This window comes from Staphylococcus ureilyticus (assembly GCF_002902235.1).
Taxonomy (GTDB): domain Bacteria; phylum Bacillota; class Bacilli; order Staphylococcales; family Staphylococcaceae; genus Staphylococcus; species Staphylococcus ureilyticus.
In genome coordinates this window covers 1-41851 of record NZ_PPRL01000120.1, presented here as the reverse complement: position 1 = coordinate 41851, position 41851 = coordinate 1, and the positions used below count along the sequence as shown (strand labels likewise).

Annotated in this window: 34 protein-coding genes; 23 read left to right on the top strand and 11 right to left on the bottom strand. The window is 32.8% G+C overall.

Annotated features, from left to right (window positions below):
* Window positions 1-109 precede the first annotated feature (109 nt).
* From pepV to CD150_RS11115, 5 genes are all read left to right on the top strand, one after another.
* A complete protein-coding gene (pepV, locus tag CD150_RS11135; RefSeq protein WP_073341659.1) occupies window positions 110-1519 on the top strand; it encodes a dipeptidase PepV in 1410 nt (469 codons plus the stop codon).
* A 2-nt stretch (window positions 1520-1521) separates the two neighbouring features.
* Window positions 1522-2367 (top strand): D-amino-acid transaminase, encoded by an 846-nt coding sequence (gene dat, locus CD150_RS11130; protein WP_103161594.1) that lies wholly within the window; start codon window positions 1522-1524, stop codon window positions 2365-2367.
* 459 nt (window positions 2368-2826) lie between these two features.
* Window positions 2827-3618, top strand: coding sequence for a phosphotransferase family protein (locus CD150_RS11125; RefSeq protein WP_064208823.1), 792 nt, complete (start codon window positions 2827-2829; stop codon window positions 3616-3618).
* A gap of 15 nt (window positions 3619-3633) precedes the next feature.
* Window positions 3634-4275, top strand: coding sequence for a tRNA (guanosine(46)-N7)-methyltransferase TrmB (gene trmB, locus CD150_RS11120; RefSeq protein ID WP_064208824.1), 642 nt, complete (start codon window positions 3634-3636; stop codon window positions 4273-4275).
* A gap of 302 nt (window positions 4276-4577) precedes the next feature.
* Window positions 4578-5405, top strand: coding sequence for a YtnP family quorum-quenching lactonase (locus CD150_RS11115; protein WP_073341662.1), 828 nt, complete (start codon window positions 4578-4580; stop codon window positions 5403-5405).
* 176 nt (window positions 5406-5581) lie between these two features.
* Here the strand turns inward: CD150_RS11115 and CD150_RS11110 are convergent, their stop codons facing one another.
* Window positions 5582-5899, bottom strand: coding sequence for a hypothetical protein (locus CD150_RS11110; protein WP_046206822.1), 318 nt, complete (start codon window positions 5897-5899; stop codon window positions 5582-5584).
* Between the two features lie 82 nt (window positions 5900-5981).
* Between CD150_RS11110 and CD150_RS11105 the strand changes: the two genes are divergently transcribed.
* From CD150_RS11105 to ccpA, 10 genes are all read left to right on the top strand, one after another.
* Window positions 5982-7058 (top strand): M42 family metallopeptidase, encoded by a 1077-nt coding sequence (locus tag CD150_RS11105; protein ID WP_073341664.1) that lies wholly within the window; start codon window positions 5982-5984, stop codon window positions 7056-7058.
* A gap of 17 nt (window positions 7059-7075) precedes the next feature.
* Window positions 7076-7384, top strand: a complete 309-nt coding sequence (locus CD150_RS11100) for a thioredoxin family protein (protein WP_073341667.1) — start codon at window positions 7076-7078, stop codon at window positions 7382-7384.
* Window positions 7385-7509: 125 nt separating this feature from the next.
* The gene (locus CD150_RS11095) at window positions 7510-8373 is read left to right on the top strand and encodes a DUF1444 domain-containing protein (protein WP_073341669.1); all 864 of its coding nucleotides are present in this window, start codon (window positions 7510-7512) and stop codon (window positions 8371-8373) included.
* Window positions 8374-8385: 12 nt separating this feature from the next.
* Window positions 8386-8985 (top strand): YtpR family tRNA-binding protein, encoded by a 600-nt coding sequence (gene ytpR / locus CD150_RS11090; RefSeq protein ID WP_046206826.1) that lies wholly within the window; start codon window positions 8386-8388, stop codon window positions 8983-8985.
* Window positions 8986-9002: 17 nt separating this feature from the next.
* The gene (locus CD150_RS11085; RefSeq protein WP_073341672.1) at window positions 9003-12671 is read left to right on the top strand and encodes a DNA translocase FtsK; all 3669 of its coding nucleotides are present in this window, start codon (window positions 9003-9005) and stop codon (window positions 12669-12671) included.
* A 23-nt stretch (window positions 12672-12694) separates the two neighbouring features.
* Window positions 12695-14008, top strand: coding sequence for a UDP-N-acetylmuramate--L-alanine ligase (murC, locus tag CD150_RS11080; protein ID WP_046206828.1), 1314 nt, complete (start codon window positions 12695-12697; stop codon window positions 14006-14008).
* A gap of 71 nt (window positions 14009-14079) precedes the next feature.
* A complete protein-coding gene (locus CD150_RS11075) occupies window positions 14080-14571 on the top strand; it encodes a DUF948 domain-containing protein (RefSeq protein WP_046206829.1) in 492 nt (163 codons plus the stop codon).
* An 82-nt stretch (window positions 14572-14653) separates the two neighbouring features.
* Entirely contained in the window at window positions 14654-15871 is a 1218-nt protein-coding gene (locus CD150_RS11070; RefSeq protein WP_073341675.1) for a hypothetical protein, read from the top strand.
* Between the two features lie 693 nt (window positions 15872-16564).
* Entirely contained in the window at window positions 16565-17656 is a 1092-nt protein-coding gene (locus CD150_RS11065; protein ID WP_103161592.1) for a bifunctional 3-deoxy-7-phosphoheptulonate synthase/chorismate mutase, read from the top strand.
* Between the two features lie 311 nt (window positions 17657-17967).
* The gene (gene ccpA, locus CD150_RS11060; RefSeq protein ID WP_073341680.1) at window positions 17968-18957 is read left to right on the top strand and encodes a catabolite control protein A; all 990 of its coding nucleotides are present in this window, start codon (window positions 17968-17970) and stop codon (window positions 18955-18957) included.
* 194 nt (window positions 18958-19151) lie between these two features.
* On the opposite strand, the gene CD150_RS11055 is transcribed toward ccpA, so the two are convergent.
* Together CD150_RS11055 and CD150_RS11050 are read right to left on the bottom strand one after the other, a co-directional pair.
* Window positions 19152-20306 (bottom strand): acetoin utilization protein AcuC, encoded by a 1155-nt coding sequence (locus CD150_RS11055; RefSeq protein ID WP_103161591.1) that lies wholly within the window; start codon window positions 20304-20306, stop codon window positions 19152-19154.
* 17 nt (window positions 20307-20323) lie between these two features.
* The gene (locus CD150_RS11050) at window positions 20324-20956 is read right to left on the bottom strand and encodes a hypothetical protein (protein ID WP_046206833.1); all 633 of its coding nucleotides are present in this window, start codon (window positions 20954-20956) and stop codon (window positions 20324-20326) included.
* Window positions 20957-21137: 181 nt separating this feature from the next.
* On the opposite strand from CD150_RS11050, the gene acsA reads away from it, so the two are divergent.
* Complete coding sequence (gene acsA / locus CD150_RS11045; protein ID WP_103161590.1) at window positions 21138-22847, top strand: acetate--CoA ligase; 1710 nt, start codon at window positions 21138-21140, stop codon at window positions 22845-22847.
* A gap of 303 nt (window positions 22848-23150) precedes the next feature.
* Window positions 23151-24818: a formate--tetrahydrofolate ligase gene (locus CD150_RS11040; protein ID WP_073341688.1), complete on the top strand. Its 1668-nt coding sequence runs from the start codon at window positions 23151-23153 to the stop codon at window positions 24816-24818.
* A 244-nt stretch (window positions 24819-25062) separates the two neighbouring features.
* Here the strand turns inward: CD150_RS11040 and CD150_RS11035 are convergent, their stop codons facing one another.
* A complete protein-coding gene (locus CD150_RS11035; RefSeq protein WP_064208831.1) occupies window positions 25063-25974 on the bottom strand; it encodes a biosynthetic peptidoglycan transglycosylase in 912 nt (303 codons plus the stop codon).
* A gap of 397 nt (window positions 25975-26371) precedes the next feature.
* Between CD150_RS11035 and tyrS the strand changes: the two genes are divergently transcribed.
* Window positions 26372-27634 (top strand): tyrosine--tRNA ligase, encoded by a 1263-nt coding sequence (tyrS, locus tag CD150_RS11030; protein ID WP_073341690.1) that lies wholly within the window; start codon window positions 26372-26374, stop codon window positions 27632-27634.
* Between the two features lie 120 nt (window positions 27635-27754).
* Here the strand turns inward: tyrS and CD150_RS11025 are convergent, their stop codons facing one another.
* Entirely contained in the window at window positions 27755-29041 is a 1287-nt protein-coding gene (locus tag CD150_RS11025) for a S1C family serine protease (protein WP_046206838.1), read from the bottom strand.
* Between the two features lie 166 nt (window positions 29042-29207).
* Here CD150_RS11025 and CD150_RS11020 point away from each other — a divergent pair, with 166 nt between their 5' ends.
* From CD150_RS11020 to CD150_RS11010, 3 genes are all read left to right on the top strand, one after another.
* A complete protein-coding gene (locus CD150_RS11020) occupies window positions 29208-29828 on the top strand; it encodes a lysophospholipid acyltransferase family protein (RefSeq protein ID WP_073341693.1) in 621 nt (206 codons plus the stop codon).
* Window positions 29829-29992: 164 nt separating this feature from the next.
* A complete protein-coding gene (gene nagE / locus CD150_RS11015) occupies window positions 29993-31489 on the top strand; it encodes an N-acetylglucosamine-specific PTS transporter subunit IIBC (protein WP_103161589.1) in 1497 nt (498 codons plus the stop codon).
* A gap of 239 nt (window positions 31490-31728) precedes the next feature.
* Window positions 31729-32850, top strand: a complete 1122-nt coding sequence (locus tag CD150_RS11010) for an HAD family hydrolase (protein WP_073341698.1) — start codon at window positions 31729-31731, stop codon at window positions 32848-32850.
* Window positions 32851-33259: 409 nt separating this feature from the next.
* Here CD150_RS11010 and serA read toward each other — a convergent pair whose 3' ends face one another.
* From serA to CD150_RS10995, 3 genes are all read right to left on the bottom strand, one after another.
* On the bottom strand, window positions 33260-34876 hold the full coding sequence (gene serA / locus CD150_RS11005; RefSeq protein WP_073341701.1) for a phosphoglycerate dehydrogenase: 1617 nt from the start codon (window positions 34874-34876) through the stop codon (window positions 33260-33262).
* A complete protein-coding gene (locus CD150_RS11000) occupies window positions 34869-36029 on the bottom strand; it encodes a pyridoxal-phosphate-dependent aminotransferase family protein (RefSeq protein ID WP_073341704.1) in 1161 nt (386 codons plus the stop codon). The genes serA and CD150_RS11000 overlap by 8 nt, the downstream gene beginning before the upstream one ends.
* 164 nt (window positions 36030-36193) lie before the next feature.
* Window positions 36194-36634, bottom strand: a complete 441-nt coding sequence (locus CD150_RS10995; protein ID WP_046206844.1) for an SACOL1771 family peroxiredoxin — start codon at window positions 36632-36634, stop codon at window positions 36194-36196.
* 78 nt (window positions 36635-36712) lie between these two features.
* On the opposite strand from CD150_RS10995, the gene CD150_RS10990 reads away from it, so the two are divergent.
* Entirely contained in the window at window positions 36713-37456 is a 744-nt protein-coding gene (locus CD150_RS10990) for a glycerophosphodiester phosphodiesterase (RefSeq protein WP_103161588.1), read from the top strand.
* A 269-nt stretch (window positions 37457-37725) separates the two neighbouring features.
* Here CD150_RS10990 and CD150_RS10985 read toward each other — a convergent pair whose 3' ends face one another.
* The 3 genes from CD150_RS10985 to CD150_RS10970 form a co-directional block, all read right to left on the bottom strand.
* On the bottom strand, window positions 37726-38232 hold the full coding sequence (locus tag CD150_RS10985) for a GNAT family N-acetyltransferase (protein ID WP_046206846.1): 507 nt from the start codon (window positions 38230-38232) through the stop codon (window positions 37726-37728).
* 248 nt (window positions 38233-38480) lie between these two features.
* A complete protein-coding gene (gene rpsD / locus CD150_RS10980) occupies window positions 38481-39083 on the bottom strand; it encodes a 30S ribosomal protein S4 (RefSeq protein WP_019468598.1) in 603 nt (200 codons plus the stop codon).
* Window positions 39084-39337: 254 nt separating this feature from the next.
* Window positions 39338-39802, bottom strand: coding sequence for a free L-methionine (R)-S-oxide reductase MsrC (locus tag CD150_RS10970; RefSeq protein ID WP_046206847.1), 465 nt, complete (start codon window positions 39800-39802; stop codon window positions 39338-39340).
* Between the two features lie 224 nt (window positions 39803-40026).
* Between CD150_RS10970 and ezrA the strand changes: the two genes are divergently transcribed.
* Window positions 40027-41718 carry a septation ring formation regulator EzrA gene (ezrA, locus tag CD150_RS10965; RefSeq protein WP_046206848.1) on the top strand — a complete coding sequence of 564 codons (1692 nt, stop codon included), beginning with the start codon at window positions 40027-40029 and terminating at the stop codon, window positions 41716-41718.
* The last annotated feature ends 133 nt before the right edge of the window (window positions 41719-41851 follow it).

The following is a 41851-nucleotide window of genomic DNA, read 5'->3' as shown; positions in this document are numbered from 1 at the left end:
TAATTATACAGTGAATTTTTTAAAATAATAATCACATCTCGCTGTAGTTTCTGTACTACTTCATGTAAAATATTAAATATATAAGTATTAAAAAGGAAGTTGATGCTAAATGTGGAAAGAAAAAGTGAAAGAATACGAAACAGATATTATAAATGATTTAAAAGGCTTATTATCTATTGAAAGTGTGAGAGATGATAATGAAATTTCTTCAGATAATCCAGTCGGACCTGGACCACGTAAAGCATTAGATTATATGTACGAAATTGCTGAACGTGATGGATTTGATACTCACGATGTTGAACATATTGCAGGGCGTATTGAAGCTGGTGAAGGCGAAGATGTTATGGGGATTTTATGTCATGTTGATGTAGTGCCAGCTGGTGATGGTTGGGATACTAATCCTTTTGATCCGGTTGTAACTGAAGATAAGATTATTGCAAGGGGCACACTAGATGACAAAGGGCCAACAATTGCCGCATATTATGCCGTGAAAATATTGAACGATATGAAAGTTAATTGGAAAAAGCGTATACATATCATTATAGGTACTGATGAAGAGTCAGATTGGAAATGTACAGAGCGTTATTTTAAAACTGAAGAAATGCCAACTTTAGGGTTTGCACCTGATGCTGAATTCCCAGCAATACACGGTGAAAAGGGTATTAGTACTTTTGATGTGGTTCAAAATGAAAAAGCTGAAGATAAAGATGAACCAGAATACGAACTTATTTCTTTTACATCAGGTCAACGTTATAACATGGTACCTGACGAAGCAATTGGTAAACTTGCGGTTAAAGAAAATATGACTGACGTCATTCAAAAATTCGAACAATTTTTATCTGAGCATAATTTAAATGGTGAAAGTATCGTTGATAGTGGCGTATTAGTACTTAAAGCATACGGTAAAGCTGTACATGGTATGGATCCATCTATTGGTGTGAATGCTGGATTGTACTTATTACATTTCTTAGCCCAATTAGGTTTAGACAAAACTGCTGAAAATTTCACTCAATTTAGTGAACAGTATTTATTCAATTCTCATTTCGGTGAAAAAATGGGAATGAAATTCCACACAGATGTTATGGGAGATGTAACTACAAATATAGGTATCATTTCATATGATAATCAAAATGGTGGTCAATTCGGTATTAATTTAAGATATCCGCAAGGTTTTGAATTTGAAGAAGCTATGACTCGTTTTAAAGGTGAGATTCAGGAACTTGGTTTTTCTATAGCATTAGGTAAAAATCAAACACCTCACTATGTGGATAAAAATGATCCTTTCGTACAAACTTTAGTGAAAACATATCGTAACCAAACAGGTGACCAAACTGAACCATACACAATTGGTGGTGGAACTTATGCTCGAAATTTAGATAAAGGTGTCGCATTTGGTGCTATGTTTAATGATTCAGAAGATTTAATGCATCAAAAAAATGAGTATATTACGAAAAAACAATTATTCAATGCAACTAGTATTTATTTAGAAGCTTTATATGCTCTATGTGTGGAGGAATGATGATGACAAAAGTACTTATTAATGAACATTTAGTAGACGAACAAGACGCAAGCGTACCATACAATGATCGTGGTTATGTATTTGGTGACGGTATATATGAATATATTAGAACATACAACAATAATATTTTTACTGCCAAACCACATTTTGAAAGACTTTTGAGAAGTGCTAAAGAAATAGGTTTAGAATTGAAATATAATGTAGAAGAGCTTACAGAATTAATCCAAGAATTATTAGCAGCGAATGGTGTCGTTAATGGTGGCGTATATATACAAGTTACACGTGGAGCAGCCCCTCGTGACCATGCATTTCCTACGCCATCAGTAGAAGCGAATGTGATGGCAATTACTAAAACTTACGATCGTCCTTATAAGTTATTAGAAGAAGGTATTAATGCGATTACAACTGAAGATATTCGTTGGTTAAGATGTGATATTAAAAGTTTGAATTTACTTGGCAATGTGTTGGCTAAAGAGCGTGCAGTTAAATATAACGCTCAAGAGGCTATTCAACATAGAGGTGATATTGTTACTGAAGGATCATCAAGCAATGTTTATGCTATTAAAGCTGGAGAAATCTATACACATCCAGTAAATAATTATATATTGAATGGTATTACACGTATGGTCATAAAAGATATTGCTCAAGAAAAAGGTATACCGTTTAATGAAGGTACATTTACTGTAGATTTTTTAAGAAATGCAGATGAAATTATTGTGTCTAGTACATCTATTGAAGTAATGCCAGTCGTAAAATTAGATGGTGAACAAGTAGGAGACGGAGAAGTTGGACCAATAACGAAATCGTTACAAGAAGGATTTAATAGATACATTGACACAGATAGTTAATATTTTCCATAAAAGGAAATAAAATGTAACTTTTACCAAAGCTAAATTATGTTATAATGCTAACTGAGCCGATTTAAAAATTATAGAAAAATACTGTAGTAAAATGTGACTTTTTGTTTCTCATTATTGGTTGAAATAAATCCTTAAACATTATAAAATCTTCTATGAGACTTGAAATTGAGACATGAAATTTCATTTAAAAAAACTAAAGGAATTTTTCGAAAAAAATACTGTTACGAGATGATATATGATATGATGTTAAAGTTATTATCAATCTCGATACAGTATTTCATATTTAAATATAAAAACTTGATTCTATGGGACAAAATGGTCGTTATCATATAATGACAGTAATATAGAGTTTTAAGTTTAAAAGTGTGTGTATTAGAAAATGATTATATTTGGCTCTCGAAATCTGTTTTCTGGAGCCATTTTCTAATTGAAAGTGAGGTGAACGTGTTGGAGCAGTTTTATCAATTAGGGTGGACACTTGATTCAGCAGGTGGTGCATCTGGAGAAGCATATATGGCTGAACAAGATGGGCAGAAATTGTTTTTAAAACGAAATTCAAACCCATTTATTGCAGCCTTGTCTGCTGAAGGTATTGTACCTAAGCTCGTATGGACGAAACGAATAGAGACTGGGGAAGTCGTGACGGCGCAACATTGGAAAAATGGCAGAGAGTTAACTTTTGATGAGATGTATGAACAACGAGTAGCTAATTTATTGAAAAAAATACATAGTTCAAAAACACTTTTGAATATGTTGAAGCGTATGGAAATGTATCCTATTACGCCTGATATTTTGTTAAATAAAATAAACGCCTCATTATCTAGAGAAGTGTTAACACACCATGTGGTGCGAAAGGCATTAACTTATTTAGAAGATCATATGCCAAGTCTTGACCCTAGATTTTTTACAGTTGTCCATGGAGATGTCAATCATAATAATTGGTTGTTGTCTGACCACGATGAACTATTTTTAGTGGATTGGGAAGGTGCAATGATTGCAGATCCAGCAATTGATTTAGGCATGCTGCTATACAATTACGTTCCTGAAAATAAATGGCCTCAGTGGTTAAATGATTACGGTACGAAAGATTCTATAGACTTGCAAAAAAGAATGAAATGGTATACTGCTGTACAATCTATTGGTATGGTTCAGTGGTATGAAGAACAAAAACGCTATAAAGATATGAATATGTGGCTGAAGTTCTTAAACGAAGTAATGAATAACAATGCATTTATATAAGGAGTTATCAAGAAAATGAGAATGCGTTACAAGCCATGGGCAGAAGATTATTTAAAATCGCATCCTGATATTGTAGACACAGATGGCAGCCATGCAGGACATATAAGTGAGTGGTTTGACAAAGAACAACCAATTTATATTGAAATTGGTTCCGGCATGGGACAATTTATAACAACACTTGCTGCACAAAGACCTGAAATTAATTTTATATCTATGGAACGTGAAAAAAATGTAATGGTCAAAGTGTTAGATAAAGTGAGAGAGCAAAATCTAACGAATATTAAATTGATATGTAACGATGCGATAGAATTAAATGAATACTTTAAAGATGGTGAAATTTCACGTATTTATTTAAATTTTTCTGATCCTTGGCCGAAAAGAAGACATACTAAGCGTAGATTGACGTATCACACGTTTTTATCTTTGTATAAACAAGTTTTAAAAACAGATGGTGAGATTCATTTTAAAACAGATAATAGAGGATTATTTGCCTATAGCTTAGAAAGTATGTCCCAATTTGGTATGTATTTTACAAAAATAAATTTGAACTTGCACCAAGAAGAAAAAGAAAATAATATTGAAACAGAATATGAGCGCAAGTTTTCAGACAGAGGTTCAAGAATTTATAGAATGGAAGCAAAATTCCATAGTAATTAAATATTTGTAATGACGCAGCCCAAAATCTCACGTTCAAAACAAAGGACTAATCCGCAACAATGACGGATTAGTCCTTTTTATTATAACTGTGCTACGATTTTGCTCGTACATGCTTGCCTGGGGATATGACTCGAGCCTGTAGTCTCTCGTTCATATCATTTCCCTAGGCGTCAGTACATGACAAAATCACCATGAAATTTTGTTGTAGCAGAAGACTAACAAATTTCGTTATTTTACGTGTACTGAGTATTATATTACTATATTAATTAATGAGTAATTAAATCAAGAAATGGGGACTGATTATGAAATTAGGAAATTTCAAGATACATTACCTGAACGGTGGCGTTACAAATATTGATGGTGGAGCGATGTTTGGTGTGGTTCCGAAAGTTTTATGGGCTAAAAAATATGAGCAAAGTGAGGAAAATCGGATTCCATTACCTACACATCCAATTTTAATACAAACGGAAGAATTTAACTTTATTATTGATACTGGTATTGGTAATCATAAGCTTACCGAAAAAGAGCGTAAAATATTTGGTGTGCATTATGAAAGTAATATAGAAGAAGATTTAAAATTATTTAATTTGACAACGAATGATATTGATTATGTTTTAATGTCACATTTACACTTTGACCATGCGTCAGGATTAACTGATAGTGAAGGGCATGCAGTTTTTAAAAATGCGATTCATGTTATTCAACAAGATGAATGGCATGAGTTTGTTAGCCCAAATATACGAAGTAAATCAACTTATTGGCAGAAAAATAATGGTGATTTCACCGATAAATTATTGTTGTTTGAAAAAGAAATTGAAATCGTCAAAGGGATTAATATGTATCATACTGGTGGCCATAGTTACGGTCACTCTATTATTACAGTAGAAAATGCAGGAGAAAAAGCAGTACATATGGGGGATATTTTTCCTACAGTCGCACATAAAAATCCACTGTGGGTAACTGCTTACGATGATTATCCAATGCAGTCTATAAGAGAAAAAGAACGCATGATACCTAGATTCATTTTAGAAAATTACTGGTTTTTATATTATCATGATGTAAATTACTTTGCTGTAAAATTTAATCAAAAGGAACCATCTGAAATCGAGCATTACATTACAAGAGAATAAAATAAAAGGTTAAAGTTTTGAACATTTGAAATAGCACTATATCTTAACTAAAAATACAATCAATGTCTTCATAGTTTGAGCAGTAATATAGTTTATTTCTTTCATTGTAATCATCTCAGTGTAGTCAATAAATATTTTCTACATGATACAAGTATGTTCATAACTTTAACCGTTTATCATTTACATTCAATGATGTTTATCACTTCACCAGTTTTAGCGTCGGCATAAAAATCATAATAAGTGCGTTTGCCATTATGAAGGGTAGTGATACCACCTTGAAAGACTTCTAATTGATCGCCAGCATTTTGATACATTATCGTTTCATTTAGTATGTAAGAACCTACAACATTCATAAAATAAGTTTTTACATCTGTAATAATAGCTTCTGGATTACGATTTTGTAGTTGCTTTTGACGCGTATAAAAATAAATTGATCCAACAATAGTTGTTATTGAAATTAAGCCGATGAAGAACCAACTTTTTTTATTCAACATATTACAATCTACCCCCAATAAATTCATATTTATAGTTTACCATAATGAAGATGATATAATAAATATTAAGGAGTGAATGACATTGAGTATAGACAAAAGTAAAACATTATCAAGAATGAAAATATTAACAGAATTACATGGAGCGCCAGGATTTGAAGATGACGTTAAATCATATTTGAAATCTGAAATGTCACCGTATGTAGATGACTTTGTATACAATCGAATGGGCGGCTTTTATGGAGTTAAGAGAGCTAAATCTAAAAATTCAAAGAAAATAATGGTTGCTGCTCATATGGACGAAGTAGGCTTTTTAATAACGCACATCACAGATAATGGGCTCTTACAATTCACGAATTTAGGTGGAGTAGCGACTGATATATGGCAAGGTCAAAGACTAAAAGTTAAAACAAGAAACAATGAAGAAATCATAGGAGTTGTAGCGAATATACCGAAACATTTTAGGACAGGTAACGAAGGTGCACCAAAAATTGAGGACCTATTATTAGATATTGGTTGTGAAAGTGAACAAGATGTTATCAATCGAGGCATTCAAATTGGTGATACTATTGTTCCAGACACACCGTTCACACAGTTATCAGAGCATAGGTTTGCTAGTAAAGCGTGGGACAATCGTTATGGTTGTTTATTAGGTATAGAATTATTAGAATTATTAAAAGACGTAGAGCTAGATTTTGATTTATATGTTGGCGCAAATGTTCAAGAAGAGGTTGGGTTAAGAGGTGCAAAAGCCTCTGCTGAATTAATCGATCCGGATGTAGCTTTTGTAGTAGATTGTTCGCCAGCAAATGATATGAAAGGAAAGCAAAATCTTTCCGGTGAATTGGGTCAAGGGACATTGATTCGTATAAAAGATGGTACGATGATACTAAAACCAAAGTTTAGAGATTTTCTATTAGATTTAGCAAACAAATTTCAAATTCCATATCAATATTATATGTCTCCAGGCGGTACAGATGGAGGAGAAATTCACAAAGCAAACATTGGTATTCCAACTGCAGTTATTGGTGTTTGTGCACGCTATATTCACAGTACAAATGCAGTATTTGATTTTCGTGATTATGATGCTGCAAGAAACTTAATATTACAATCAGTTAAAAATTTGGATGACGAAATAATAAATACTTTACAGTATAAATAATGTTTTGGAGTGATTAGATGGAACAATTAGAAAATGAACAACAATTTTTAGAATTTAAAAGAGGGCACACTGTATTTTTATTTACTGCTGATTGGTGTCCAGATTGTAAAGTGATTGAACCAGACTTACCACAACTTGAAGCGAAGTATACAAATTATAAATTTGTATCAGTGGATAGAGATAAATTTATAGATATTTGCATTGAACATGGTATTATGGGCATTCCTAGTTTTTTAGTATTTAGTAATGGACAACAAATTGGAAGTTATATTGGAAAAGAGCGTAAATCCATTGAACAGATAGATAATTTTTTAGCTTCTTTATAAACATAAAGTGAATGAATCTTATTAAGTGCACGATAAAAATATACCCTTAGAACTTACTTTTTTTCTGTTCCTAAGGGTATATTTATTGTAAACTGTATAAAGACACGTAAATAGGAGTGTTAACGATGAATGTCTTTCAAATGAGAGATAAATTAAAAGATAGATTAAAACATTTAGATGTCAAATTTAGTTTTAATCGTGATGAAGAAACGCTACACGTATCTAGAAATGATAATGGCAAAGGTGTCACTGTCAAACTTTCAACAATTGTAGCGAAATATAAAGAACAAAAAGAAAATATTGTAGATGAAATTGTATATTATGTCGAAGAAGCGATTGAACAAATGAAAGGGGAGGCGTTATCTGAAACAGAGAATATTGAGATAATGCCTGTATTAAGGTCGCCTAGTTTTGATAAAAAAGACAAAGAAGGTAATTCATTTGTTATAGATAAACATACTGCAGAAACTAATATTTATTATGCAGTAGATTTAGGAAAATCTTATCGATTGATAGATGAGCAAATGTTAGAAAAATTAAATCTTACTAAACAACAAGTGAAAGAAATGGCTTTATTTAATGTTCGAAAACTTGAAAACAAATATAAAACCGATGAAGTTAAGGGTAATATCTTCTATTTTGTAAATTCAAATGATGGTTACGATGCCAGTAGAATTTTAAATTCTACCTTTTTAAATGACATACAAGCGCAATGTGAAGGTGAGATGTTGGTGGCAGTACCGCATCAAGACGTGTTGATTATTGCTGATATTCGAAATAAAACAGGTTACGATGTTATGGCACACTTAACGATGGAATTCTTCACGAAAGGATTAGTTCCAATTACGTCACTTTCATTAGCTTATGATAATGGACATTTTGAGCCAATATTTATTTTGGGTAAAAATAATAAACAAAAAAGAAACCCAAATGTCATCCAAAGATTAGAAGCAACTCGAAAACAATATGAAAATAAAGATAAGGAATAAGGAGTTAAAAAAATGAATTTATTTTACAATAAAGAAGCTGTAGGAGATGTAGCTTTTTTACAAATTGAGCCCGCAACAGGCGAATTTACGTATGAGACGAAGAATGATGTAGTAGCAATTCGTCAAGATAACAAGATTGTAGGTTTTAATATATTCAATGCATCAAAAGTGTCAGATATTGATGGAAATGGACATATAAAGTTGGATGAGAAGTTAATTCAGGACTTACAACAAGCAATTAAAAATGCTGGTTTCACGTTTGAACTAAATGCAGATTTATCACCAAAATTTGTTGTTGGTTATGTTGAAACTAAAGAAAAACACCCTGATGCTGATAAATTAAGCGTATTGAATGTAGATGTAGCAACAGAAAAGCTACAAATTGTTTGTGGTGCGCCGAATGTTGAAGCAGGCCAAAAGGTCGTTGTTGCAAAAGTAGGTGCAGTAATGCCAAGTGGAATGGTTATTAAAGATGCAGCCTTACGCGGTGTAGATTCAAGTGGAATGATTTGTTCTATGAAAGAATTAAATTTACCAAATGCACCACAAGAAAAAGGTATTATGGTATTGTCTGATGAATACAAAGTTGGACAGGCATTTTTTGAAGAATAGAAGGAGGTAATGTCCGAATGAGCTGGTTCGACAAATTATTTGGAGAAGAAAATGATCCTAATAAAGACTATCTAAATAAAAGAAACCAACGACGTCAAAAGAGTCAAGAACATCAAGACACATTACTTCCTCAAAATAACGATGTTTATGAGAGACCTAAAGGGAAATTTAGATTTCCAATGCGTGTTTTAGAAGAAAATAGTGAAACTGAGGACGCTATTAATGGAAAATCAGAAAATGAATTTAAAAATTCTGACCATAAATCAACTAGTCACCAAACTGAGAATCACAGCCACAGAAGAAGGAGACAAATGGCTAATGAAAATGCTACAGATAAATTTACTCAATCATCTAAAGAATCATATGCAACATCTCGTAGTAAAACAAATGCGTCATTAGATAATGAAGTTCAAAAAGAAAAGAGACAACACAAAGGCAAAAGAACAAGAATTCAAACAGACGTTTTAGGTGGTACTGGACGTGAAAATGGTCATAGTACAAAAAGACATGAGCCTACTACCCCTCAATATCATAAAAGTGAATTTAAAGCTAGCGAGGTTCCGTCAGCTATTTTTGGCACTAAAAAACCACACCCTTTAGAAAATGGTGTGATAAAACCTAATCATCGTTTTAAAGATGATAATGAAAATAAAGTGCAAGAAGAACGCAAATCAAATTCTAATAATGACCATAATGACAATGCTGAAACAACGTTTGATCAACCTTCTCAAGTTGATAGCGAACAACCATCAGCTAAAAAGAGCAATGAACAACTACTAGATAAGTCGATACAACAAGAAAATGTATCACAAGCTACTACTACTCCAAAAAAGAATAATACCATCAATATAGAAAATATCTATGCTTCTCAAATTGTTGAAGAAATTCGTCGCGAACGTGAACGTAAAGTGCTTCAAAAACGTCAATTTAAAAAAGCATTGCAACAGAAGCGTCAAGAAAATCAACAAAATGATGAAGATACAATTCAAAAAGCAATTGATGAAATGTATGCACAGCAAGCAAAACAATATATTGGAGAAAGTTCATTAGATGGTGCACAAAATAAAATTAGTGATACAGACTATTCAACAAAATCGTCTGGTGAAGATGCAACGGATGAACATGATACAACTGACCAAATTGATACGTCACAATACAATTATCAAGAAATTAATTTAGACAATATAAGTAATGTACATAACATTAACGACTCTGACGATGTTTCAAATACAAATGAAAATCAAACAGAAAATGTAGAAACAGCATCAAATCTTACAGAATCATCAACGAATCATGCTAACGATGAAACAAATCTTTCTCAAGATATTGATCATGCAGATATAGACAATCATTTGCACCATCATGACGAAAATTCAAATGGAACTATTGATAATACTGGTATTTCGGAAGCTACCTATAGAGAAATTTCAGATAATCAAAAAGATACGACACAAAATACAGTTGATTTGACTCAACAAACTAATAACAATGAACGAAAAACGTCACAAAGTGAAAATGATGATGTATTAGATCATACATCATTGCATACTAAACATCATTTTGAAAAAGAAGATGAGCAATATGTAGATGAGTCTAATGATATTAATCAGAATGAATCACGGAATGAAGAAGATTTATCAACTTCAACTGAAGCGGATGAAAATGGTGAAAAAACAGTTGTTAATGACGTGCAAATGTCAGAGAATAACGAAAATGAAGCACAACAAGATCATGTTAAAACAAACGCTAAAGCGAATAGCGATGAACAAAACAATCAACAACATAAAAATACAATCAACTCGAAAGGAAGCAAACCAAAACCTTTCAATGTAGTAATGACACCATCTGACAAAAAAAGAATGCTTGATGCCAAGAAAAATCTTAACGACACACATGCTTTTGTGAACTCAAATGATACTGAATTACAACAATCAGATGAAAAAATAGATAAAACGGCACAAAGTGAAAAAGATGAATCAACTGCTGCATTTAATCAACAAATGCAAACTGAAACTAACCTGGAAGAACATAATTCTAATGCTAATGAGTCAAAAGATATGTTTATAAATACGGAATCTGAAACGTTGACTGAGGATGAAGAAGTAGCATCCAGCATAGATGACAAAAATGAAGTTATAAGTCACAGGTATAATGGACAACCACAAAATGCAGAAACCAATCATGTGGATAAACATTCTGTAGATGCTACCGTTTCTCATAAATCAAATTCTGTGAATCAGCAGAACCAAAGCATGCAAGCATCCCAAGAAAGCAAAACAACTATACGAAAAGGTCCAAATATTAAACTTCCGAGTATTGATTTACTGGATGAACCTAAGGTCCATGAAGTAGATAATCAGTGGATTGAAGAAAAGAAACAAGAATTAAATGAAGCATTTTACTATTTCAATGTACCTGCGGAAGTTCAAACTGTTACAGAAGGGCCAAGCGTGACTCGTTTTGAATTATCTGTAGAAAAAGGTGTAAAAGTATCAAGAATCACTAACTTACAAGATGATATTAAAATGGCGTTAGCAGCAAAAGACATACGTATTGAAGCGCCTATTCCAGGTACAAGTTTAGTAGGTATTGAGGTGCCAAATCAGTCTTCAACACCTGTTAATTTACGTTCTATCATAGAAGATAATACTTTTAAAAATGCTGAATCTAAATTAACAGTTGCTATGGGACTTAGAATTAATAATGAGCCGTTAGTTATGGATATAGCAAAAACGCCTCATGCATTAATTGCTGGTGCTACAGGTTCAGGTAAATCAGTATCTATTAACAGCATTTTAATGTCATTATTGTATAAAAATCATCCTGAGGAGCTAAGATTATTACTGATCGATCCTAAGATGGTTGAGTTGGCACCATATAACGGTTTGCCACATTTGGTATCTCCTGTTATTACAGATGTTAAAGCTGCTACACAAAGTTTAAAATGGGCAGTGGAAGAAATGGAACGTCGTTATAAAGTATTTGCTAAATATCATGTTAGAAATATTACTGCATTTAATAAAAAGGCAAATTATGATGATAGAATGCCAAAAATTGTTATAGTAATAGATGAATTAGCTGATTTAATGATGATGGCGCCACAAGAGGTTGAACAATCAATTGCACGAATTGCACAAAAAGCACGCGCATGTGGAATTCATATGTTAGTTGCAACACAAAGACCATCTGTAAATGTAATTACAGGGCTAATCAAAGCGAACATACCGACACGTATTGCTTTTATGGTATCTTCAAGCGTAGATTCACGTACAATTTTAGATAGTGGTGGAGCAGAACGCTTATTAGGTTATGGAGATATGCTCTACCTAGGAAGTGGAATGAACAAACCAATACGTGTACAAGGAACTTTCGTTTCTGATGAAGAAATTGATGATGTCGTTGATTTTATAAAACAGCAACGTGAACCTGATTATCTTTTTGAAGAAAAAGAATTGTTGAAAAAAGTAGAAAGTCATCCGCAAGATGATTTATTCGACGATGTATGTCGATTTATGGTACAAGAAGGACATATTTCTACTTCACTGATACAAAGACATTTCCAAATCGGTTATAATCGAGCTGCTAGAATTGTAGACCAATTAGAACAGTTAGGTTATATTTCGGAAGCAAATGGTTCTAAACCCAGAGATGTGTATATCACTGAGTCTGATTTAAATGATAATTAATATAGAGATAAAGGAGTGTTACAATGACACATTACCATTTTGTCGGCATTAAAGGTGCCGGAATGAGTTCATTAGCACAAATCATGCATGATCTTGGAAATGAAGTACAAGGGTCAGATATTAAGAATTATGTTTTTACAGAAGTCGCATTAAAAAATAAAGGTATAAAAATTCTCCCTTTTGATGCAGATAATATTAAGGAAGATATGGTCATTGTTCAAGGTAATGCATTTCCTGATACGCATGAAGAAGTTGTACGCGCGCATGATTTAAATTTAGAAGTGATTCGTTATCACGATTTCTTAGGTCATGTTATTAACCAATATACTTCAGTTGCTGTAACAGGTGCGCATGGTAAAACATCAACAACTGGTTTACTATCACATGTTATGAATGGAGATAAAAAAACATCCTTTTTAATTGGTGACGGTACTGGATTAGGTATTCCAGCTAGTGATTACTTTGCTTTTGAAGCATGCGAATACCGTAGACATTTTTTAAGTTATCATCCGGATTATACAATTATGACAAATATTGATTTTGATCATCCAGATTATTTTAAAGATGTGCATGATGTATTTAATGCCTTTCAAGAAATGGCGCAAAATGTAAAAAAAGCAATTATCGCATGGGGAGATGATCCATATCTTCGTGATTTAAAAGCAGATGTACCTATTTATTATTATGGATTTTCTGAAAATGACGATATTTATGCGGATAATATTCAAATTAGTGAGAAAGGTACACAATTTGATGTTTATATTAATAATAATTTTTATGATACCTTCTTATCTCCACAATTTGGAGACCATAATATCTTAAATGGACTTGCTGTAATAGCAATCAGTTATTTAGAAGGATTGAACGTTGATAATATTAAAGAAGCGTTAGAAACATTTGGTGGTGTAAAACGTAGATTTAATGAAACTAAGGCAGGTAAACAAGTATTAGTAGATGATTATGCTCACCATCCAAGAGAAATTAGTGCTACAATTGAGACAGCACGAAAAAAATATCCTAATAAAGAAGTTATAGCTGTTTTCCAACCACATACTTTCAGTAGAACACAAGCTTTTTTAGAAGAATTTGCTGAATGTTTAAGTCTTGCGGATAAAACATTTTTATGCGAAATTTTCGGCTCAATAAGAGAAAACAATGGCGAACTAACTATTCAAGACTTGGTTGAAAGGGTAGATGGTTCTACACTTATTGATGAGCAAAGTGTAAATACTTTAGAACAATATGAAGATGCGGTTATCTTATTTATGGGTGCAGGCGATATACAAAAAATCCAGCGCGCATATATGGAAAATATCGGTGTAACTACCTCATTTTAATATGTTTATGTTAAAATGATGTGGGTATTTATATTAAATAACAACATATGTTTTTTTAGGAGGCGTTTTTAATGGAATGGATTTTACCTATAGCTGGAATAATTGCAGCGATTGCTTTTTTAGTGTTATGTATAGGAATCGTTGTTGTATTACTTTCAGTTAAGAAAAATTTAGATCACGTTGCTAAAACTCTTGATGGAGTTGAAGGACAAATTCAAGGGATTACACGTGAGTCTACTGATTTACTTCATAAAGCGAATCGCTTAACTGAAGATATTCAAGATAAATCAGAACGTTTAAACTCTGTCGTTGATGCTGTTAAAGGTATCGGTGATTCAGTTCAAACATTAAATGGTTCTGTTGATCGAGTAACAAACTCAATCACGCACAATATTTCTCAAAATGAAGATAAAATTTCTCAAGTTGTACAATGGTCAAATGTTGCAATGGAAGTTGCTGACAAATGGCAAAACAGAAGAAATCGTAGAGAAAGTGCAAATTATAAAACAAGTAGCGTAGCAAATGATGCAAATCACAGCTATACTACACGAGTTGACCATTAATCATTTATATACTTAAAAAACAAATGCACTTAAATGAGGTATAAACTTATTTAAGTGCATTTGTTATAGGAGGCATTCAAATATGAAGTACTATAATCGAGATGATTACGAAAGAAATTTAGAAAGTTATGAAGTACCAGAATATTTTACATCCGGTGCTAGAAATGTGTTTGTTTATGGATTTATAGTAGGTGCTGTGATAGGTTCGGCTGTAGGATTAGTGTCTATTAGTAAATCACGTCAAAGTGAGAAATCCGTTCCTAAAAGTAATAAAACATTCAAATCAAATGTAGTTAAAGAAGCTGAAAATGACAAACTAGAAGCAGAACGTCAAGTTGCGCATATTAAAGAAAAAGCAATTACAAACAATGAATTAGGTGCGCAAAAAGTTGCAATTCAACAAGAGACGGCTACTCACAACTTATCTGATACGTCACCACAAGCACAAGATACATTAACTGAACAACAATCGGATGAAACATCAGAAGGCTTGAATAATATTGATGAACAAGCACAACCAACTGATAGTGAAAAGAATGCTCAAAAAAATGCAATCAAGAAAGAGTCAGAAACACATCATTTAGCTGATTCTACAGTTGCTTCAACGTCTAACGAATCACAAAAAAATGATACAGTATCGGCTACGAAATTAGCCAATGCTGCTGAAGAAAAAAATAAAGCTTTAACAAATGACCCGACAATTAAGAAAAATACAACTGAACTTGTAACAGAAGAAAGTGTAAAATCTAATTCTAAAAAAGAAGTACCTAATTTAGTTACAAAAAATGACAAGACTGAAGCTAAAGATAGCTTAAATTCAGCAACAATTGCAGGTGGTATTACTGCTTCGGGATTAGCATTAGCAGCGAGTCAAAAACGTGATGCAATGTCTAAAGACCCAAAAGTAGCTGAAAAAACCGTTAATTTATTAAAACCTGAATCTTTAACAGTCAAAGGTAATCAAGAAGTGCCTAATTTAGTTACAAAGAAATTAGATAATGCAGTTGAAAATAATAATAAAGTAGAAAATTCTGCTGATAAACATGATCAATCTTCAACTAAAAATACACCTCAGGCTGCAGAGCAACGTGTTAAACAAACACATAAAAGTGTGTCGTTTAAAGACGGTATAATTGTACATGATAATGCTGAACAAGGTATTAGTAAGCAATCTTCTAATAATAGTACTGATAGCTCTAATTCTGACAATGAGGTTCCAACATATTCAAAAAATAGATTGCAAAGCAAAAAGACTGAAAAAGCAAAAAGTAAAATAGATAAAAGAACATTTAATGATTAAAACTGTTATGTGATTTTGGAATAAATTCTATAATCAAAAGCAGTCTCGGACATAAATTCTATACTCAAAATAAGAGGGCCAATGCATAATATGGATTGGTCCTCTTTATAGTTAAAATCTTACGTTTTTGACTGTCCATGCTTGGCTAGGATATGGTTCGAGCCTGTAGTCTCTCACTCATACGATTCCTCTGGGTGTCAGCACATTACAAAATCGGTATAATTGATATTTTGTTACTCAAAAAATAAGGCACTTACGTATAATTAAATAAACATTACTCAACTAAATTAACGAAATGCCTTATATGTGAAATGTATATCTTTACTCAACATACACTGTCAATGGACACTTCAATACTTATTCCTACAATTATCAGTAAACTAAAAATTAACGAATCAACTACCCGCATTAGATAACATAAGTATAGTCACTTATGTTAAGTGGGGTATAATATCCTTGCATACGTTGTGATGAGCGTTGGTATAAATTGATTATTTATGGAATAGTGTAAAAATACGGCTAGAAAATAACAGAAAATTCAGTTATCATTAAACGTATTCACTTTAAAAGTGATTTTTTACGTTTGAGACTTGAACTTATATGCAGTTATTGTTAGAATTACGTTTAACAAATATTTTATCGCTTTAAAGCAGAATAAAATATCGCTGTAAAATTTTCATAGAGGTGACTAAAATGACAGACAAATTACAAGAATACAGAGATGAAATTGTTGGAATTAATGAACAAATACTAGACCTTTTATCTAAAAGAGGGAAGATTGCACAAACAATAGGTGAAGAAAAGCGCAAGCAGGGTACAATGGTTTATGACCCTCAACGTGAAAAAGAAATGATTAACCAACTATTAGATAAAAACGAAGGTCCGTTTAATGATAATGTGATTAAACAACTATTTAAAGAAATATTTAAAGCCTCTACTGACTTGCAAAAATCAGAGAATGAAAAACATTTATATGTATCTAGAAAATTGAAACCAGAAGATACAATTGTTCAGTTTGATAATAAAGGTATTATCGGTGACGGTAATAAATCTTTTGTTTTTGGTCCATGCTCAGTTGAATCACAAGAACAAGTAGATACAGTTGCAGCAGATTTACAAGCCAAAGGTGAAAAGTTCATTAGAGGTGGAGCGTTTAAACCTCGTACATCACCTTATGATTTCCAAGGTTTAGGTGAAGAAGGACTAAAAATACTTAAAAATACAAAAGATAAATATGGTTTAAATGTTGTAAGTGAAATTGTAAATCCAGCAGATTTTGAAATCGCTGATCAATATTTAGACGTTTTCCAAATTGGTGCGCGTAATATGCAAAATTTCGAATTATTAAAAGAAGCAGGACGTTCTAATAAGCCAGTATTATTAAAACGTGGATTAGCTGCTACAATCGAAGAATTTATCTTTGCAGCTGAATATATTGCATCGCAAGGTAATGAAAATATAATTTTATGTGAACGTGGTATACGTACATATGAAAAAGCTACAAGAAATACATTAGATATTTCAGCAGTACCGATTTTAAAACAGGGGACACATTTACCAGTTTTAGTAGATGTTACACATAGTACTGGACGTAAAGATATCATGTTACCAACTGCAAAAGCAGGTTTAGCTGTTGGTGCTGATGGTATTATGGCAGAAGTTCACCCAGATCCTTCTGTTGCTTTAAGTGATAGCGGTCAACAAATGGATTTAAATGAATTTGAAAAATTCTACAATGAATTAAAACCATTAGCTGATATGTATAACAATAAACAATTAAAATAATTTATACCATACGATGACTTTATAACCTCTATTTTGCATACTAATTATTTAGGTGCTTATAGAGGTTTTTATATTTCTTTTCAATAGCTATTTATATGAATTTATATTAATATTAATTACTGTTTTTGAAAATGATTGAAATAGAAATAAAAACTTATACTTAAATAAGATTTAATAAATTATTATGAAATTGACATTATTATGACATTCAAATCAAAATGATTTTACATTTACGAAAAATATGGTAAACTTTGAAAATGTTATGAAAACAGAGTATAATAATAAAGAAATCGCTTTCAAGGAGGAAGTTTATGACTGTAACAATTTATGATGTAGCTAGAGAAGCAAGGGTATCTATGGCTACTGTTTCGCGTGTCGTAAATGGTAACCAAAATGTAAAACCGGAAACACGAGACAAAGTGAACGAAGTTATTAAAAAGTTGAGTTATCGTCCCAACGCAGTAGCAAGAGGATTAGCAAGTAAACGTACGACGACTGTTGGGGTAATCATCCCAGATATTTCAAATGTGTATTATTCACAACTCGCACGTGGTTTAGAAGATATTGCTACAATGTATAAATATCACTCAATCATATCGAATTCTGATAATGACCCTGGCAAAGAGAAAGAAATTTTTAATAATTTATTAAGTAAGCAAGTAGATGGCATTATCTTTTTAGGTGGAACGATATCAGAAGAAATTAAAGAATTGATTAATAAATCATCTGTTCCAGTAGTCGTGTCAGGTACGAACGGTAAAGATGAAGGAATTTCATCAGTCAATATCGATTTCCAAACAGCTGCAAAAGAAATCACAGCGCACTTAATAGAAAAAGGAGCAAAACGTTTTGCTTTTGTAGGCGGAGACTATTCCAAAAAGGCACAAGAAGATGTGTTAGAAGGATTAAAAGAGGTTTTATCAGAAAATCAATTAACATTAGATGAACAATTAGTTTTCAATGGCAATGAGACCTATAAAGATGGTTTACGTGCATTTGACGCATTAAAATCTAGTAAACCAGATGCTATCTTATCAATTAGTGATGAACAAGCAATTGGTTTAGTTCATGCAGCACAAGATGAAGGTGTAACTGTTCCAGATGATTTACAAATTGTTAGTTTTAATAACACACGTTTAGTTGAAATGGTTAGACCGCAATTATCAAGTGTGATTCAGCCGTTGTATGACATTGGTGCAGTGGGAATGAGATTATTAACCAAATATATGAACGAAGAAGAAATTGATGAACCTAATGTGATTTTACCACATAGAATTGAATACAGAGGTACAACACAATAAAGTTAATAAAACAGCAGAATCTTGGACATAAATTTTATGTAACATGATTTCGTTGTCCGAGTTAAGTAAGAATGAACAGAATTTAAGTGTCACCTGAGCTGAAACTCGTGCAAAAGCCCCACTAACTCAACGAACTGAGTAGTGGGGCTTTATCATGTCTGTATTTTTATGTAATAAAATAATGAATACCAATGTTATTTAAACCAACTTAATACTTGAGTTGCATGTTTCATATTGATTTCTGTAATTTCTTTACGTCTAGGTATTAATTGATAATCTAGTTTTTGGTCTTTCCAAGTTGTAGGTAATTCACAAGTAGCATAGGGTGTCCACTTAGCGATCCACTTTTCAGGTAATTTGCCTTGCTGTTGTTGTTCACCAATTAATGCTAAAAAAACATGCGTCCATGCCCTAGGTACAACTTTCCAAATATTGTAACCACCGCCACCAAACATAATTACTTTTCCATCAGTATATTTATCTGCTAATGCTTTAATTTTATAGGGGATTTCATATAGTGCATTTAATGTACAACTCATATGTGTGAGTGGGTCTAAATAATGAATATCTACACCGTGCACACTCAAAATGATATCAGGTTTGAAAGAGGCAACCACAGGTTCTAATGTTTCATTTAAGACTTCTAGATAAGAATCATCTTCTGTGTAGGGTTCAAGTGGTATATTGACGGTATAACCGAAGCCTTGTTCATTGCCGCGTTCTGTATAGTTTCCCGAACCAGGGAATAAAAATTTGCCTGTTTCATGTATAGAATAAATTAATGCATCGTTGTTAGTGTAAAAGCTCCATTGTGTTCCATCCCCATGATGTGCATCTGTATCTATACACATTACTCGTAAATCATAATGCTTGATGAGATAAGCAATGGTAATTGCCACATCATTGTATATGCAGAAACCATTGGCACGACCTGGCAAACTATGATGTAATCCACCACCTAAATGGCAACCATTGGTGAATGTACCGTCCATAATTTTATCAGCTAAATTAAGGGCACCACCCACAATGCGTGCACTGTGTTTATGCATCATTCTAAACTGTAGTGTATCGCTTCCATCTAAGCCATATTTCTTAGCTTCATTGTCATTTAAAATGCCATGTGATGCACGTCTAATAGATTGTATATAATCATAGCTATGAATCAAATTTAATTCGTCATCTGTAGCGATTCGCGGTTTAACAATGTGTTCAGGTTTTAAATAACCTAAATCACTTAATAGTTCAGTTGTCAGTTTCAATCTCATTTGATTGAAAGGATGTTGATTACTAAAACGGTATTGTAAGATTTCGTTTGAATAAACAAAACCAGTTTTTTGGGTATTGCTCATATTGATTTAACTCCCCTTTAAAAGAAAAAGCGATTCTTGTATCTTAAATCATCGAATGCTTGTAATTGATCAATGGAAATGCGTGCACCTATTCTTGCCATTAAACAATTTGCTGGGTGACTAGTGATTTCAGGATCATCTGTAGCAAAAATTTCTAGGCCCCCATAACCCATTAATTTTTGCATTAATTTTTTATAAGCAAAAACATCTAGACCTGAATTTTTTAAATCCCAATGCCAATAATACTCAGTAGTTAAAACGATATAATCTTCATATTCATCGGCCGCCAAACTTAAACGAATGAGTTTACTGCCTAAATGTAAATGTCGATAAGGTAAACTGATTTCTATCGCACCCAGTTCAATTAAATACTCAAGGTTACCATCAGACCAACGTTCTAATGGATCAGGATAGTGATAAGTGACATAACCTACAATATGGTCATGCTTTCTAATTACAAAAATTCTACCTTCTTTTAATTCACTAATTTCTTTTATAGCTATAAATTGATCGTTAGGTTGTCGAAAAGCAGAAAGTCCATCATCAAAAGTCATAAGTTCAAGATTTTCTCTAGAGACAGGGCCTTCTATTATAAATGTACCTTCGTCCAAATGAAATGTTTGAAATTGATACGTTTTTATATGTTCCATTTTTTCACTCCAAACGACTGTAGATGAATGTCATATTCACCCTTTAATACTTTTAGTATAAGTGATTTCGGAGAAAATTAACACGATAATGTATCCGTTTACACCAATTATTTTGAAAATTGTGAATTTATTAGTTATAATATGCATTAAGCATTCGATTTCATTAAGAGGGGGATTTAGAATGAAAGTAGAAGTATATAAAGGGGAAGAAGGAAATTTTAACCTTCAAAACTATGAGAAGCAATACAACAACTTTGATTGGAAAGAGGTCGAAAAAGCATTTTCATGGTATGACACAGGTAAAGTGAATATGGCGCATGAATGTATCGATCGCCATGTGGATGAAGGTAAAGGAGAAAAAGTTGCACTTCATTATAAAGATGATCAGCGACAAGAAAGTTATACTTTCAGTGAAATGAAATCAAAATCAAATAAAGCTGCAAATGTTTTAAAAGATAAAGCCAACGTTGAAAAAGGTGATCGTGTATTTATTTTTATGCCAAGAACACCTGAACTTTATTTTGCATTATTTGGTATTTTGAAAATAGGTGCAATTGTAGGCCCATTATTTGAAGCATTTATGGAAAAAGCTGTTGGGGATAGACTAGAAAATAGTGAGGCAAAAGTAATAGTGACTACTAACAGTTTATTGCCAAGAATACCTGTAGATAAGTTACCAAATTTAGAAACAATCATTGTAGTTGATAATGATGTAGATGGTGCATATGTAGATTTCAATAGTGAATTTGAACAAGCGAGTGATCAATTTGAAACGGAATGGTTAGATTTAGATGATGGTTTGATTTTACATTATACATCAGGCTCAACTGGTCAACCTAAGGGCGTATTACATGCGCAAAAAGCGATGTTAGTACATTATATTTCAGGTAAATATGTACTTGATTTTAAAGATGATGATGTGTATTGGTGTACAGCAGATCCAGGATGGGTCACTGGAACATCTTATGGTATATTTAGCCCTTGGTTAAACGGCGTTACGAATTGTATTGCGGGAGGTAGATTTTCTCCTGAAGCATGGTATGGTATGATAGAAGAATTTAAAGTGACTATATGGTATACGGCTCCAACAGCATTAAGAATGTTAATGAGTGCTGGTGATGATATTGTTGAAAAATATGACTTGTCATCATTAAAGAGTATTTTATCTGTCGGTGAACCATTAAACCCTGAAGTCATTAAATGGGCAAAAGATGTATTTGGACTGCGTGTGCTAGATACTTGGTGGATGACTGAAACAGGTGGCCATATGATTGTAAACTATCCTTCGATGGATGTGAAATTAGGTTCAATGGGTAAACCATTACCAGGTATTGAGACATCAATTGTAGATGATCAAGGTAATGAATTACCTCCTAATCGCATGGGTAATTTGGCAATTAAAAAAGGTTGGCCATCCATGATGATTTCTATTTGGAATAATCCTGAAAAATATGAATCGTATTTCATTGGTGACTGGTATGTATCTGGAGACTCAGCTTATAAAGATGAAGATGGATATTTCTGGTTCCAAGGTCGTGTTGATGATGTAATCATGACTGCTGGTGAACGCGTAGGTCCATTTGAAGTAGAATCGAAATTAGTGGAGCACGAAGCAGTTGCAGAAGCAGGCGTCATTGGTAAACCAGATCCTGTACGCGGTGAAATTATTAAAGCATTTGTTGCGCTACGCTCTGAATTTGAGGAAAGTGATGAGTTGAAAGAAGAAATTCGTAAGTTTGTTAAAGAAGGTTTAGCTGCACATGCTGCACCACGTGAAATAGAATTTAAAGAAAAATTACCGAAAACACGTTCAGGTAAAATTATGCGTCGCGTACTAAAAGCATGGGAGCTTGACTTGCCAGAAGGCGACTTAAGTACGATGGAAGATTAATTAAATACAAAGTGTTAAAGTTTTATTTCACATGCAAAAATTGCTAAAAACACTCCTTTATTGATAGGTTTTAACTTTGCTTAAAATTTTGAAATAAAGGAGTTTTTAGTGTAATAAAACAATATGAGTATAAATGTATATCATAATTTTACAAAAGTAGCTTATTATTTTGAAAGCGTTATCTCTATTAATCGACAACACAACATTATTTGGTTATTATGAATATGTAAGGAATTTTGACTCACTGATTGAAATTTGATTTTTAAAAGTGATTAAAATTTATAAAAGAAGGGGCGAATGAATTTGGCACATTTATCAGACTTAGATATTGCTAATCAATCAACATTACAACCTATAGGGGACATAGCTGAAAAAGTAGGTATTCCAGCAGATGCTTTAGAACCATATGGACACTATAAGGCTAAGATAGATATTAACCAAGTTAAACAAAAAGATAACAAAGGGAAAGTCGTATTAGTAACAGCTATGAGCCCAACACCAGCTGGTGAGGGGAAATCAACAGTTACTGTTGGTTTGTCTGATGCATTTAACCAATTAAAGAAAAATGTAATGGTTGCATTACGTGAACCAGCTTTAGGACCAACGTTTGGTATTAAAGGTGGAGCGACAGGTGGCGGATACGCTCAAGTGTTACCGATGGAAGATATTAACTTGCATTTTAATGGTGATTTCCATGCGATTACTACAGCGAACAATGCTTTATCAGCATTTATTGATAACCATATTCATCAAGGCAATGACTTAGGCATTGATCAAAGAAGAATTGAGTGGAAACGCGTTTTAGACATGAATGATCGTGCGCTAAGAAATGTGATTGTAGGATTAGGTGGGCCAACGCAAGGTGTACCACGTGAAGATGGTTTCAATATTACAGTGGCTTCAGAAATTATGGCAATTTTATGTTTAGCTAATGATATTCAAGATTTAAAATCTAAAATCAGCAAAATTACAGTAGGTTATACAAGAGATCGTAAACCTGTCACTGTTGCGGATTTAAAAGTTGAAGGTGCATTAGCAATGATACTTAAAGACGCAATCAAACCAAATTTAGTCCAAACGATTGAAGGTACACCTGCATTAGTACACGGTGGCCCATTTGCAAATATTGCACATGGTTGTAACTCAATTCTTGCTACTCAAACAGCAAGAGAATTAGCTGATATTGTCGTAACAGAAGCAGGCTTTGGCTCGGATTTAGGTGCTGAGAAATTTATTAATATCAAGGCACGTGAAGCAGGATTTGAACCATCAGCAGTCGTAGTAGTAGCTACGATTCGCGCGATTAAAATGCATGGCGGCGTTGCCAAAGACAACCTTAAAGAAGAAAACGTTGATACATTAAAAGCAGGAATTGTAAACTTAGAACGCCATGTAAATAACGTGAAAAAATATGGGTTAGAACCAGTGATTGCATTAAATGCATTTATTCACGATACAGATGCAGAAACTAAATTTGTTCAAGAATGGGCAAAAGAAAATGGTGTACGACTAGCTTTAACAGAAGTTTGGGAAAAAGGTGGTGAAGGTGGTATCGATTTAGCTAACGAAGTGTTAGAAGTGATCGAGCAACCACAAGATTTCAAACATTTATATGAACTAGAGCAACCATTAGAAGATAAAATTGAAACAATCGTAAAAGAAATTTACGGCGGTAGCAAAGTAACATTTAGTAGTAAAGCTCAAAAACAATTAAAACAATTTAAAGAAAATGGTTGGGATCATTATCCTGTATGTATGGCCAAAACACAATATTCATTTTCAGATGATGCAACGTTATTAGGTGCACCTGAAGGTTTTGAAATTACAATCCGTGAATTAGAAGCGAAAACAGGTGCAGGGTTTATTGTCGCACTGACTGGTGCAATAATGACAATGCCTGGTTTACCTAAACAACCTGCCGCATTAAAAATGGATGTTACAGATGATGGACATGCAGTTGGTTTATTCTAAATATTTGTTTAAAAAAGTTTAGAAAAAGGCCTAACGATTTCTGACTTTAAAATAGAGGTCAATTTATAACGAAACTGACCTCAATCAGTGAGACTAAATAAAAACACTTTCGTTGAATTCGTTTTAAATGAATCATTCGAAAGTGTTTTTCTATGTGCAATGTTGTTTATCTTAGAGATATAAAAACTAACTCATTTACGTATGGATTAGTCTTTACTTTGGTAAAAAATATTAATGAATAATTTTATTTAGTCATTAAATGAGATTTAATATCATAATTTTCTGCACGTCTATAATCATAAAGGGTAATTTCATCTTCTACTAACATACGTTTTAATACATAATGCTGTCTATTTAAACTGACTTGGATTTGATCACTAGGTTTAAGTGAGCCATCTTCATTATAGGGTGTGTAATAGTAGGGGCTTTGTAATAACCCAACTAAATAAGCAGATTCAGCAATATTCAAATCCTCAGCAGGTTTGCCAAAAATACTATAAGCAGCTGAACCTATCCCAGAAATATTTGTGCCATTATAATCACGACCAAAAGGAACAATATTTAAATATGTATATAAAATTTCATCTTTAGTCAGTATTTTTTCAGCACGCATTGAGAGTACTAGTTCATTTGCTTTTCGGTTATATGTTTTTTTATTGGTTAAAACTTGATTTTTAACAAGTTGTTGTGTAATTGTACTACCGCCCGTAGCATCCATCGAATTAAATATATCTTGACCAATCGCCCTTAAAACGGCTTTAGGTAAAATACCATTATGTTGAAAGAACAAGCTGTCTTCTGAAGCGGTTAATGCTTTGATCACATTACTATTAACATGTTTTGGACCAACGATAAGTGTATTAATAGAATTGTTATATTCTGATAAAATGTTATCACTTTTATAATCAATATCTTCATTACCAGACACATTTAATAATTTATGTTTTAATTCATTATCTGACATATGCGTTGCTTCTTTTGTTAAATTTTGAAAATAAAGTACAGATATTGCGAGTAAGATAACCAAAGAACAGCTAAATATGAAAAACAAACCTACGAAAAAGTGTTTGATTTTTTTATAAATAAATTCAAACTGTTCCAGTCTAGTAAGTTGTTTATTTTTATGATTGTCTATATCAAACGTCTGTTTTTCCATAGTGGTCCTCCTTAGCTAAACAGTATTATAACATAATACAGAGTGTTGACTTTTAAAATAGAATTAAATATAATTAATATCAATTCGATATCGTTTTTGGATAGAGGAGAAGTAATATATTGTATCATCTTCAGAGAGTTAGTGATTGCTGCGAACTAACGTTGGTCTTTATATGAATACACCTTTATAGCGTAATTATCCAAACGTTTTAGTTAATGAACGTATCATTAATAAAGTTGTTTGACTTAAAGTATGGTGGTACCGTGCATATGCGCCCTTACATAATTATGTAAGGGCGCTTTTTTGCATTTTCTGAGACTATTTTCTTGAATCATAGAAATGATGCAAATAAAGCCTATTCAAAACTTTATCAATATTTAATTAGGAGGTTGATATCATGACAAATGCATTAATAGAAGAATTAAAATGGAGAGGCTTAATTTATCAACAAACGGATGAAACAGGTATTGAAAATTTATTAAATAAAGAACAAGTTACGTTATACTGTGGTGCCGATCCAACTGCAGATAGTTTACACATCGGTCATTTATTGCCGTTCTTAACTTTACGTCGTTTTCAAGAGCATGGTCATCGACCACTTGTGTTAATTGGTGGCGGTACTGGAATGATAGGAGACCCATCTGGTAAATCAGAAGAAAGAAAGTTACAAACTGAGGAACAAGTTGAAACCAATGTACAAGGTATTAGTAAACAAATGCATAAAATTTTTGAATTTGACACAAATAAAGGGGCAAAACTAGTTAATAATAAAGATTGGCTTGGACAAATATCATTAATTGAATTTTTACGTGATTATGGAAAACATGTCGGTGTAAATTACATGCTAGGCAAAGATTCTATTCAAACGCGTTTAGAACACGGTATTTCATTTACAGAATTTACTTACACAATTTTACAAGCAATTGATTTCGGACATCTTAATCAAACATACAATTGTAAAATTCAAGTGGGTGGTTCAGATCAATGGGGCAATATCACTAGTGGTATTGAACTCATGCGTCGTATGTATGGAGAAAATGAAGCATTTGGTCTAACGATTCCGCTAGTAGTTAAATCTGATGGTAAAAAATTTGGTAAAACAGAAGGTGGATCAGTATGGTTAGATGCTGACAAAACAAGTCCTTATGAATTCTATCAATTTTGGATTAATTCAACAGATGAAGATGTTATTAAATTTTTAAAATACTTCACATTTTTAAGTAAAGCAGAAATAAATGATTTAGAAAAATCATTGCAAGAAGCACCGCATTTACGAGAAGCACAAAAAGCATTAGCTGAAAATGTAACTAGATTTATTCATGGCCAAGATGCATTAGATGATGCAATTAGAATTTCACAAGCGTTATTTTCAGGTGATTTGAAATCACTTTCAGCTAAAGAATTAAAAGAAGGATTTAAAGATGTACCACAAGTTGACTTAAACCACACGACTTCGAACATTGTTGAAGCTATCGTTGAAACGGGCATATCTTCATCTAAAAGACAAGCAAGGGAAGATATAAATAATGGTGCGATTTATATAAACGGTGAAAGACAACAAGATGTAAATTATGAATTGTCAGATGAAGATAAGATCGATAATGCATTTACAATTGTGCGTAGAGGTAAGAAAAAATACTTTATGATTAATTATAAATAAGGTCATTTTTAATCGTAAGAGTTGAAAGATAAATAGGAGTTTGGACATTATTGATGTCCAAACTCCTTTATTTAAAGATTAAAACAAGTGTTCTGATTGCTTACATATTAATACATTTTATTAATTAAAAGGGACGACTTCTTCTTTAGATGAGTCTGTGCTATTGGACTTCTGTTCTGTTAATTTCACATCTACGCTTTGTGTTTTTCCTTTTCTTTCAATTGTTAGATTAACATTGTCACCTGGTTTTTTATGTTCATATAAATAAGAGCGTAGTTCTGTATCTTCTTGGACTTTTTCATCATCTATTTTTGTAATAATGTCGCCTTCTTTTAGTCCACTATCAGCATATACTTTGGCTACATATATACCATGTTTTTTATCTGTGTTTAATTGTTTTTTATATTCATCTGGAATTTCACTTAAATTTAGTAAACCAATACCAATAGAAGGGCGGTCGATTTTTCCGTTTTTAACGAGTTCCTTAATTGTAACTTTCACTTCGTTACTAGGTATAGCGAAACCAATACCTTCAACTTGTTCATTCGCTATTTTCATAGAATTTATACCTACTAAATTTCCATTTAAATCTACTAACGCACCACCAGAATTACCAGGGTTAATGGCTGCATCTGTTTGTAGTACATTTACTTTGTTCGCACCTGCTGATGTTTGCGTATCAATGGTACGTTCACTTGCTGAAATAATACCTGATGTTACAGAATTTGCGAATTCTAAACCTAGTGGGTTACCCATTGCAAATACGCTGTCACCAGTTTTTACTTTAGAAGAATTTGCAAAGTCTATCGCTTTTGTACCTTTGGTATCATCAATTTTTAATACAGCAATATCAGTAAGTGCATCTTTACCTATTAATTTGGCATCTACTTGATTAGAGTTATGTAATTGTACTTTAATTTCACTAGCACCATCGATTACGTGATTATTTGTAACAATATATGCGGATCCATTATTTTTTTGATAAATCACACCAGAACCCACGCCAGCTTCTTCTGATTTAGCAGATTTTCCTTTAAGTAAGTCATCTAAATTTTGAGCTTTTTGCATATTAATGACACCAACAATTGCAGGTGACACATCTGTAATCATTTGATTCACAGAATCATACTTATCACTTTTGCCATCTAATGAATTACCAGCATTATTGTTATTATTCGCTTCTTTAACAGTTGACCCGTTATCTTCCAAAACTGTATTTTCCATTACTTTACCAATACCTAAGACGATGAGTGCACCTATGATACCAGCTATGAGTGCAACAAGTACAGTTTTGAACCATGGAAATTTTGGTTTTGTTCGTTTACTAAATGTTGGTCGGCTGTAATTTGATGTTTGCGCATCAGGTTGTTTATTGTTTGTATTTTGATCATTGTTCAAATCTGACATATTATACCTCCGATTTATTCTTTAACTCCTATTATGAAAGCTTTGTCCAACTTTTTCTAGTATATCACTATACAACTTTAGACTGAAATATAAATTATCTTGTTCATTAATGCACTAAATGATAGAATCAATAAGGTAATATAAGGTGAAAAAAGTAGGTGGAAAAATGTATAGATTTATTAGTAGTATATTAAATTTAATTATACGTAAAATATGTAAATCATTAGAAGTGCAAGGGGAAGAAAATATTCCTCAATTACATAGGTATGTCGTCACTTGTACCCACGAAAGTTACAATGAAGTCATTATGTTAGGTATGGCTATTTATCCAAATCAAATTCATTATATGGCCAAAAAAGAGTTATTTAATAATAAATGGTTCGGTGGATTTTTAAGTTCACTTAATGCTTTTCCAGTCGACAGAGAAAATCCTGGTCCAAGCACGTTGAAAAAGCCAATTAAATTATTAAAAGAAAATAAAACAGTTGGTATTTTTCCAACTGGCCATCGTATGAAATATGATGAAGGCTCACCGATGAAACGTGGCGCAGTTACAATCGCTATGATGGCGCAAGCACCCATTTTACCAGCGGCATATATTGGTCCCAAAAAAATTCTAGGTTTAATCACAGGCAAAGCAATTATTAAATTTGGTGAACCCATCGAAACAAAAAACTTGCCTAAAGATATGAAACGAAATGAAAAATTAGAATATTTAACAAAAGAATTGGAAAAAAGAACAATTCAATTACAAAATGAATTAAATGCATCTGTAGCACATAAATAATTCATTTTACTCATTTTGAATCTTATTTTATATACGAATTTTATAAAACTTGTGTTATTATGGAACTGTACAATGACAACAAGTATAACGCTTTCATTCACCACGTGGACATTTTGTACATGTGGTGATTTTTTGGGTAATTTATTGGGAAATGAGGAATGATTATGTATAGTTTCTTTCAACGTTTGGGAAGATCGCTCATGTTGCCAGTTGCAGTGTTACCAGCAGCTGCTATTATCGTTGGTATTGGTAATGCATTAACAGCACTTGGTATACTGCCAACCATAGCTGCGTTCTTTTCTACAGCAGGCTCAACGATACTAGGGCAACTGGGAATATTATTTGCAATTGGGGTTGCTTTAGGTATGGCGAAAAAAAATGACGGTGCAGTGGCGCTTGCTGCAGCTGTTGGTTTCTTCTTAACAACCGTCGTGCTTAGTCCTGAAAAATTAGCACCATTATTGGGTGTAAAAGAAACAGGAGTAAATGAAGCGTTCGAACAAATGAATAATCAAAACGTCTTAATCGGTTTGATTATCGGTTTAGTTGCTGCATATACGTATAACAGATTTAGTAAAACAGAACTGCCAACAGCGTTATCGTTCTTTAGTGGTAAACGTTTGGTACCTATTTTAACTGCATTCTTTAGTATATTTATCGCGGTTATTATGTTGTTTGTTTGGCCAGTTGTGTACTCAGCAATTGTTACATTTGGAACATGGATATTGGATTTAGGACCTGGTGGTGCATTTTTATATGGCTTTTTCAACCGTTTGTTAATACCTACCGGGTTGCACCATGCATTGAATACAGTGTTCTGGTTAGATTTAGTAGGTATTAATGATATCGCTAAATTCCAAACGGGTGATGGTGCCGTTAAAGGTATTACAGGACGCTATATGGCTGGTTTCTTCCCAGTAATGATGTTTGGGATTCCAGCAGCAGCATTAGCGATGTATCATACTGCTGAGACAAAACAGAAAAAAAGAGTTTATGGCTTAATGTTTGGTGGAGCGATTTCAGCATTTTTCGTTGGCGTGACTGAGCCAATCGAATTTTCATTTATGTTTGTAGCACCAATACTATTTGTTATTCATGCACTATTAACTGGTTTATCTCTGTTTATTGCAGCGCTATTTCACTGGACAGCAGGCTTCTCATTTAGTGCGGGGTTAATTGACTTTTTACTATCTTTGATTAATCCAGTAGCAAATCATCCACTGATGTTAATGGTTCAAGGTGTAGTGTTCTTTGTGATTTATTATGTTGTATTTAGATTAGCAATAAAATGGTTGAAACTTAATACACCTGGTCGTGGTGATAACTTACTACCTGATCCGACATCAGAAGAAGCTACAACAGGTGACACTGCAGATTCAGCTGAGTCTGAAGGGGAGTTACAGAAAAATAAGTATTCAAAAACGGCAAGTCAAATCGTAGAAGGTCTTGGTGGCAAAGAAAACATTACTTCTTTAACAAATTGTGCTACTCGTTTACGTATGGAACTCAATGATAATAGTATTATTGATGAAACTAAGATTAAAAGTGCTGGTGCAGTAGGGGTTACAACAAGTGGTAAGCACAACACCCAAGTTATCATTGGGACGCAAGTACAACAAGTAGCAGACGAAATGGAAGCGCAACTAGAAGATCATAGTTAGATAGACGTCGTTTAAAAGTTTTATTATAAAGTTGTAGCAATTCATACAATCACGTTTGGAAATTAGCGATAAGTACATGTTATCGTTTCATTTTCAAGCGTGATTTTATTTTCAAATTAATTTTATGAAATTAATAATATATTTCTATATATATCTTTTGGAAATACATTGCTCTTTTCATATGTAAATAGTACGATATACTAGTATCAGAATTTTCTGATTAAAGGAGAGGAACTAAGATGAAGTCGGTATTATTTGATGTTGATGGTGTGTTTTTAAGTGAAGAAAGGTGCTTTGATGTATCTGCATTAACTGTTTATGAACTGTTAATGAGTAAAGATTATATTGGTATTGACCCGTCTATAGATTTTCATGAACTGGGTGATGAGCAAATTTCTGAAATAAGAGATATTGTCTTCTACCATGATGAGATCTTAACAAAGTTAAAATCTTTAGGGTTGAATTCAAACTGGGATATGTTATTTATTGTTATTGCATTACATTACATTGATTTATGCAAATCACTTACTCAAGAGGAATTATCTATTGCATTGAATAGTGAAAACTTTAGTGAACAAACACTACAATTTCTCGGTGATCATATTTCTAATATTGAGCTTAATTTTGACTTACCACTTTCATTTTTAGATGGTTTAAGTTCTGGTAAAGAAAATATATATCAAGCATTAATTGAACATGCAAAAGTACAATTAAATACAAAAGATGCTGAATTATTTGAGTTGAAAAGTCCTTTCTGGATGCTAGCACAAGAAATTTATCAGGAATGGTATTTAGGTTGCCAATTGTATCATGAAGTAGAACAGAAACAACAACGCACTGACTTTAAAAAAGGCTATATATATCAAGAGATAGTGCTTAGACCTGTTAGTGAAATCAAACAATTGTTAGAAGATTTAAAAGACGCTGGTTACCAAATTGCCATTGCTACAGGCCGACCACGTACTGAAACAATCGTTCCATTTGAAACATTAGGGATTAAATCATTGTTTGACGATTTACATATTGTGACTGCTAGTGATGTATTGATTGCAGAAGAACATTTTCCTGATTTAAAGCCGCTAGGGAAACCCAATCCATTTAGCTATTTAGCAACGCTAGATGGTAATGATTTGCAGCATTATAAAAAATATGCAACAAATCAAGAAAATCGTGTAAACCCAAATGAAGTATTTATTGTGGGTGATTCATTAGCTGATTTATTAAGTGCGAAAAAGATAGGTGCAACTTTTATCGGTCCTTTAACCGGTTTGAAAGGACAAAATGCACGTGAGGAATTAGAAAGCTATGATGCTGAATATATTGTCAATCATGTTGGTGAAATTCGAGATATCTTATTATAATACAAATATTGAAGATTGAAGAATATAAGGTATATTAATATATATTTACACCTTGTTAACGCTGATTACGATTAATGACTTACAGGGTTTACTTGAACTAAAGCGCATATAGAAATAGTTAGGGATGATATGAGCGAGAGACTATAGCCTCGAGCCATATCCCCAGGCAAGCATGTACAGTCAAAATTGTAATATTTTAATTATAAAGAGGACCAATCCATATTATGGATTGGTCCTCTTATTTTGAGAATGGGGATTTATGTCCCAGCCTCTATTTTTCTGCTATTTATGTCCAGACGCTTAAATAGTATTTCATATGAATAAGACAGTTAATAATAGTTCAAATTAAAAGTATATTGATAAAAAACTGAAAGGACAATCATTTTGTTGTCCTTTCAGCTTATTATTGTTAAATATTATAATTTTCACTTACTGCAACATCTAATTCTACACTTCTTATTAGATTAAATCCTTCGATTTCATATAAAGCATCGATTACATCTTGTGTTACAGGATGATCAATTGATAAAATCATCAACGCATTACCACCTTGGTTTGTGCGCCCTAAATGCATAGAAGCGATATTGATATTGTATTCACCTAATATTTGACCTGTACGTCCTACGATACCTGGTCTATCGTTATGATTGATAACCAATTGATGTTTTTCAGGTTTGAAATCAACAGGGTATTCATTAATACGTACGATTCTTGGGCCATAGCCATTTAGTACAGTTGCACCAATTTTAATTTGTGTGTCTTTATTAATTAAAGTCAATTCAATATAATTGCTAAATCCACGATGTTTGGTATCTTTTTCTATATTATATGATACACCTTGCTCATTTAGTAATACTAAGGCATTTATTAAGTTGACACGTTCTGCTAAATCTTGGCGTAATACACCTGATACAAGGGTTCTAGTAAGTAAACTTGTATCATCCAGTGCGATATCCCCTTTATATTTAATTTGTAACTCACGAGGGGCTTTTTCCAATAATTGAATACCTACTTCACCAGTTAATTTACTTAATTCAATATATGGCTTTAATTCATCATTAATTTCATTGAAGGACATTTTTGGTGCGTTAATCGCATTAACGACATTACCGTGTTCAAATATGTCTATGATTTCATTGGCAACGGAGACTGCAACTTTTTCTTGTGCTTCAACAGTAGATGCACCCAGGTGTGGTGTGACGATGATTTTATCATGCGCAACAAGTGGTGATTCAGTTGCAGGTTCGCTTTCAAATACATCAATTGCAGCGCCTTGAATTTGATTAGTATCTAATGCTTCGACAAGCGCATCTTCATCAATGATACCTCCGCGCGCAACATTGATAATTTGAAGGGTCGGTTTTGCTTTTTCAAAAAATGCTTTATCTACAATACCTCTTGTTTTTGGAGTCAGCGGTGTATGCACTGTTACAAAATCTGCTTGTTCAGCAATTTCATCAACTGTAGCACGTGTCACATTAAGTTCTTTAGCTTTGTCTTCTGACAGATAAGGATCAAAAGCAAGTATGTTCATACCAAAGCTTTGTGCACGTTTTGCTACACCAATTCCAATTCTCCCAGCACCAATAACACCTAATGTTTTATTATAAAGTTCAGTGCCTCTATAAGCTTTACGATCCCATTTACCATTTTTTAATGATTGGTGGGCTTGAGGTACGTTACGTGCCATGGATAAAATCATTGCCATCGAATGTTCAGTAGCTGAAATTGTATTCCCATCAGGTGCATTAATAACGATAACACCATGTTTAGTAGCAGCTTCTACATCAATATTATCCACACCAACGCCAGCACGTGCGATGACTTTTAAATTTGGTGCAGCCGCAATGATATTAGATGTGACTTGGGTTTGGCTACGTACAATCAGACCCTCATAGTTAGGAATGATTTCAGCTAATTCTGTTTCATTCAAATCAGTTTGAATGTCGACATTAAAATCGCTATGATCTGTTAGACTTTTTAAACCATCTGGTGAAATTGGATCTGAAACTAAAATTTTATACATATGCTTTTACGACCTCCATATATTGTGTGATAGCTTTACCAACATAAGATTCATTTCTAAATTCTGACAATAGTATTTCTAACGCTGATACAACTTGTAAAATATCAAAAGGCGATATTTGACCCATATGGCCAATACGCAATATTTGGCCTTTTAAATGGCCCTGGCCACCAGCAATTGTAATGGCAAATCTATTTTTTAATTCACTCTTAATATAGTTGAGTTCATCTTTTGATTTTGGAGTGAACGCAGTGACAGTAGGAGACGCATAAACATCTTGAACCAATAATTCTAAATCTAATGCTTTCAATGCTTGTCTTAATCCATCCCTTATCGCATAATGCCTAGCAACAACTTGATCTAAACCTTCTGCATTGATTAGTTCGGCGTATGCGTTTACACCTCTAAATAAAGATACATTGGGTGTGAAAGGTGTTGAATGTTCAGCCAATGATTTTAAATATTTATTTAAATCTAAATAAAATCTAGGCGTTTCTACTGCGTTAAATCGTTCTTTTGCACGATTATTATAAGCTACAAATCCGAGACCGGGTGGAAGCATAATTGCTTTTTGACTACCTGAAACAAGTACATCGATATAATCTCGTTCTAAATCTACATCAACAGCTCCAATACAACTAACACCATCAACCACAAAATATATCGATGAATCAAAGTCGTTTAATGCTTTGCCAAGTTCATGAACAGGATGTAATACAGCCGTAGAAGTCTCGCAATATTGACTAAAGACTGCTGTGATTTCAGTGTTTAAAGATTTTAAAAAGTCGATAAAGTCAGGAACACTGACCGCTTGTCCCCATTCAACTTCAAATATATGTACATTATCGTAATAAGTTTCTGCAATTTGTTTAAATCTATTGCCAAATGCACCAGAAACAATTACAACGATGTCATCATCTGGATTTGCTATATTTAGCATACTCGCTTCAAGTACGCTGGTACCACTTGAAGTAAGTATCATAACCTCATTTTTAGAACCAAAGATAGGTTTAAGTGATTTAAAAGCTTGTTCTGCGATTGCTTCAAAATCACTTGATCGATGTCCGACCATTGGTAATTGTGTAGCGTGTAATATATGTTCTGGTACAGGTGTTGGTCCTGGTGTAAGTAACAAAGGATGATAATATTTCATGTGTAATTCCCCCAATGCTTATGATTGTCAAGTTTAGCAAATTTTCAGAAAATATAAAAGTGTAAAAATTTAAAATAATTAAATATATTCAAATTTCTAATAATATGTAAGGGCATACATTGTTATTATAATCATATTCCGTCATACATAAAATGATTGCAAAATTATTTTAATATAGGTTCTATTTTGACGTCGACATTGCCTCTTATAGAATTTGAAATCATGCAATTATTGTCTGCAATCTTTAGTAACTTTGGTAGTTTCTTTTTTAATTGTTCTTTCTGTGTTGTATCTACATTTATTTCAGGATAATGTGTAATGGTATCCATTTTAAATTTGGCATTTTCAAATATAGCTAATCCAATAGTTGATTGTTGTATATCAATATTGGTAAAACCTGAGCGTTCTAATACAGCCGCAAGGGAAATGATATAACAAGATGATGCTGCGGATACTAATAACTCATCAGGATTCGTACCAGTTCCATTTCCGCCTAGACCTGCTGGGATAGATATTTGTTCATTCAAAATATCACCAGAAAGTTTACCGACTGATTCTCGTCCGTCTTCCCATTTTGTAGTTACTTTAAATTGATGTTGGACCATTGCTTTGACCTCCATTGTTTTTATGATAACTTAAGTTTAGTGGATTCTAGTTTATAATGAAAGGGGAGGGCACTTTTTATGTCATTTGAATACGAAAAACATCATATAATGTTAGTTGCGCATCGTGGCTTGGCAATGGATTATCCAGAAAACACCAGTATTGCTATTCAAGCTGCCCTTCAAAGCAATGCAGATATCATAGAGATAGATTTACATAAAACGCGGGATGGTCAGTTAGTTGTGATACATGATGACACTATTGACAGAACATCAAATGGTAGGGGGAAGGTTGGAGAACAAACACTTAATGATTTAAGACAATATGATTATGGTATAAATAGTAGTCCAAGATATACCAAACAAACATTGCTGACATTTGATGAAGTATTAACATTAATCAAAGCATCGTCTCAGGCATTATTAATAGAAATGAAACAACCTAAAAATTATCCCGGCATTGAAAATGATTTAATAGATAAACTAAAGCAATATGAGCTAGATAAAAATCAAGTGATCATTCAATCTTTTGATCAAAATTTTATAAAACAACTATATCTGAAGCATTATGGCTATCGATTAGGTGTTTTAATTAGCAAAAAACGATATTGGTATAAAATGCCATCTTTTAAAAAAATAGCTGAATATGCTGACTACGTGAATCCGCACTATTCATTAGTGACGGAAGCGTTTATGAAGAAGGCACATGACTATGGATTGAAAGTAATGCCTTATACTGTTAATGAAAAAAGCCAAGCGATAAAACTGATCCGTATTGGTGTCGATGGTCTTATTTCTGACAAACCACATCGTTTATTTTGTTAATTCAATGATTACCTGAGCAAAAGCTCATGCATAAGTCCCACTAACCCAACAAGTTGAGAAGTGGTTTTAAGGATTACCTGAGCAAAAGCACATGCATAAGTCCCACTAACCCAACAAGTTGAGGAGTGGTAATAAGGATTACCTGAGCTAAAGCTCATGCATAACCCCCCACTAACTCAACAAGTTGAGAAGTGGTTTTAAGGATTACCTGAGCTTTAGCTCATGCATAACCCCCACTAACTCAACAAGTTGAGAAGTGGGGGTTACATTTATTTTTGTTGATTAATCCAATCATCTCTTAAAAGACCCATTACATGGCAATCATTATATTTACCTCGTGTATAGAAATGTTCTTGTAAGGTACCTTCAATTTTAAAGTTTTGTTTTTGGTAGATATGTACAGCTTTCTCGTTTGTAACATCTACAAATAAATATATTTTATGAAGGTTTAACACTAAAAAGGCATAATCTATGGCCATTTTAAAGGCTTGTGAGGCATATCCTTTACCACCATATTGTTCATCTACGATAATTTGAATTTCGCAATTACTATGTATAAAATCGATTTCTACTAATTCAACCACGCCGATACGCTCAGAATCATTTTCGATAATAAATCTTCTTTCAGATTCATCTAATAGATGCTTTTTATAGAGTGATTGTAACTCACTTAAAGATTGATATGGTTCTTCAAACCAATAAGACATAATGGAATATTCATTATTTAAATGATGTACAAAGTCCAAATCTGTTTCTTCTAAAGCTCTAATTTTCAATGTTAACACTCCTTTTTACTAAATATAAACAAAGTGAAGAAAAATGTAAAATTGAAAAGAAATACAGCGGAAGGTCTTTTAATTTCCTTTAACATTAAGTGAATACAATGGGGGATATCTTGAAGCCTTTCAATATGTTACGTTTATTATTTTAGCTTAGAAATGATTGCGTAATGAGTCACTGTCTACAAATTTGGATACAAAAAAACACCGACAAAAAATTTGTCGGTGTTTTAATATAAAACTTATTATCTTGAGTAGTACTCAACGATAAGTTGTTCATTGATTTCAGCTGGTAATTCACTACGTTCAGGAATGCGAATGAATTTACCTTTTAAGTTGTCTGCATCAAACTCTAAGTAATCAGGTACAAAGTTGTTGATTTCAACAGATTCAGCAATGATATCTAATTTAGCAGATTTTTCACGTACTGAAACTTCTTGTCCTGGTTTAAGTGTGTATGATGGGATATCAACACGTTTACCGTCAACTTCGATATGACCATGGTTAACGATTTGACGTGCTTGACGACGTGTACGAGCTAAACCTAATGAGTATACAACTGCATCTAAACGTGCAGCAAGTAATTGCATGAAGTTTTCACCATGTACACCATGTTGGTTACCAGCGATTTCGAATGTGTTACGGAATTGTCTTTCAGTCATGCCATATAAATAACGTAATTTTTGTTTCTCACGTAATTGTAAACCATACTCTGACATTTTTTTACGTTGGTTAGGACCATGTTGTCCTGGTGCGTAAGGACGTTTTTCTAATTCTTTACCTGTGCCACTTAAAGAAATACCTAAGCGACGAGATTTTTTCCAGTTTGAACCTCTGAATCGAGCCATAAATAGACTCCTCCTTTTTCTTTTTTGTTGTTATGAAAAAACAAAAAAGAGTGTTGCATGCTTAATTGGATATATTGTTTTATGTGTCCTCGCCTCATAGCTACGGTTACACGGCACGCCCACTTTGGGAACAACATAGCGCCAATTAATATACAACTGCTAATTTCGTTTATTCACACAAAGAACATTGTACCATGATATATTAATCTGTCAATAGTTGACCTTGCGTTTGTTTGTAATAGAACAGGATTGGTTTATGATAATTGATTTTCAATGATAGCTACAATGTTTTCTAAGCCTTGCTTATCTTCATTATTGAAACGGTTTGTGATAGGTGCATCTATATCTAAAACACCTATGACATTGCTATCTTTATGAATAGGTATTACAATTTCAGATTTACTGTTAGCATCGCAAGCAATATGTCCAGGAAATGCATTTACGTCTGCTACTAATTGTGATTCATCTTTGGCAACAGCAGTACCACACACGCCTTTACCAATAGCGATATGTACACAAGCAGGGTGTCCTTGAAATGGACCAAGAATTAATTCGTTATCTTCTACTAAATAAAACCCTACCCAGTTAATTTGATCTAATGAATCATTTAACAGTGCAGATATGTTACTAAGGATGGCAATCATATTGGACTCATCTTCAATTAAACTTGAAACTTGCTTTTGTAATAAATCATAATTTGTTTCACTAACCTCTAGCATAAAAAAACCTCACTTTTTACTTTTCATTTAGTATAAAGACTGTTTTAATAGTAATCAATCAATTGATTTTAGAAGTTATTTTAAAATTATCGTTATACATATGATTAGGAAAGAAAGAACTTAATGACTAATTTTAAATAATTGAGATGATTCACTCATTTTCTCTTTAATGGGTAGGTATCTTACGTTATAATGAATAGTGATAAAATAGGAGGAGAAAACATATGGTATTGTATGTCATTTTAGCAATTATTGTCATTATACTGATTATTGTCGGTATATTATTCTATATGCGTTCCAACAAAAGCCAAATAATTGAAAAGGCTGAAACGCGTAAAGTAAAAGTAGAACAATTACCCTATGATGAAAGTCTATCTCAATTGTCTGAGCTAACTTTAACAGGGGAGACAAAAACAACTTATAACAGTTTAAAACAAAATGCACTAGATAGTAAAAATCAATATTTATTACCAGTAGAAGAAAAAATTCATGATGCAGAAGGATTGCTTGATAAATTTAAATTTTCACAAGCTCAAACTGAAATTGATGAAGCACATGAATTGATGGATAAATATGAAGAAAACTACAATGAACTTACTTCAAAAGTTGAAAATATTTTAAATCTACATAAAGAAAGTGACCACCTATATGAAGCGTGTAAGGTGGATTATCGTGAAATGAAACGTGATGTGTTAGCTAATAGACATCAATTCGGTGAAGCGGCTGCTCCATTGGAACAAGAAATTGAATCATTTGTTCCAGAAATGGAAACATATGAAACATTAAAAGAGGACGGCAATTATAACCAAGCGTACAATCACATCAAAACGCTTAATGAAGATATGAATTATCTTAAAAAAGATATGGATGAAATTCCTGAATTGATTAGAGAAGCACAAAAAGAATTACCAGGACAATTCCAAGATTTAAAATATGGATGTCGCGACTTGAAAGTCGAGGGTTATGATTTAGATCATGTCAAAATTGATAGTTCATTACAGACGCTTAAAACAGAATTGAGTTTCGTTGAACCAATGATCAGTAGATTAGAATTAGACGAAGCAAATGATAAATTAAATAGTATTAATGATCGTCTTGATGAAATGTATGAATTAATCGAACATGAAGTAAAAGCAAAAAATGAAGTAGAAGAAACAAAAGAAGTTATCACTGATAATCTATTTAGAGCTAAAGAAATGAATTATACGTTACAAACTGAAATTGAATATGTGCGCGAAAATTATTATATAAACGAAAGTGATGTTCAAAATGTAAGACAGTTTGAAAATGAAATTCAGAGCATGATTTCAGTATATGATGAAATATTACAAGAAATGGCGAAATCAGCAGTAAGATATAGCGAAGTCCAAGATAACTTGAAATATATCGAAGAACATGTTGATGTCATCAATGAAAAACAAGAAAAACTACAAAATCATTTAATCCAACTTCGAGAAGATGAAGCAGAAGCAGAAGAAAATATCTTGCGTGTTCAAAGTAAAAAAGAGGAAGTTTATAGAAAACTCTTGGCCTCAAATTTACCGAGTGTACCTGAAAGATTCATCATTATGAAAAATGAAATAGATTATGAAGTGCGTGAAGTAAACAAAAAATTTAGTGTGAGACCCATCCATGTAAAACAACTTAAAGATAAAGTCTCTAAAGTGGTTCTACAAATGAATAAATTTGAAGATGAAGCAACAGATGTTCTCGTCAATGCAGTCTATGCTGAAAAATTGATTGAATATGGGAACCGCTATCGTAAAGAAAGTTCAAATATTGATAAAAGTCTTAATGAAGCAGAGCGTTTATTTAAAAATAATCGTTACAAACGCTCAATTGAAATATCTGAACAAGCGCTAGAGAGTGTAGAACCAGGTGTTACAAAACAAATTGAATCACAAGTTATCAACTAAATAATAGTAATGTTTTTGAGGCTGGAACATAAAAATGTTCCAGCCTCAAATAATTTTTTGGCGCTAGATGTTTGTATGAACAAATTATTAATATTTAATGATCATTTAAAAATTCATATAGACAGTGATGAAG

Coding starts and splice junctions, on each gene's coding strand:
- CD150_RS11085 (WP_073341672.1), top strand. CDS start 9,003: ATGAGCTGGTTCGACAAATTATTTGGAGAAGAAAATGATCCTAATAAA.
- CD150_RS11065 (WP_103161592.1), top strand. CDS start 16,565: ATGACAGACAAATTACAAGAATACAGAGATGAAATTGTTGGAATTAAT.
- acsA (WP_103161590.1), top strand. CDS start 21,138: ATGAAAGTAGAAGTATATAAAGGGGAAGAAGGAAATTTTAACCTTCAA.
- CD150_RS10990 (WP_103161588.1), top strand. CDS start 36,713: ATGTCATTTGAATACGAAAAACATCATATAATGTTAGTTGCGCATCGT.
- CD150_RS11075 (WP_046206829.1), top strand. CDS start 14,080: ATGGAATGGATTTTACCTATAGCTGGAATAATTGCAGCGATTGCTTTT.
- CD150_RS11070 (WP_073341675.1), top strand. CDS start 14,654: ATGAAGTACTATAATCGAGATGATTACGAAAGAAATTTAGAAAGTTAT.
- serA (WP_073341701.1), bottom strand. CDS start 34,876: ATGTATAAAATTTTAGTTTCAGATCCAATTTCACCAGATGGTTTAAAA.
- CD150_RS11010 (WP_073341698.1), top strand. CDS start 31,729: ATGAAGTCGGTATTATTTGATGTTGATGGTGTGTTTTTAAGTGAAGAA.
- tyrS (WP_073341690.1), top strand. CDS start 26,372: ATGACAAATGCATTAATAGAAGAATTAAAATGGAGAGGCTTAATTTAT.
- CD150_RS11025 (WP_046206838.1), bottom strand. CDS start 29,041: ATGTCAGATTTGAACAATGATCAAAATACAAACAATAAACAACCTGAT.
- CD150_RS11000 (WP_073341704.1), bottom strand. CDS start 36,029: ATGAAATATTATCATCCTTTGTTACTTACACCAGGACCAACACCTGTA.
- CD150_RS11110 (WP_046206822.1), bottom strand. CDS start 5,899: ATGTTGAATAAAAAAAGTTGGTTCTTCATCGGCTTAATTTCAATAACA.
- ezrA (WP_046206848.1), top strand. CDS start 40,027: ATGGTATTGTATGTCATTTTAGCAATTATTGTCATTATACTGATTATT.
- CD150_RS11095 (WP_073341669.1), top strand. CDS start 7,510: ATGAATGTCTTTCAAATGAGAGATAAATTAAAAGATAGATTAAAACAT.
- ytpR (WP_046206826.1), top strand. CDS start 8,386: ATGAATTTATTTTACAATAAAGAAGCTGTAGGAGATGTAGCTTTTTTA.
- ccpA (WP_073341680.1), top strand. CDS start 17,968: ATGACTGTAACAATTTATGATGTAGCTAGAGAAGCAAGGGTATCTATG.
- CD150_RS11035 (WP_064208831.1), bottom strand. CDS start 25,974: ATGGAAAAACAGACGTTTGATATAGACAATCATAAAAATAAACAACTT.
- CD150_RS10995 (WP_046206844.1), bottom strand. CDS start 36,634: ATGGTCCAACATCAATTTAAAGTAACTACAAAATGGGAAGACGGACGA.
- CD150_RS11055 (WP_103161591.1), bottom strand. CDS start 20,306: ATGAGCAATACCCAAAAAACTGGTTTTGTTTATTCAAACGAAATCTTA.
- murC (WP_046206828.1), top strand. CDS start 12,695: ATGACACATTACCATTTTGTCGGCATTAAAGGTGCCGGAATGAGTTCA.
- nagE (WP_103161589.1), top strand. CDS start 29,993: ATGTATAGTTTCTTTCAACGTTTGGGAAGATCGCTCATGTTGCCAGTT.
- trmB (WP_064208824.1), top strand. CDS start 3,634: ATGAGAATGCGTTACAAGCCATGGGCAGAAGATTATTTAAAATCGCAT.
- CD150_RS10970 (WP_046206847.1), bottom strand. CDS start 39,802: ATGCTAGAGGTTAGTGAAACAAATTATGATTTATTACAAAAGCAAGTT.
- CD150_RS11020 (WP_073341693.1), top strand. CDS start 29,208: ATGTATAGATTTATTAGTAGTATATTAAATTTAATTATACGTAAAATA.
- CD150_RS11100 (WP_073341667.1), top strand. CDS start 7,076: ATGGAACAATTAGAAAATGAACAACAATTTTTAGAATTTAAAAGAGGG.
- CD150_RS11115 (WP_073341662.1), top strand. CDS start 4,578: ATGAAATTAGGAAATTTCAAGATACATTACCTGAACGGTGGCGTTACA.
- CD150_RS11050 (WP_046206833.1), bottom strand. CDS start 20,956: ATGGAACATATAAAAACGTATCAATTTCAAACATTTCATTTGGACGAA.
- dat (WP_103161594.1), top strand. CDS start 1,522: ATGACAAAAGTACTTATTAATGAACATTTAGTAGACGAACAAGACGCA.
- rpsD (WP_019468598.1), bottom strand. CDS start 39,083: ATGGCTCGATTCAGAGGTTCAAACTGGAAAAAATCTCGTCGCTTAGGT.
- pepV (WP_073341659.1), top strand. CDS start 110: ATGTGGAAAGAAAAAGTGAAAGAATACGAAACAGATATTATAAATGAT.